Annotated in this window: 64 protein-coding genes and 1 tRNA gene (2 of these 65 running past the window's edge); 31 read left to right on the top strand and 34 right to left on the bottom strand. The window is 68.0% G+C overall.

Annotation, left to right across the window (positions count from 1 at the left end):
• On the bottom strand, window positions 1–294 hold the 5' portion of the coding sequence (locus RCO27_RS17360; RefSeq protein ID WP_309003957.1) for a hypothetical protein. Its footprint begins 267 nt before the window's first position; only the first 294 of its 561 coding nucleotides appear in the window; it begins with the start codon at window positions 292–294; its stop codon lies beyond the left edge, outside the window.
• Between the two features lie 129 nt (window positions 295–423).
• Complete coding sequence (locus RCO27_RS17355; RefSeq protein ID WP_309003982.1) at window positions 424–591, bottom strand: DUF465 domain-containing protein; 168 nt, start codon at window positions 589–591, stop codon at window positions 424–426.
• A 210-nt stretch (window positions 592–801) separates the two neighbouring features.
• On the opposite strand from RCO27_RS17355, the gene RCO27_RS17350 reads away from it, so the two are divergent.
• A complete protein-coding gene (locus tag RCO27_RS17350) occupies window positions 802–960 on the top strand; it encodes a YdcH family protein (RefSeq protein ID WP_309003956.1) in 159 nt (52 codons plus the stop codon).
• Window positions 961–1,066: 106 nt separating this feature from the next.
• Here RCO27_RS17350 and dksA read toward each other — a convergent pair whose 3' ends face one another.
• From dksA to RCO27_RS17335, 3 genes are all read right to left on the bottom strand, one after another.
• On the bottom strand, window positions 1,067–1,507 hold the full coding sequence (dksA, locus tag RCO27_RS17345) for an RNA polymerase-binding protein DksA (RefSeq protein WP_309003955.1): 441 nt from the start codon (window positions 1,505–1,507) through the stop codon (window positions 1,067–1,069).
• Between the two features lie 267 nt (window positions 1,508–1,774).
• On the bottom strand, window positions 1,775–2,821 hold the full coding sequence (locus tag RCO27_RS17340) for a hypothetical protein (RefSeq protein WP_309003954.1): 1,047 nt from the start codon (window positions 2,819–2,821) through the stop codon (window positions 1,775–1,777).
• A 97-nt stretch (window positions 2,822–2,918) separates the two neighbouring features.
• The gene (locus RCO27_RS17335) at window positions 2,919–3,554 is read right to left on the bottom strand and encodes a histidine phosphotransferase family protein (protein WP_309003953.1); all 636 of its coding nucleotides are present in this window, start codon (window positions 3,552–3,554) and stop codon (window positions 2,919–2,921) included.
• A 137-nt stretch (window positions 3,555–3,691) separates the two neighbouring features.
• Between RCO27_RS17335 and RCO27_RS17330 the strand changes: the two genes are divergently transcribed.
• The 6 genes from RCO27_RS17330 to RCO27_RS17305 all read left to right on the top strand — a co-directional run bounded on the left by RCO27_RS17330 (window position 3,692) and on the right by RCO27_RS17305 (window position 8,742).
• A complete protein-coding gene (locus RCO27_RS17330) occupies window positions 3,692–4,144 on the top strand; it encodes a nuclear transport factor 2 family protein (protein ID WP_309003952.1) in 453 nt (150 codons plus the stop codon).
• 13 nt (window positions 4,145–4,157) lie between these two features.
• Window positions 4,158–4,760: a DUF6624 domain-containing protein gene (locus RCO27_RS17325; protein ID WP_309003951.1), complete on the top strand. Its 603-nt coding sequence runs from the start codon at window positions 4,158–4,160 to the stop codon at window positions 4,758–4,760.
• Window positions 4,761–4,793: 33 nt separating this feature from the next.
• Window positions 4,794–5,750: an RluA family pseudouridine synthase gene (locus RCO27_RS17320; protein ID WP_309003950.1), complete on the top strand. Its 957-nt coding sequence runs from the start codon at window positions 4,794–4,796 to the stop codon at window positions 5,748–5,750.
• Window positions 5,751–5,809: 59 nt separating this feature from the next.
• On the top strand, window positions 5,810–6,712 hold the full coding sequence (gene rpoH / locus RCO27_RS17315; RefSeq protein ID WP_309003949.1) for an RNA polymerase sigma factor RpoH: 903 nt from the start codon (window positions 5,810–5,812) through the stop codon (window positions 6,710–6,712).
• A gap of 37 nt (window positions 6,713–6,749) precedes the next feature.
• Window positions 6,750–7,562, top strand: coding sequence for a LytTR family DNA-binding domain-containing protein (locus tag RCO27_RS17310; RefSeq protein ID WP_309003948.1), 813 nt, complete (start codon window positions 6,750–6,752; stop codon window positions 7,560–7,562).
• Between the two features lie 82 nt (window positions 7,563–7,644).
• Entirely contained in the window at window positions 7,645–8,742 is a 1,098-nt protein-coding gene (locus RCO27_RS17305; protein WP_309003947.1) for a M23 family metallopeptidase, read from the top strand.
• A 3-nt stretch (window positions 8,743–8,745) separates the two neighbouring features.
• Here RCO27_RS17305 and RCO27_RS17300 read toward each other — a convergent pair whose 3' ends face one another.
• A complete protein-coding gene (locus tag RCO27_RS17300; protein ID WP_309003946.1) occupies window positions 8,746–9,573 on the bottom strand; it encodes a nuclear transport factor 2 family protein in 828 nt (275 codons plus the stop codon).
• Window positions 9,574–9,731: 158 nt separating this feature from the next.
• Between RCO27_RS17300 and mtgA the strand changes: the two genes are divergently transcribed.
• On the top strand, window positions 9,732–10,445 hold the full coding sequence (gene mtgA, locus RCO27_RS17295; protein ID WP_309003945.1) for a monofunctional biosynthetic peptidoglycan transglycosylase: 714 nt from the start codon (window positions 9,732–9,734) through the stop codon (window positions 10,443–10,445).
• Between the two features lie 136 nt (window positions 10,446–10,581).
• Here mtgA and RCO27_RS17290 read toward each other — a convergent pair whose 3' ends face one another.
• Genes RCO27_RS17290 through RCO27_RS17280 form a run of 3 tightly spaced genes read right to left on the bottom strand, consistent with a single transcriptional unit; the run spans window position 10,582 to window position 13,025 of the window.
• Window positions 10,582–10,905, bottom strand: a complete 324-nt coding sequence (locus RCO27_RS17290) for a YbaB/EbfC family nucleoid-associated protein (RefSeq protein ID WP_309003944.1) — start codon at window positions 10,903–10,905, stop codon at window positions 10,582–10,584.
• Between the two features lie 2 nt (window positions 10,906–10,907).
• On the bottom strand, window positions 10,908–12,503 hold the full coding sequence (locus tag RCO27_RS17285; RefSeq protein ID WP_309003943.1) for a DNA polymerase III subunit gamma/tau: 1,596 nt from the start codon (window positions 12,501–12,503) through the stop codon (window positions 10,908–10,910).
• A 51-nt stretch (window positions 12,504–12,554) separates the two neighbouring features.
• Window positions 12,555–13,025, bottom strand: a complete 471-nt coding sequence (locus tag RCO27_RS17280) for a DUF3833 family protein (protein ID WP_309003942.1) — start codon at window positions 13,023–13,025, stop codon at window positions 12,555–12,557.
• 287 nt (window positions 13,026–13,312) lie between these two features.
• Here RCO27_RS17280 and RCO27_RS17275 point away from each other — a divergent pair, with 287 nt between their 5' ends.
• The 4 genes from RCO27_RS17275 to RCO27_RS17260 all read left to right on the top strand — a co-directional run bounded on the left by RCO27_RS17275 (window position 13,313) and on the right by RCO27_RS17260 (window position 14,244).
• A complete protein-coding gene (locus RCO27_RS17275; RefSeq protein WP_309003941.1) occupies window positions 13,313–13,522 on the top strand; it encodes a cold-shock protein in 210 nt (69 codons plus the stop codon).
• Between the two features lie 3 nt (window positions 13,523–13,525).
• The gene (gene infA / locus RCO27_RS17270; protein ID WP_309003940.1) at window positions 13,526–13,792 is read left to right on the top strand and encodes a translation initiation factor IF-1; all 267 of its coding nucleotides are present in this window, start codon (window positions 13,526–13,528) and stop codon (window positions 13,790–13,792) included.
• 37 nt (window positions 13,793–13,829) lie between these two features.
• The gene (locus tag RCO27_RS17265; protein WP_309003939.1) at window positions 13,830–13,970 is read left to right on the top strand and encodes a hypothetical protein; all 141 of its coding nucleotides are present in this window, start codon (window positions 13,830–13,832) and stop codon (window positions 13,968–13,970) included.
• A gap of 64 nt (window positions 13,971–14,034) precedes the next feature.
• A complete protein-coding gene (locus RCO27_RS17260; protein WP_309003938.1) occupies window positions 14,035–14,244 on the top strand; it encodes a hypothetical protein in 210 nt (69 codons plus the stop codon).
• Between the two features lie 15 nt (window positions 14,245–14,259).
• On the opposite strand, the gene RCO27_RS17255 is transcribed toward RCO27_RS17260, so the two are convergent.
• The 5 genes from RCO27_RS17255 to RCO27_RS17235 all read right to left on the bottom strand — a co-directional run bounded on the left by RCO27_RS17255 (window position 14,260) and on the right by RCO27_RS17235 (window position 19,810).
• Window positions 14,260–15,303 (bottom strand): hypothetical protein, encoded by a 1,044-nt coding sequence (locus RCO27_RS17255; protein ID WP_309003937.1) that lies wholly within the window; start codon window positions 15,301–15,303, stop codon window positions 14,260–14,262.
• A 158-nt stretch (window positions 15,304–15,461) separates the two neighbouring features.
• Window positions 15,462–17,369: a KUP/HAK/KT family potassium transporter gene (locus RCO27_RS17250; protein ID WP_309003936.1), complete on the bottom strand. Its 1,908-nt coding sequence runs from the start codon at window positions 17,367–17,369 to the stop codon at window positions 15,462–15,464.
• A 325-nt stretch (window positions 17,370–17,694) separates the two neighbouring features.
• The gene (locus RCO27_RS17245) at window positions 17,695–18,657 is read right to left on the bottom strand and encodes a patatin-like phospholipase family protein (RefSeq protein ID WP_309003935.1); all 963 of its coding nucleotides are present in this window, start codon (window positions 18,655–18,657) and stop codon (window positions 17,695–17,697) included.
• A 93-nt stretch (window positions 18,658–18,750) separates the two neighbouring features.
• On the bottom strand, window positions 18,751–19,338 hold the full coding sequence (locus RCO27_RS17240; protein WP_309003934.1) for a hypothetical protein: 588 nt from the start codon (window positions 19,336–19,338) through the stop codon (window positions 18,751–18,753).
• Window positions 19,328–19,810 carry a sigma-70 family RNA polymerase sigma factor gene (locus tag RCO27_RS17235; RefSeq protein ID WP_309003933.1) on the bottom strand — a complete coding sequence of 161 codons (483 nt, stop codon included), beginning with the start codon at window positions 19,808–19,810 and terminating at the stop codon, window positions 19,328–19,330. Before RCO27_RS17235 ends, RCO27_RS17240 begins: the two co-directional genes overlap by 11 nt.
• Before the next feature lie 117 nt (window positions 19,811–19,927).
• On the opposite strand from RCO27_RS17235, the gene RCO27_RS17230 reads away from it, so the two are divergent.
• Window positions 19,928–21,340 carry an amidohydrolase family protein gene (locus RCO27_RS17230; RefSeq protein ID WP_309003932.1) on the top strand — a complete coding sequence of 471 codons (1,413 nt, stop codon included), beginning with the start codon at window positions 19,928–19,930 and terminating at the stop codon, window positions 21,338–21,340.
• Between the two features lie 17 nt (window positions 21,341–21,357).
• Window positions 21,358–21,597, top strand: coding sequence for a hypothetical protein (locus tag RCO27_RS17225; RefSeq protein ID WP_309003931.1), 240 nt, complete (start codon window positions 21,358–21,360; stop codon window positions 21,595–21,597).
• 24 nt (window positions 21,598–21,621) lie between these two features.
• Here RCO27_RS17225 and RCO27_RS17220 read toward each other — a convergent pair whose 3' ends face one another.
• The 3 genes from RCO27_RS17220 to tpiA all read right to left on the bottom strand — a co-directional run bounded on the left by RCO27_RS17220 (window position 21,622) and on the right by tpiA (window position 24,709).
• Window positions 21,622–23,259 (bottom strand): CTP synthase, encoded by a 1,638-nt coding sequence (locus RCO27_RS17220; protein WP_309003930.1) that lies wholly within the window; start codon window positions 23,257–23,259, stop codon window positions 21,622–21,624.
• A 153-nt stretch (window positions 23,260–23,412) separates the two neighbouring features.
• Window positions 23,413–23,820, bottom strand: coding sequence for a preprotein translocase subunit SecG (gene secG, locus RCO27_RS17215; protein ID WP_309003981.1), 408 nt, complete (start codon window positions 23,818–23,820; stop codon window positions 23,413–23,415).
• A 139-nt stretch (window positions 23,821–23,959) separates the two neighbouring features.
• Window positions 23,960–24,709, bottom strand: a complete 750-nt coding sequence (gene tpiA / locus RCO27_RS17210) for a triose-phosphate isomerase (RefSeq protein WP_309003929.1) — start codon at window positions 24,707–24,709, stop codon at window positions 23,960–23,962.
• Window positions 24,710–24,836: 127 nt separating this feature from the next.
• Here tpiA and RCO27_RS17205 point away from each other — a divergent pair, with 127 nt between their 5' ends.
• The 4 genes from RCO27_RS17205 (at window position 24,837) to RCO27_RS17190 (ending at window position 28,575) form a co-directional block, all read left to right on the top strand.
• Window positions 24,837–26,792 carry a SurA N-terminal domain-containing protein gene (locus RCO27_RS17205; protein ID WP_309003928.1) on the top strand — a complete coding sequence of 652 codons (1,956 nt, stop codon included), beginning with the start codon at window positions 24,837–24,839 and terminating at the stop codon, window positions 26,790–26,792.
• A 23-nt stretch (window positions 26,793–26,815) separates the two neighbouring features.
• Window positions 26,816–27,394, top strand: coding sequence for an aminodeoxychorismate/anthranilate synthase component II (locus RCO27_RS17200; protein WP_309003927.1), 579 nt, complete (start codon window positions 26,816–26,818; stop codon window positions 27,392–27,394).
• A gap of 57 nt (window positions 27,395–27,451) precedes the next feature.
• Window positions 27,452–28,108 (top strand): transcriptional repressor LexA, encoded by a 657-nt coding sequence (lexA, locus tag RCO27_RS17195; protein ID WP_309003926.1) that lies wholly within the window; start codon window positions 27,452–27,454, stop codon window positions 28,106–28,108.
• Window positions 28,109–28,239: 131 nt separating this feature from the next.
• Entirely contained in the window at window positions 28,240–28,575 is a 336-nt protein-coding gene (locus tag RCO27_RS17190) for a VOC family protein (protein ID WP_309003925.1), read from the top strand.
• A 265-nt stretch (window positions 28,576–28,840) separates the two neighbouring features.
• On the opposite strand, the gene RCO27_RS17185 is transcribed toward RCO27_RS17190, so the two are convergent.
• Together RCO27_RS17185 and RCO27_RS17180 are read right to left on the bottom strand one after the other, a co-directional pair.
• Window positions 28,841–29,122, bottom strand: a complete 282-nt coding sequence (locus tag RCO27_RS17185; protein WP_309003924.1) for a hypothetical protein — start codon at window positions 29,120–29,122, stop codon at window positions 28,841–28,843.
• Between the two features lie 219 nt (window positions 29,123–29,341).
• A complete protein-coding gene (locus RCO27_RS17180) occupies window positions 29,342–29,713 on the bottom strand; it encodes a helix-turn-helix domain-containing protein (protein WP_309003923.1) in 372 nt (123 codons plus the stop codon).
• Here RCO27_RS17180 and RCO27_RS17175 point away from each other — a divergent pair.
• The 3 genes from RCO27_RS17175 to RCO27_RS17165 are packed head-to-tail and all read left to right on the top strand — an operon-like array spanning window position 29,694 to window position 31,240.
• A complete protein-coding gene (locus tag RCO27_RS17175) occupies window positions 29,694–30,110 on the top strand; it encodes an NIPSNAP family protein (RefSeq protein WP_309003922.1) in 417 nt (138 codons plus the stop codon). The two genes, RCO27_RS17180 and RCO27_RS17175, sit on opposite strands and share 20 nt — an antisense overlap.
• 43 nt (window positions 30,111–30,153) lie before the next feature.
• The gene (locus tag RCO27_RS17170; protein WP_309003921.1) at window positions 30,154–30,729 is read left to right on the top strand and encodes a hypothetical protein; all 576 of its coding nucleotides are present in this window, start codon (window positions 30,154–30,156) and stop codon (window positions 30,727–30,729) included.
• Between the two features lie 16 nt (window positions 30,730–30,745).
• A complete protein-coding gene (locus RCO27_RS17165; protein ID WP_309003920.1) occupies window positions 30,746–31,240 on the top strand; it encodes a nuclear transport factor 2 family protein in 495 nt (164 codons plus the stop codon).
• Window positions 31,241–31,250: 10 nt separating this feature from the next.
• On the opposite strand, the gene RCO27_RS17160 is transcribed toward RCO27_RS17165, so the two are convergent.
• The 4 genes from RCO27_RS17160 to RCO27_RS17145 all read right to left on the bottom strand — a co-directional run bounded on the left by RCO27_RS17160 (window position 31,251) and on the right by RCO27_RS17145 (window position 34,791).
• On the bottom strand, window positions 31,251–31,451 hold the full coding sequence (locus RCO27_RS17160) for a dodecin family protein (protein ID WP_309003919.1): 201 nt from the start codon (window positions 31,449–31,451) through the stop codon (window positions 31,251–31,253).
• Between the two features lie 81 nt (window positions 31,452–31,532).
• Window positions 31,533–32,072: a GNAT family N-acetyltransferase gene (locus RCO27_RS17155; protein WP_309003918.1), complete on the bottom strand. Its 540-nt coding sequence runs from the start codon at window positions 32,070–32,072 to the stop codon at window positions 31,533–31,535.
• Window positions 32,069–32,551, bottom strand: coding sequence for an N-acetyltransferase (locus RCO27_RS17150; RefSeq protein ID WP_309003917.1), 483 nt, complete (start codon window positions 32,549–32,551; stop codon window positions 32,069–32,071). The genes RCO27_RS17155 and RCO27_RS17150 overlap by 4 nt, the downstream gene beginning before the upstream one ends.
• Before the next feature lie 104 nt (window positions 32,552–32,655).
• On the bottom strand, window positions 32,656–34,791 hold the full coding sequence (locus RCO27_RS17145; RefSeq protein WP_309003916.1) for a ComEC/Rec2 family competence protein: 2,136 nt from the start codon (window positions 34,789–34,791) through the stop codon (window positions 32,656–32,658).
• 166 nt (window positions 34,792–34,957) lie between these two features.
• Between RCO27_RS17145 and gltX the strand changes: the two genes are divergently transcribed.
• Both gltX and RCO27_RS17135 read left to right on the top strand, forming a co-directional pair.
• Window positions 34,958–36,382 (top strand): glutamate--tRNA ligase, encoded by a 1,425-nt coding sequence (gltX, locus tag RCO27_RS17140; RefSeq protein ID WP_309003980.1) that lies wholly within the window; start codon window positions 34,958–34,960, stop codon window positions 36,380–36,382.
• Window positions 36,372–37,655, top strand: coding sequence for a citrate synthase (locus tag RCO27_RS17135; protein ID WP_309003915.1), 1,284 nt, complete (start codon window positions 36,372–36,374; stop codon window positions 37,653–37,655). The genes gltX and RCO27_RS17135 overlap by 11 nt, the downstream gene beginning before the upstream one ends.
• 98 nt (window positions 37,656–37,753) lie before the next feature.
• Here RCO27_RS17135 and RCO27_RS17130 read toward each other — a convergent pair whose 3' ends face one another.
• The 3 genes from RCO27_RS17130 to RCO27_RS17120 are packed head-to-tail and all read right to left on the bottom strand — an operon-like array spanning window position 37,754 to window position 40,561.
• Window positions 37,754–38,047: a GIY-YIG nuclease family protein gene (locus RCO27_RS17130; RefSeq protein ID WP_309003914.1), complete on the bottom strand. Its 294-nt coding sequence runs from the start codon at window positions 38,045–38,047 to the stop codon at window positions 37,754–37,756.
• 55 nt (window positions 38,048–38,102) lie between these two features.
• On the bottom strand, window positions 38,103–39,473 hold the full coding sequence (locus RCO27_RS17125; protein WP_309003913.1) for a HAMP domain-containing sensor histidine kinase: 1,371 nt from the start codon (window positions 39,471–39,473) through the stop codon (window positions 38,103–38,105).
• Window positions 39,470–40,561 (bottom strand): DUF2336 domain-containing protein, encoded by a 1,092-nt coding sequence (locus tag RCO27_RS17120; RefSeq protein WP_309003912.1) that lies wholly within the window; start codon window positions 40,559–40,561, stop codon window positions 39,470–39,472. The genes RCO27_RS17125 and RCO27_RS17120 overlap by 4 nt, the downstream gene beginning before the upstream one ends.
• 233 nt (window positions 40,562–40,794) lie before the next feature.
• Here RCO27_RS17120 and RCO27_RS17115 point away from each other — a divergent pair, with 233 nt between their 5' ends.
• Together RCO27_RS17115 and RCO27_RS17110 are read left to right on the top strand one after the other, a co-directional pair.
• Window positions 40,795–41,502: a hypothetical protein gene (locus RCO27_RS17115; RefSeq protein ID WP_309003911.1), complete on the top strand. Its 708-nt coding sequence runs from the start codon at window positions 40,795–40,797 to the stop codon at window positions 41,500–41,502.
• A gap of 132 nt (window positions 41,503–41,634) precedes the next feature.
• Window positions 41,635–42,219, top strand: coding sequence for a hypothetical protein (locus RCO27_RS17110; RefSeq protein WP_309003910.1), 585 nt, complete (start codon window positions 41,635–41,637; stop codon window positions 42,217–42,219).
• Window positions 42,220–42,351: 132 nt separating this feature from the next.
• Here the strand turns inward: RCO27_RS17110 and RCO27_RS17105 are convergent, their stop codons facing one another.
• From RCO27_RS17105 to RCO27_RS17080, 6 genes are all read right to left on the bottom strand, one after another.
• Window positions 42,352–42,861 (bottom strand): hypothetical protein, encoded by a 510-nt coding sequence (locus RCO27_RS17105; RefSeq protein WP_309003909.1) that lies wholly within the window; start codon window positions 42,859–42,861, stop codon window positions 42,352–42,354.
• A 254-nt stretch (window positions 42,862–43,115) separates the two neighbouring features.
• Window positions 43,116–43,553: a hypothetical protein gene (locus RCO27_RS17100; RefSeq protein WP_309003908.1), complete on the bottom strand. Its 438-nt coding sequence runs from the start codon at window positions 43,551–43,553 to the stop codon at window positions 43,116–43,118.
• Between the two features lie 50 nt (window positions 43,554–43,603).
• Entirely contained in the window at window positions 43,604–43,921 is a 318-nt protein-coding gene (locus tag RCO27_RS17095) for a hypothetical protein (RefSeq protein ID WP_309003907.1), read from the bottom strand.
• A 476-nt stretch (window positions 43,922–44,397) separates the two neighbouring features.
• Window positions 44,398–45,942 (bottom strand): glycosyl hydrolase family 28-related protein, encoded by a 1,545-nt coding sequence (locus RCO27_RS17090; RefSeq protein ID WP_309003906.1) that lies wholly within the window; start codon window positions 45,940–45,942, stop codon window positions 44,398–44,400.
• A 305-nt stretch (window positions 45,943–46,247) separates the two neighbouring features.
• Complete coding sequence (locus RCO27_RS17085) at window positions 46,248–46,601, bottom strand: SWIB/MDM2 domain-containing protein (RefSeq protein ID WP_309003905.1); 354 nt, start codon at window positions 46,599–46,601, stop codon at window positions 46,248–46,250.
• Complete coding sequence (locus tag RCO27_RS17080) at window positions 46,601–47,083, bottom strand: ADP-ribosyltransferase (protein WP_309003904.1); 483 nt, start codon at window positions 47,081–47,083, stop codon at window positions 46,601–46,603. The genes RCO27_RS17085 and RCO27_RS17080 overlap by 1 nt, the downstream gene beginning before the upstream one ends.
• Before the next feature lie 435 nt (window positions 47,084–47,518).
• On the opposite strand from RCO27_RS17080, the gene rpsA reads away from it, so the two are divergent.
• Both rpsA and RCO27_RS17070 read left to right on the top strand, forming a co-directional pair.
• The gene (gene rpsA, locus RCO27_RS17075; protein WP_309003903.1) at window positions 47,519–49,222 is read left to right on the top strand and encodes a 30S ribosomal protein S1; all 1,704 of its coding nucleotides are present in this window, start codon (window positions 47,519–47,521) and stop codon (window positions 49,220–49,222) included.
• Between the two features lie 211 nt (window positions 49,223–49,433).
• The gene (locus RCO27_RS17070; RefSeq protein ID WP_309003902.1) at window positions 49,434–49,712 is read left to right on the top strand and encodes an integration host factor subunit beta; all 279 of its coding nucleotides are present in this window, start codon (window positions 49,434–49,436) and stop codon (window positions 49,710–49,712) included.
• A 16-nt stretch (window positions 49,713–49,728) separates the two neighbouring features.
• On the opposite strand, the gene RCO27_RS17065 is transcribed toward RCO27_RS17070, so the two are convergent.
• Window positions 49,729–50,091 carry a cupin domain-containing protein gene (locus RCO27_RS17065; RefSeq protein WP_309003901.1) on the bottom strand — a complete coding sequence of 121 codons (363 nt, stop codon included), beginning with the start codon at window positions 50,089–50,091 and terminating at the stop codon, window positions 49,729–49,731.
• A gap of 144 nt (window positions 50,092–50,235) precedes the next feature.
• On the opposite strand from RCO27_RS17065, the gene RCO27_RS17060 reads away from it, so the two are divergent.
• Window positions 50,236–50,322, top strand: a tRNA-Leu gene (locus RCO27_RS17060).
• 296 nt (window positions 50,323–50,618) lie between these two features.
• Entirely contained in the window at window positions 50,619–50,750 is a 132-nt protein-coding gene (locus RCO27_RS17055) for a hypothetical protein (protein ID WP_309003900.1), read from the top strand.
• A gap of 54 nt (window positions 50,751–50,804) precedes the next feature.
• Here the strand turns inward: RCO27_RS17055 and RCO27_RS17050 are convergent, their stop codons facing one another.
• Window positions 50,805–51,152 (bottom strand): hypothetical protein, encoded by a 348-nt coding sequence (locus RCO27_RS17050; protein WP_309003899.1) that lies wholly within the window; start codon window positions 51,150–51,152, stop codon window positions 50,805–50,807.
• Between the two features lie 137 nt (window positions 51,153–51,289).
• Here RCO27_RS17050 and RCO27_RS17045 point away from each other — a divergent pair, with 137 nt between their 5' ends.
• Together RCO27_RS17045 and RCO27_RS17040 are read left to right on the top strand one after the other, a co-directional pair.
• Window positions 51,290–52,723, top strand: a complete 1,434-nt coding sequence (locus RCO27_RS17045) for an ABC transporter substrate-binding protein (protein ID WP_309003898.1) — start codon at window positions 51,290–51,292, stop codon at window positions 52,721–52,723.
• 30 nt (window positions 52,724–52,753) lie between these two features.
• Window positions 52,754–52,881, top strand: partial view of a DUF4112 domain-containing protein gene (locus RCO27_RS17040; protein ID WP_309003979.1) — the 5' portion only. The gene runs 286 nt beyond the window's last position; 128 of the gene's 414 nt are visible here — the first part of the coding sequence; the start codon lies at window positions 52,754–52,756; its stop codon lies beyond the right edge, outside the window.

Raw genomic sequence — 52,881 nt, 5'->3', positions numbered from 1 at the left:
ATGAAGATCCAGTGCCGTGTCGAAGTCCGCAATCGCCGCGTCGAAATTCGCCGTCCGGAAATTGACGATGCCGCGGTTGACATAGGTCGCGATGCGGTCGTGTGCACTGAGATCGGTGTTCCGCAGCGCCTCCCCGCAGGGCCGCAGCGCCTCCGGGCGCGGCGACTCGGACTCGGCTGCCCGGAAGCAGGCAATCGCATCGGCATTGGTGCCGAGGACATGGATCGTCTGGGCGTTGGCGGCCGTCGCGACCAGCAACGATCCGCCGATCAGGAGCAGTGAGCGTGCAATCATGTCGTCCTCTCCTTCTCATCCTTCTCGAATCCCGAAGGACGACCGAAGAATACACCCTGGCGGGGGCGAAGGAGGCCACTTTTTCGACAGACGGCGGATTGCGTTCCACGAACGAACGCATACGCCCTCTCAGGCGATGATATCGGGAACCCTCATGTCCTCGAGGACGGCGATCTCGTCCTTGAGGCGGAGCTTGCGTTTCTTGAGGCGGGCGAGCTGCAGCTGGTCGGGCGCGGCCATGCTGCGCAGCGCGTCGATCGCGGTGTCGAGATCGCGATGTTCCGTGCGCAGGATCATGAGGCGCGATCCGGCGTCCTGCGCGCCGAAATGTTGGGGGTCCGAGTCGTTCCTTATCATGAGGCTCCTCGCTCCACATCCAATCTTAACGGGATGCAGAATAGACCTTCGACGGTCCGCCGTACATATCCGTTGGACGGGTCCGATCGGGGGAGACAGTCACCCGGATAAGTGCTTAGATGTAAGCGGAGCAGCAGAGGAGAAACGGGAATGCACCAGGCGCACGTTTCGGCCCTCGAGGCCAAGCATGCAGGACTCGAAGCCCGAATCATCGAAGAGACCCAGCGCCCCATGCCGGATGCGACGACGCTCAACCGGCTCAAGAAGGAAAAACTCAGAATCAAGGAGGAGATCGCCGGCCTCCACTAGGCCAGGCATCTTCTCCCACGAAAAACGCCCCGGCAGTGCCGGGGCGTTTTCGTTTGATACCTTCTGCCGTCGCGATTTCCGACTCGTCGGTATCCGCCTTGGAACGCTAGTCGTCGCGCGAGATGCGCTCGTTCTTTTCGTGACGCTCCTGCGCCTCGACCGTCATCGTCGCGATCGGCCGGGCTTCGAGGCGGGCGAGGCTGATCGGCTCGCCGGTCACTTCGCAAAAGCCATATTCGCCGGTTTCGATCCGCCGCAGCGCCGCATCGATCTTGGAGATGAGCTTGCGCTGGCGATCGCGGGTGCGCAGGTGGATGCCCCAATCGGTCTCGCTCGAGGCGCGGTCGGTCAGGTCGGCCTCCTGGATCGGGCCGTTGGCCAGCTCGGTCATCGTCTCGCGCGATTCCCGAAGAATGGCTTCCTTCCAGCCGAGCAGCTTCATGCGGAAATACGCGAGCTGCTCGGTATTCATGAACTCTTCATTGGCGGTGGGTCGGTAGCCGACGGCAGGTCCCGGTTCGAAAGCGTCACTATGAAGCGTAGCCATTACCCCTCCACTCCTCGTCCCGGCTGAACCGGGAGCCGACATCTGGAGCGGGTGCACCCTCATTGAACTCGACACTTCCCGCCCCAGCGCGCCTATAGCTTTGTGGCAAGGGCAGCACAAGTCGCTCAAACGGGGTGAGAATCTGTCGCATTCCGAGGCCGCTGCGGCGGCCTCCCGGGTTGCTGAAAGCCCGCCGAATCGATCCGGAAACCGCCGAATCGCGCGCCGCGACGGCCTGCGGAACGCCGCCGGATCACCCCCCTTCGTTCATCCGGCCCGACAAGCTGTGCAGCTTTGGGACGGAAGGCCGTGGCGGACCCCGATTCGGGGGTCGGAGAGGGTCAACGCGCTTGCGCCCGCCCCGCCGGTCTGCATCTGCTCCGTCCATGGCCACGCTGGCTGACGGGTCCCGGGGCAGAACTTCGGACCTTCGTCGACCGGCCAGAAACGGGAAGCTGGTATGTCGGTTCGAATGGCTTTGGCGAAGCTCTGCGCGTGCACCGTCGGTGGCGCGATCGTCGGCGGTGGCGCCGTCCACGTCGCCGAAAATCCCCCGGCGCGTCCGGCGGTCCTCAAGGATTCGAAGCGGCCCGCGCAGGTCCGTCGTGCCGCGCAGGAGCGCCGCGTGATCCGCCGCACGGTGCGCCGCGTCGCCTGCGCCGCGCCGGCGCCGGGCACGGTCACCACCCGCACGATCATCCCGCCGATGTTCGTGCCCCCTCCGCCCCCGCCTCCGATGGCGGTCGCGAGCGGCGGTGGCGGCGTGCCGGTCGTGATCGGCGGCTCGGGCGGCTTCGGCGGCGGCTGGGGTGGCGGCTTCTTCTCGGGCGGCTTCTTCGGCGGCAGCAGCGCCTCGGGCGGCAATATCGTCATCTCCTCGACGAGCAGCTCGACCGGATCCACCTCGACCTCCTCGGGCGGCAGCTCGACCTCGACATCCAGTGGCGGCAGCTCGACTTCCACGTCGAGCGGCAACATTTCGACGTCGAGCGGAAACGTGTCCACGTCGAGCGGAAACGTGTCGACCTCGAGTGGCAACGTGTCCACGTCGAGCGGCAATGTCTCGACCTCCAGCTCGACCTCGACGTCAAGCGGCAACGTGTCGACCTCGTCGAGCACGAGCTCGAGCACCAGCTCGTCGACCTCGAGCTCGACCAGCTCGAGCACCAGCAGCTCGACCTCTTCGTCTACGTCCAGCTCCAGCGGCGGACACGGCTCCACGTCGACCGGCGGCACGCCGGTCCCGGCACCGCCGATGATCCTGCTGTTCGGCGCTGCGGCGGCAACCTTGGTGGCGCGCAAGAGGCTCGGCAAGCGCTCCGCCTGATCCCTGCCTGGCATCCGAGCCAAGAATGGCCCCGCCCTTACCCCTTTTGGGCGGGGCCTTTTTTGTCAGCTTCTTGTTTACGCCTTAGGCGGGCAGGCTCGCGCCGACGAGGAGCAGGTTCTCCTGCTCGTCGGAGACCTGGAGCTGCCCCTGGCCTTCCTCGACCAGGCTGTGGACCAGCCACGCGGCGGCGGCGCGCGGCGCGACCTCGTCCTCGCCCGTCTCGCCGATCAGCACCTTCTTGAGCTCGGGATCGAGCACGATGCGCGGGCCCTCGGCGCGCACGACGATGTCGAGCCCGGCCTCGTGCTTCTCGGCGCCGATGTCGAGGCTGCCGCCGCGGACCAGCGAGTCGCCGGCGATGAGCACGATGTTGAGCAGCACCTTGAGCGCCGCCTTGCTCATCGTCGGCTCGTCGACCATCCAGCCCAATTGAATGCGGCCGTCGCCGCCGAACAGGCCCTCGATCGCGGCGCGGGCCTCGCGCGAATCCACCTCGTCGGCGAAGCCGCCGGCGGCGCCGAAGGCGAGGCGGAAGAATTTGAGCTTGTTGGCGGACGCGCGCGCGCTCTCGGCGAGCAGGTCGAGGCAGCGGGCGCGCATCTCGGGATCATGCTCGTCGGCGAGCAACTCGATGCCGTTGTTGAGCGCGCCTACGGGCGACAGCAGGTCGTGGCATAGGCGCGAGCAGAGCAGACTGGCGAATTCGTGCGATTTCATTCCGCTGAGCCCCGATCCTCTCGCATGATCGAACCCTATTGGCCCCGCCAAGTCCGGGATGCAAGGCGTGCGGGCACGGCGGCTTGACGCCGGACGGTGTGCGCCCGATGCAGGCGCGTCCTCCGACGGAGCTTCCCATGCGCCCCCTTTCCGCCCTTCTTCCGGTCGCCCTGTGCATCGCCGCGGCGCCGGCCGTCGCCCAGTCGAGCCTCGACGAGACCTTCGCAGTCCATGTCGCCGCGGTGCAGGCGCGCGACATGGCCGGGCTCGAGCGCACCATCACCAGCGGCGAGGCGCTGACCCTGATCCTGCCCAACGGCACTCGGACCGACACGCGCGCGGCGTTCCTCGCCTTCCACCGCGACTTCTTCGCCTCCCCGACCTGGTCGATCCGCTTCCAGGTCCTGTCCAGGATCGAGGGGCCGGACTACGGGATGATCACGACGCGCAGCTTCTACAGCGACACCGACAACGGGCAGCCCGTCAACACCAGTTCGTGGGTGACCTTCACCTTCCGCCGCGAGAACGGCGAATGGCGGCTGATCCACGACCAGAACACCCGCGTTCCGGCGGACCTGCCGGCCGGCTAGGATGGAGGCCGGCGTGGACGAAGGGCTACGCGAGCAGCTGCTGGCCATGGCCCGGCACGATCTCGACGTGCGGACCCGGCTCGCCGACGACGGCAGCCTGTTCGAGGGCTATCATCCCGAGATGCAGGCGGTGCACGACGCCAATGCCACCGCGCTCGACGCCATCATCGCGGAGCGGGGCTGGCCGTCGGTCGCACTGGCTGGCACGGACGGGGAGGAGGCGGCCTGGCTCGTCGCCCAGCATGCGATCGGCCAGCCCGGGTTCCAGCGCCGCTGCCTCGCCCTGCTCGAAGCCGCCGCCGCACGGGACGAGGCGCCCGGATGGCAGCCGGCCTATCTCGCCGACCGCATCCGCAGCCTCGAAGGCCGGCCGCAGCTCTACGGCACGCAGTTCGACTGGGACGAGAAGGGGCTGATGTCGCCGCTGCCGATCGAGGCGCCGGACGAGGTCGACGCCCGGCGCGCCGCGATCGGCCTTGCGCCGCTCGCCGAAACGACCGCGAAGCACCGGCGCAACGCCGCCGCCGAGACGAGACCCGCGGACCTCGCCCGGCGGAAGCGGGAGATGCACGAATGGGCCGTGCGGACCGGCTGGCGGAGCCCCGCTGCCCCTTGAAAATCCCCGTTTCCTCCCCATCTCCCGTGTCCAATGGCTGGGGGGCTTTCCATCATTCAGGCGCGGGTCGCGGAGGATGCGGTCGACTGGCGTCTGGACCGTGCCCTCGCCGCCGCCGTTCCTACCTTGTCGCGCGAGCGGCTGAAGGCGCTGATCGGGAGCGGGGCCGTGATCGGGCCGCAGGGCGCGCCGGTGCGCGATCCCGCGGTGAAGGCGGTGCCGGGCGGCACCTATGAAGTTTCCGTGCCGGAGTCGAAGCCGGCGCACAATGAAGCGCAGGACATCGCGCTCGAGATCGTCTTCGAGGACGACCACCTGCTGGTGGTCGACAAGCCGGCCGGCATGGTCGTCCATCCGGCGGCCGGCAATCCGGACGGGACGCTGGTCAACGCCTTGCTCCACCATTGTGCGGGCCGTCTCAGCGGCATCGGCGGGGTGGCGCGGCCGGGGATCGTCCACCGGATCGACAAGGACACGTCCGGCCTGCTGGTGGTCGCCAAGACCGACGTGGCGCACGAGGGGTTGGCGGCGCAGTTCGCGAAGCACAGCATCGACCGTCGCTATCTGGCAATCACCTCGGGCGTGCCGATCCCTGCGAGCGGCACGGTCGACGCGCCCCTCGCCCGCTCCGCGGCGAACCGGAAGAAGATCGCGATCGTCGAGGGGAACCGGGGCAAGCGGGCGGTGACCCACTACCGAATCGTCACCCCGCTCCGCGACGCTTCCTTAACGGAATGCCGGCTCGAAACCGGCCGGACCCACCAGGTCCGGGTCCATATGGCCTCGATCGGCCACCCCCTGCTCGGCGACCCGGTCTATGGGCGGGCCAAGCCGCAGCACCGGGAGCTGTTGAAAAGGCTGAATTTTCATCGCCAGGCGTTGCATGCCGCAGCGCTTGGCTTCGTCCATCCAGTTTCGAAAGAAAACCTATCCTTCCAAAGTGCCCTTCCATCTGATATTCAGGAACTGTTTGGGGCGCTCACCGTATGAGTCGGGTAGGTCGCGTCGGTTTGTGAAGGCATGCGGCCTCCAGGGAGAATGTGAAGATCATGGCAAGCGGTAGAAATGTGGCGACGATCCCCGCGACCGGCGGAGAAGCGGGCCTCAACCGCTATCTGGCGGAGATCAAGAAGTTCCCGATCCTCGCGCCGGAAGAGGAATATATGCTGGCCAAGCGCTGGCAGGAGCATCAGGACACCGATGCCGCCGCCAAGCTGGTCAATTCGCACCTGCGCCTCGTCGCGAAGATCGCGATGGGGTATCGCGGCTATGGGCTGCCGACCTCGGAGCTGATCTCCGAGGGCAATATCGGCCTGATGCAGGGCGTGAAGAAGTTCGAGCCCGATCGCGGCTTCCGCCTCGCCACCTATGCGATGTGGTGGATCCGCGCGTCGATCCAGGAATATATCCTGCGTTCGTGGAGTCTCGTGAAGATGGGCACCACCGCGGCGCAGAAGAAGCTGTTCTTCAACCTGCGCCGGATGAAGAACAAGATCGACGCGTTCGAGGACGGCGACCTCAAGCCCGAGGACGTGACCAAGATCGCCACCGATCTCGGCGTCAGCGAAGAGGACGTCATCTCGATGAACCGCCGCATGGCGATGGGCGGCGACACGTCGCTGAACGTGCCGCTGCGCGACGACAGCGAAGGGACGTGGCAGGATTTCCTCGTCGACAGCGAGCCGCTCCAGGACGAGCGGGTCGCGGAGGCCGAGGAGAGCCGGGTGCGGCACGAGCTGCTGATCGAGGCGATGGCGGCGCTCAACGAGCGCGAGCGCCATATCCTGACCGAACGTCGCCTCACCGACGAGCCGAAGACGCTGGAGGAGCTCTCCCAGGTCTACGACGTCAGCCGCGAGCGCATCCGCCAGATCGAGGTGCGGGCGTTCGAGAAGCTCCAAAAGGCGCTGATGAACCTCGCCGGCGAGCGGCGGCTGCTGACCGCCGCCTGAGGCGGAGACCCTGACGGCGATGCGGTTCCGGCCTGAAATGCCCGACAGCCGCGTTGCCCGGGGCGCCCTCATCGTCGCCGGCTGGACGCTGGTGACTCTCGTCCAGTCGCTGCAAGGCTATCTGGCCGCGGCCTGGCAGGGTCATGACCAGGACTGGTGGCCGACCTTCTTCTATGTCGGCGCGATCTATTCGATCTGGGCGCTGATGACCTGGCCGATCGTGGCGGCGACCTGCGCAATCGAGCGGCGGGTTGCGCACTGGTGGGCGCGGCTGGCCGCCTGTCTCGCTTTGTGGCCGGTGGTCGCCGCGGCGCATGTCGGACTGTTCGGCCTGATCTACTGGCCCATCTATCGCAGCGAAACCGTCGCGACCCGCTGGCAGATGGCGGACCTGATGTTCGTGCGCAATTTCGACACGAACACGATGCTCTATCTCGCCCTGGCCGGGATCACGATCGCCTGGCTGCGCTGGCCGCGCAAGGCCGCGGCGCCGGCCGCCGAGGCGGAGGTCGACGCGCTGGTGATCCGCAATCGCGGCGCGATCCGCCGCATCCCCTTCGCCGCGATCGACTGGATCGGCGCGGCGGGCGATTATGCCGAAGTGCATGGCGACGGCGGCGTGTTCCTGATCGAGGAGCCGCTCGCGTCGCTGGCCAGGCGCCTCCCCGCCCAATCCTTCGCGCGCATCCATCGCGGCGCGCTCATCCGCATCGACCGCGTCCGCGAGGTCGAGCCGATCGGCCGGGGCGACGCCCATGTCCGGCTCGTCACCGGCGAGGAGCTGAGGCTCAGCCGCCGCTTCCGCGACAACCTCGCCGCCCTCATCGCGCCCGCCCAGCCGGCGGAGTGATCCCGCTCGCAGATCGGCGCTCGCCAGCCGCTGCCCCCGACGCCAGACGCCGACCCGTCCTGTCCGATGGAGGTCTCGTCCGGTGCTGCTCACATTCGCCTCGCTTCTGTCCCTCTCCACCGCCGTCGCCTTGCGGGCGGCGCCGGCCGAGGTCCGCCCCTACCAGTCGCTGGACCTGGAGGTGCCCTGCACGCCCTCGGTCGCGCGCATCGATGGCGACGACCGGCTTGTCTACGAGCTGCACGCGACCAATTTCTCCGGGCGAACCCTGACGCTCACCGCCGTCGAGGTGCGCGATGCTGCCAGCGGAGCAGAGATCTCGCGGATCGATCCGGCCGGGATGATGCGCCGGATCGGCGCCGAGGGCGGCGATGCGCGGAGCCTGGCGCCCGGCCAGCGCGCGATCCTCTACCTCTCCGTTCCGTGGGCCGGGCGAAGCACCGCGCCCCTCACCCACCGGATCACCTTCGATGCCGCGCGTGAAGGCGCCGCGACCGATCGGGTGACGATCGTCGGCGGATCGGTCACCCCGACCCCGGCAGTAACGACCGCGCTTGGCGCGCCGCTGCGCGGCGGCCCCTGGACCGCGGTCTACCTGCCCGACCATGACAATGGTCATCGCCGCTTTCCCTATGCGGTGAGCGGCCGCGTACGCCTGCCGGGCCGCCACGCGATCGACTGGATGCCGGCGCGCGGCTTTGTCTCGGCATCGGCCGGCGCCAGCGCCGCCGACGGATCGGGCGCCGACGTGCTCGCCGTCGCCGACGCAGAGGTCGTCGCGGTCAAGGAGCCGGCCGCGCCCGGCGCGCCGCGCAATGTGGAGGACGAGACCGGGGCGATGATCGTGCTCCGGCTCCCGGACGGCCGCTTCGCTCATTACCAGCATCTCGAGCCCGGGCTCCGGCTCTCGGTCGGAACGACGGTGCGGCGCGGCCAGGTCATCGCCCAGGTCGGCTCGTCGGGCCACGTGACCCAGCCGCATCTCCACTTCCATGTCTCGGACGGGGTCCGTCCGCTCGATTCGGAGGGCCTGCCCTATCGCTTCGGCGCCGGCCGCATCTTCGGGCGCTATGCGAGCGACGCCGATTTCGACAATGGCGTGGCCTGGCAGCCCGCACCGGCGCGCCCGATCGACGGCCTGCCTGCACCGGGCAGCGTGATCGTCTTCGATCGAGAATAAAGCTCAGCGCGCCTGTTCGTAGATGAGCCAGTCGTGGGTGAACCGCCCGTCGGCGCCGACGCGGTAGATCGAAATCTCGTCCAGCACCCGGCCGTCGCGCAGCCGCGCCACATCCAGGCTGACGACATAATCGTTGAAGGTGAGGACGTCCGTCACCTCGACCTGGGCCGGCGCACCTTCGGCGAACATCCGGGTGAAGGCGGCGCGGCGCGCGGCGGGATCGTTGCCCGATCGCGGCGGCTGATCGCCCAGCGCATGCGGCGCGGTCGACGTGCGGAAGAACCGGAGATCGGGTGCCGAGGCGCCGAGAAAGCCCTCGAGATCGCCGCGATTGTTGGCTGCCACCAGGCGATCCACCGCAGCGCGTCCACGCGCTTCCAGCGTCGGGTCGATCCTGTCGGTGCGGGCGAGATGGTACATCTCGCCGATGATCCCGTCGCGGACCCGGAAAACCATCAGCGTCCAGGTCCCGCCGGCGAAATCCGGCGGCGAGGATTGCCGGAACTTGGCGACGACCACCCCGCCCACCGACAGCATGTCGACGATCTCCATCCGGTCCGACGGCCCGCCGGCCAGCATCGCGGGGAAGGCGCTCTGCCGCAGCGCATGCGTGCCGATCCGCGCCGACACCGGTCCGGCCAGCCGGTCGGGATGGTCGGGCAGGCCGAAGATCACCGAATTCTCGTCGAACAGCGCCAGCAGCGCCGGCGCATCGGCCTCGGTCAGCGCGCGCACGTCCTCCCGTACCACGGCCTCCGCCGCCGGCTGGGCAACAATCGCGCCGGGCATGGATGCGGCAAGGAAGGCAGCGAAGGCGTGTGCGCGTTTCATTTTCGGGTCCTGTCGAAGATCGTGGGCGGTGCGAAGCTCGACCGAATCACGCCGCATCGCAACGCGAAACCCGGATCGAAGGCCAAGCCCAGCTTGGCCTCGCATGCCCCGCGATTCCGCAGGGTGACGCGCGCCTGTCGCCCGGCTAATCACGCCGCATGGCACGGGCGGGACGACGCAGGCGCGGCTGGACGGGGCGCATCTTCGGATGGGTCTGGAAGACCGTGCTCGCCTTTCTTCTCGTCAGCCTGCTCTGGGTGCTCGCCTACCGCTTCGTCGGCCCGCCGATCACCTTCACCCAGGTCGGCGACCTCGTTGCCGGCAATGGCGTGACCCGCGACTGGATGGCCATCGACCGGATCGACCGGAACATGGTCCGCGCGGTGATCGCCGGCGAGGACAGCAAGTTCTGCGAACATAACGGTTTCGACCGCGAGGCGATCGAGGCGGCGTTCCGGCGCAATCTCGAGGGGCGCGGCGTGTTGCGCGGCGGCTCGACGATCAGCCAGCAGACCGCCAAGAACGCCTTCCTGTGGCAGGGCGGCGGCTATGTCCGCAAAGGGCTGGAGGCCTGGTTCACCTTCCTGATCGAGCATCTGTGGGACAAGCGCCGGATCATGGAGGTCTATCTGAACGTCGCCGAGACCGGCATCGGCACCTACGGCGTCAATGCCGGCGCCCGGCGCTATTTCAACCACGACGCCTCGCGGCTGACCCCGCAGGAAGCGGCGCGGATCGCCGCGGTGCTGCCTTTGCCCAAGCGTCGGGCGGCGGTTGCGCCGCGCGGCTTCACCCGCCGCTACGGCAATATGATCGCAGCCCGCATGGGCGTCGTCCGCCGCGGCGGGCTGGACGGGTGCGTGTATAGCTGATCCGTCATGCCAGCGCAGGCTGGCATCTCAGGACAGGAGGTCGCAGCGGCCCCCATGAGACCCCAGCCGCAGTTTATCCTGAGCGACGCCACAGGCGGCGTCGAAGGGCTGGGGGTGACGCGCTGTCGCGTGCGCGTCAGAACGGCATCTTGAAGCCCGGCGGCAGCTGCAGACCGCCGGTCACCTCCTGCATCGACTGCTGCGCCGCCACGTCGGCCTTGGCCCGCGCGTCGTTGATCGCGGCGGCGATCAGGTCCTCGACCATCTGCTTCTCGGACGGCTGGAGCAGGCCCGCGTCGATGTCGACCGCGATGATCCGGCCCTTGGCCGAGGCCCGGACCTTGACCATGCCGCCGCCGGAGACGCCCTCGACCTCGATCTTGTCGAGATTCTCCTGCGCCTGCATCAGCTTGGCCTGCGCGTCCTGGGCCATCTTCAACAGTTCGTCCATGCTGGGCATATTCAAGCGCTCCGTTTCTCATCAATCGTGTAGCCGGCGAGCTCCGCGTCCGGGAACGCCGCGAACGCCGCCTTCACGATCGGCGACTCGAGGACGTCCTGGCGCACCCGCTCGGCCGTCGCCTTCTCCTGGTCGAGCAGCGACGGCTCGGCCGGCTCGTCCGCGGCGCGGACCTGCCACGCCGCCCCCGTAACCGATTTGAGCGCCGCCGCAAGATCGCGCGCGAAGTCGCCCGGCAGCGGCTTGGCCGGCCGGATCACCAGCTCGGGCGGCGCGTAGCGGACCAGCCCGACATAGTCGTGGAGCTGCTGGGCGAGATGGGCCTTGCCCCGGTCGTCGAGCAGCTTGACCAGCGCCGGGAAGCTTGCCGGCGCCTGGAGCAGTTCGGCCTGGCTCTCGGTCGGCGGCGGGGCAGCCGGCGTGGATGGCGCGGCAACCGTCTCGCCGCTCGCCAGCTTCGCGGCGAGCTCGCCGGGATCGGGCAATTCGGAGGCATGGATGACCCGGAGCAAGGCCATCTCGGCCGCCTCCAGCGGCGACGGCGCGGCATGGACCTCGGACAGGCCCTTCAGCAGCAGCTGCCACAGACGATGGACGGCCGCATAGGAGAGCTTGGAGGCCCAGTCGGCATAAGCCTCGCGCTCTTCCGCCGACTGGGCCGGGTCCTGTCCGCCGCCAACCTTGGCGCGGGTGACGCCGTGCACGGCCTCCAGCAGGCCGCGCAGCACCGCCGACGGCTCGACGCCAAGATCATATTGGTCCCTGAGCGCCGACAGCGTGCCCTGCGCGTCTCCCGAGAGAACGAGGCCGAGCAGCCGGCGGATCGCGCCGCGGTCGGACAGGCCGAGCATCTCGCGCACCTGCGCCGCGGTCACCGCGCCGGCGCCATGGGCGATTCCCTGGTCGAGGATCGAGAGGCCGTCGCGCGCCGAGCCCTCGGCCGCGCGGGCGATCAGCGCCAGCGCCTCCGGCTCGATCTCTACCCCTTCCGCCTTCGCGACCGCGCCGAAATGGGCGGCGAGGCGATCGGCGGGGATGCGCCTCAGATCGAATCGCTGGCAGCGCGAGAGGACCGTGATCGGGACCTTGTTGACCTCGGTCGTTGCGAACAGGAACTTCACATGCGCCGGCGGCTCTTCGAGCGTCTTGAGGAGCGCGTTGAACGCGTTCTTCGACAGCATGTGGACCTCGTCCACGATATAGACCTTGTAGCGCGCCGAGACCGCCGCATAACGCACCGCCTCGATGATCTCGCGCACGTCGTCGACGCCGGTGTGGGAGGCGGCGTCCATCTCGACCACGTCGATATGGCGTCCCTCCGCGATCGCGCGGCACGGCTCGCAGACGCCGCACGGGTCGATCGTCGGCCCGCCCTGTCCGTCCGGGCCGACGCAGTTCAGCGCCTTGGCGATCAGCCGCGCCGTCGAGGTCTTGCCGACACCGCGCACGCCGGTGAGCAGGAAGGCATGGGCCAGCCGGTCGCGGCGGATCGCATTGGCCAGCGTCTGCACCATCGCCTCCTGGCCGATCAGCTCGGCGAAGGTCTGCGGCCGGTATTTGCGGGCGAGGACGCGGTAAGGCTGAGGGGAATCGGTCATGCGCGGTCACCCTAGTCGTTCGGCGTCCGCCTGTCGAAGCCCCACGCTCCGTCATTCGACCCGGCGGATGGTCTCCTCCATCGTCGCGACCTGGATGCCGAAACGGCGGAAGGTCATCCGGTTGGAGGCGGTGCGGCCGCCCGGCTGGACGGTGATCCACTGCTCGACCGTGGGCCCCTCGACGCTGCGGTAGCGGATGTGGAGGACGTTGCCGCGGACCACGCCGGTCACCGGCCCGCGCGCGTCGCTGATCGTGCCGGTGAAGCGATTGGGCCCCGCCCGCACCAGCCGCCAGCTGCGCCGACGCGCCGGCTTGCCCTCCTCCTCCACGACCTGCTCGAGCAGCAGCGCGCCGTCGCGGGCGATCCGGCCGTGGCCGCGATGACGCACCGCGTGACGGCCCGAGAGGATGACATGCGCCGTGCCCTGCCCTTCGGTCCGGCCGATGAAGAACTGCTCCGGTGATGCCGTCGACGACGCCTGGCCGAGCAGCAGCAGGCCGAGAAAGGCGGACAGGACCACAGGCGTCGAACTCCCCAAAATGTTCGCGGCCCCGGCCGGGTGCGGAGCACGTGGACGGAACCTAGGCGAGATGTGGCGTCGGGACCAGCGGGCAACCGCCGGAAGATCTTCGCCGGTTGCCGGTGACCGCTGACGTTGTAAGTCCCGGCAACTCCGCCTATATCATGGGGGCTGACGTCGCCTGCGAGCGAGACTGACGCCTTCGGGCCTCTTCCTTCCTTTCGAGCTTCACCGGCCCCGCCGCGCCTTTTGCGCGCGGGCAATCTTTGCATGCGAAAGGACCGATCATGGCTATCGGCACAGTCAAGTTCTTCAACACCGACCGGGGCTACGGCTTCATCACCAACGAGGCAGGCGGCAAGGACGCGTTCGTCCACATCAGCGCCGTCGAGCGCGCCGGCATGGCGACCATCCGCGAAGGGCAGAAGCTCAGCTACGAGCTCGAGCCAGGCCGCGACGGCAAGATCTCCGCCGTCAACCTCGCCGCGGCCGAATAGGGCGTGGCGAAGGAAGAGCTGCTGGTGATGGAGGGGCTGATCGACGAGATCCTCCCCGACGGCCGGTTCGGGGTGAAGCTCGACAACGAACACCGGATCATCGCCTACACCGCCGGCAAGATGCGGCGTTTCCGCATCAAGTCGGTGGTGGGCGACCGGGTCCATGTCGAGATGACGCCCTACGACCTCAGCAAGGGCCGGATCGTCTTCCGCGAGAAGACGCCCGGTCAGGGCCCGGGCGGCCCGCGGCGGCGGGCATTCCGTCGCTGATCGCGCCCTCCCTCAAATCAACAACGAACCAAATGAAATGACCAAGACGATTACAAGCACACGCAAACGACCCAAGCTCTACCTGCCGCTGGCGCTGACCGCGCCCAGGCCCGCCATCCTTCCCTTCCGGCTGCCGCCGGGGGAGCTGCGCAGGCTGGTTGCGGCGATGGTGGACTAGAATTTGAAAATCCGACCGCCCTCCGTCGCCAGACGGGGGGCGTTTTCATGAGCGGAGACCTGAGATGTCGAGAGAAATCGTCAAACCTTACCTGATCCAGAAGGGCGAAGACGGCCGGTTCCGGCTGACCCTGCGCGAGACCCGGTTCAACAGCCAGGGCTTCCCCTTGGTTACCGCCACGCCGATCGAGGAGACGTTCAGGAGCGCCACCGCCGCGCGCACCCACGCCCGTAAGCATTTCGGCGCCGAAGCGGGTCAGTTCGCGGCGAAATAAGGTCGCGAACAACCCCTATCGTTCACGCGCGACGCGGATGCGCTGCCGGGCACGCGATGACGACCAGATGATCTGCGGCTCGGGCCCGTCGATCGCGAACAGCGGCGCCGACGGCGCGTAGATGTCGGCGTCGACGATCTCGAGGACGAGCGGGACGCTGGTCTCGATGAGAAACACCGGCGCATCGTTGCCCGGACTGGCGCGCACCTGCGGGTTCACCAGCGTGAAGCGGCGGCCGACCTCGCCGTGGAAGGAGAAGTGCGCCGGCCGGCCGATGCCGCCGCGCGACACCGGCTCCTCGCTGCGGCAGCCCTGGAGCGTGCCGGAGCTCCACAGCCGGAAATTGCGCTTGTTGCCGCGGGCGATGCAGCCCTCGAGATACATGCCGGCGGACTTGAGGTCGAAGCCGCCGTCGGTGCAGTTGGTGGCGAGGCAGGAGAGGTAGCGGATCGCCCAGTTGCCGCGCTCGTCCGAGAAGCCGTCGCCGTTCCAATAGGCGCCTTCCGGGCGGCCGGTCTCCTGGAAGCCGTGCGCCTCGGCCCGCCGGTAGGTGATGTGGTGCGCCTCGCCGGAGAGCTGGAAGCCGACGCAATAGGCGTCGCACTGCCGGCTGCCATGGGCGACGACATCCTCGATGAGACCGATCGACGAATAATAGCGGATCCGCGAGAGGCCGTGATCCAGCTCATGCGCGGCGATCCGCCGCAGCACGAAGTTGCTGAGCACCGCCGGACTGGCCGGCACCGACGCGGTGTCCTCGAAGAAGCGGTACATGTTGTACGCATTGCATTCCTCGACCGTGAGGTTGACGGTCGGCACGTTCACCCGGACGCCGCCGTTGCCGAGATGAAGGAACTGGCAGCGACGGATCAGCGTGTTCGAGCGGACTCGCAGCCCTTCCCCGCCGGCACCGCCGGTGGCGTCGAGCGAACGCGTGCCGATGAAGCTGCGATTCTCGACGAGGGTCGTGGCGCTGCCCTGGGCACGGGCGAGGAACGGAGCGGCCGGCGCGAGCGCGGCCGCCGCCAGCATATGCCGGCGCGAGAGCAGATGGGCCATGTCGCCGCTCCCCTGTTGCGCGCGATGGGAGCGCTCACAGCACCGGGGCGGTGACGAAACAACCGCGATGCGCCGGGCCGTGCCTTTTCAGTGTCGAGCTCAAATTTCCTTGTTAACCATCTTTAATTATTCACGATTTTACGGAGAGAATACGGCATTCAGATCTCCACCTGGCTGCCCAGCTCGACCACCCGGTTCACCGGCAATCTGAAGAAGGACATCGGTGTCTCGGCATTGCGGACCATCGCCGCGAACAGATGCTCGCGCCACAGCATCATGCCGGGCTTGCGGGTCGGCACCAGGGTCTGGCGGCTGAGGAAGTAGAAGGTGCCCATCGGCGGCGGCGGGTTGGCGACCAGCGCCAGCGCCGCCGGAATGTCGGGCGTCTCGGCGAACCCGTAACGCACGATGATCCGCTCCATGCCCGGGCCGATTTCCTCCTCGCGAATCCGTTCGGCGGGATCGACATACGGGATCAGGGCCGCCTGGGCGGTCACCAGCAGCATGCGTTCATGCAGCACCTTGTTCGCCTTGAGGTTGTGGAGCAGCGCCGGCGGAACCCCGACGGGGTCGGAGGTCAGGTAGACGGCGGTGCCGTGTACGCGGTGGACATGGCCGATCGTCTCCAGACACAGCTCGATCGGCATGGTTTCGGATTGCAGCTGTTTCACGAGCAGCGTGCGCCCGCGCCGCCAGGTCGAGAAGACCAGCATCATCACGATCGCGATTCCCGCGGGCAGCCAGCCGCCGTCCATGAACTTGGTCGCCGCCGCGCCGAACAGGCCGAGGTCGACCGCGAGCAGCAGGCCGAGCAGCGGCACCGACCAGAGCCGGTTCCATTCCCAGACGCGCAGCACGACGAAGCCGATCATCAAGGTGGTCAGCACCATCGTCGCGGTGACGGTGAGGCCGAAGGCGGCGGCGAGCTCGGTCGAGCTGCCGAAGCCGATAACGAGCAGGACGACGGCGACGGCGAGCAGCACGTTGACCGTCGGCGCGAACACCTGGCCGCGCGCCTCGTGCGACGTGTGGAGGATGCGCACCCGCGGCAGGTAGCCGAGCTGGACCGCCTGCTGCGTGACCGAGAAGGCGCCGCTGATGATCGACTGGCTGGCGATGATCGTCGCCGCGGTGGCGAGGATGAGCAGCGGGATCAGCAGCACCGGCGGCGCGAGCAGGTAGAAAGGCGAGCGGATCGCCGACGGGTCGGCGAGCACCAGCGCCGACTGGCCGGCATAGCAGAGCATCAGCGACGGAAAGGCGAGCCACAGCCAGGCCCGCGCGATCGCGCGGCGGCCGAAATGGCCCATGTCGGCATAGAGCGCCTCGGCGCCGGTGACGGCGAGGACGACGGTGCCCAGGGTGAAGAAGGCGCGCACCGGATCGTTGATGAGGAAGCCCAGCGCCACGGTCGGGTTGAGCGCGGCGAGGACGGCCGGATTGCCGGCGACCTGCCAGGCGCCGAGCAGGCCGATGGTCAGGAACCAGACCAGCATGACCGGCCCGAAATAGCGCCCGATCGCGCCGGTGCCCTGGCGCTGCACCGCGAACAGGGCCACGACCAGGACGAGCGTCACCGGAATCACGAAACGGGTGAAGTCGTCGCCGAGCAGCGACAGCCCCTCGATCGCCGAAAGAATCGAGATGGCCGGGGTGAGCACTGCGTCGCCGTAGAACAATGCGGTCGCGCCGAGGGCCGCCAGGGCGAGATACGGCAGAGCGGGCGAGGTCTTCGCCACCCGCTCGATCAGCGCGAGCAGGGCGAAACTGCCGCCCTCGCCGCGATTGTCCGCGCGCATGGTCACGAACACATATTTGACGGTGACGACGAGGATCAGCGCCCAGAGCAGCATCGAAAGCACGCCGAGCACATGGAAGGCGTCGAGCGGCAGGCGATGGTGGCCGATGAAGCTCTCGCGGAAGGCGTAGAGCGGGCTGGTGCCGATGTCGCCGAAGACGACGCCGGTCGCACCGAGCATCACCGCCCACGGGCTGGCCGCGTCCGGACGCACGTGCGCGCCCGACGCCGCCGTCGGCGACGCAACCGCCTCCCCTGCCCCCGTCACGGGCGGAGCCTGGGACCTGTCATCTGCGGGCGAAGCGTGCCTCCCTTGCCGGCGGATCTGCGGACGGGACCATCTGCGCCGAAACCGGATTAGGAATCCACGGCGATCTGGCCCGGCGGACATAAGGAACGCATAAAGAAACGGCGCGCGGCCGGTCATTGAAACACGCTCCGTTCGCCCTGAGCTTGTCGAAGCATGTCCTGAGCGCCTGCCTTGCAGGCAGTCGAAGGGGGCTGTCCTTCTTTACAGAATAAGTGAGGCAGGGCTTCGACAAGCTCAGCCCGAACGGAATTGATGATTCAAACAGGCTGAAACAGACCCTCGGTCAGCTCAGCAGCGGCTCCAGTGCTTCCCACTCGCGCTCCACCGCCTTGCGCCCAGCGTCGATCGCCTTGCGGATCTTCTTGGGATCGAACTCCAGCGTCTCGGAATAGTCCTCTTCGGGCTCGATGAGCCGGATCGGCGCGAAGCGGTAGCGCGCGATCTGGAGGTCGAGCGGCCGCAGGATGCGCGCCGCGGCGGCGCCCGTGATCCCTTCCGACTGCAGCGCCCGCGCCTGCGCCTCGCGCGCGGCGATCATGTCGTTGATCAAGGTCGCGTTGGCGGTGTCGTTCGCCGAGACCTCCGATTGCAGGATGTCGACGGCGCGCAGCCCGATCTTGATGAGGTTGGGAAAGGTGCGCACCTTGCCCGGTTGCGGCCTGGGCGAGGCGCGCACGACGATCACGCCGCGCGGATTGAGCTCGAGGGCGGCGTCCAGCGGCGTGACGTTGCGCACGCCCCCGTCCACCCATTGCTCCTCGGTGCCGTCGCTGGCGCGGGTCCTCAGCGGATCGAAGAAAACCGGCATCGCCGAGCTCGCATAGACCCAGTTGTGGATGCCGGGTACCTTCTCGTCGATGCTGCGATAGGCGCCCGTGCCGAGATTGACGACGCCGATCCGGAGCTTGCGGCCGCTCGCCTTCAGCTTCCTGTCGTCGGCAAAGTCCTTGAGCAACTGGCGCAATGGCGCGGCGTCGTAGATCGCGTCCTCGCCCAGGATGCCGCCGACCAGCCCCAGCGGCCGCTCCTTGTAGATCGAGCCGTTGCCCTTGATCTCGAGCCATTGCTGCAGCATCGCCGGCACGTCGTCCTGCGCCACGCCGAGCGCCTGGATCGCGCCGGTCGACACCCCGGCGATGATGTCGATTTTGACCCCGCGGTTGGCGACCAGCTCGTGGACCACCCCGACCTGGAAGGCACCCTTGGCGCCGCCGCCGCTCAGCACGATCGCTAGATCACCGGCCATGTCCGCCTCCGCTGACCGGACTATAGCATGGTTTCGCCGATCTGGCGCCGAAACGTCGAAATTCCAGGCCGGACAGACCAGCGAGCGGCCTCGTCAGGTATCGCCGGCTTCGCGGAGCTCGGCGAGCAGCGCGTCGCAGCGCGCGATTTCCGCCGCGAGGCGCCGGGCGCGACGGGCCTGCCAGACCCAGCCGCCCAGCGCGACAAGCGTCCAGAGAGGAACGAAGGCCAGCGTATCCTCGGTCCGCGCGCGACCGGCGACGAAGAGGGCGGCCAGCCCGGCCGCGCTTGCCGCCATCAACAGGGCCGCGACCCGGCCCGCCCAGAGCAGCTGACGAGCCGCCACCGCCTGGTCGCGGGCGCGGCGCAGCACACCGGCCGGCGTGTCGTCATGGCCGACCCGCAATGCCCGCGCCGTCCCGGCCAATTCGAGCAACATCAGCGGCAGCGACACGAGAAGGACGATTCCGGCCAAAGCAAAGACCGTCGGCGCGCCCCTGAAAGCCAGCCACACGAACCAGACGCCCGACAGGAGGGCGATCGCGGCTCCCGCAGCTTTGGCGATCAGCGCCAGACGCGTCCGCCGCCGCTGTCGTTCGGTCCGCGCCCGGAGGCGGTCCAGGTCCGCGGTCTGCCGTCGCCAGTCGGCGCCGAGATCGGACAGGAAGCTGTCATTCGTCATCGAGCAGGGCTTTCAATTGCGCCTTGGCGCGGTTCACACGGACGCCGACATTGGACAGGCTGAGACCGAGCGCTTCGGCGATCTCGGCGTAGCTCAGCTCCTCCAGCAGCAGGGTCATCACCTGGCGATAGGGGAGCGGCAGACGCCGGACCGCGGCCGTCAACCGGTGCGACCGCTCATCGGCGAGCAGCACCTGCTCGGGTGTCTCAGCCTCGTCCTCAGCCAGGTAGGACGCCGCACGCGTCCGGCGTGCCGATTGCTGCATGACATGGGTGACGCTGCGATTGTGGGCGATGCGGAAGACGAAGGGCGCCAGCCGCTCCTGCTGCTTCAGCGCGGGCAGCGCGCGGTGGATGGCGAGCAGGATGTCCTGGAGCAGGTCCTCCTGCAAGGCCGGATCGGCCTCGTAGGAGGCCGCGACGCGGGCCAGCCCGGAGCCGTAGGCGGCGATGATCCCCTCCAGGTCGGCCATGCGCGCGTTCAGTCTCTCCCGGCGAGCCTTTTCTTACAGAATCTATTTCCGCCGCAGCCTGTAAGTGCGCGCGGCCGGATCCGGACTGAAGGGCGACACCGCAACTCTGGAGAGACCATGAAACGCCGCCTGCTCGCCGCCATCGCCGTCATTCTCGCAGCCAATGCCAGCCCGGCACAGGCACGGGACCTCTACTACGGTTTTACCCTCCTCGACCCGGCCACGGCGACGGCCACGCCCGACAGCTACATCTTGGTCGAGAATGGGCGGATCGCCGAAATCGGCCGCGGCCGCCCCGACGCGCCGGACGCGACACCGCACGACATGACCGGGCTCTATGCGCTTCCCGGTCTGATCGACACCCATGCGCATGTGACGCTCGGGCCGGTCTCGGTCACCGCCGAGAATGGCGCGCCGCGCATCCGGACGACCCCGAGCGACGAGATCACCGCGCATAACGCCCGCATGTTGCTCGCCTTCGGCGTGGCGACGATCCGCAATCCGGGCGGGCCCGCCGCGGAAAGCCGCCGCTATATCGAGGGGTTGGCGAACGGTTCGATCCTCGGCCCCGAGATGATCTATGCGGCCGAGGTCATCGAACGCTCGCCGGTCCCGTTCGAAAACCTCGTCACACAGGTGACGCCGACGCATTCGGTCTCGCAGATCGTGGCGGAGCAGGCGCGTTCGGGAGCCCGCTATGCGAAGCTCTATATCGGGCTCAGCGAGGCCGAGGTCGCGGAAGGCATCGTCGCCGCCCACCGCCACGGCATGCGTGCGGTCGCCCATCTCGGGGACCTCAGCTGGACGCGCGCGGCGGAGCTCGGGGTCGACGCGCTGGTCCACATGATGCCGGTCAGTCCGGATCTGCTGCCGGCCGACAGGCGCGACGCCTATCGGGCGCACCGGCGACGCGGCGGGTTCGAATTCTTCGAATGGTATGAGGCGGCCGATCTGGACGCGCCGGATGTGCAGCGGATGATCGCGACCCTGGCCCGGCGGCGGGTGCATCTCGACGCGACCCTGGTCGCCTTTCAGCCCGCCTTCTTCGGCAACGATCCCGCCTTGCTCGACCGCGACCGGCGCTATGGCCATCCGGCGATGGTCGCCAACTGGCGCGCAGGCCTGCGCTTCGATCTCGGCTGGCAGGCCGGCGACTATCGCCGCGCGCAGGCGGTCTGGCCGCGGCTGCTGGAGCTGACCCGGCGGCTGTACGAGGCGGGCGTGCCGCTCACCATCGGCACCGATCTGGCCAATCCCTTCGTTGCGCCGGGGATCAGCGTGTCGCGCGAAATGGCACTGCACCAGCAGGCCGGCATTCCCGCCTGGGCCGTTCTCAGGATGGCGACCTCGGATGCGGCGCAACTCATCGGCGTCGGCGAGCGAACCGGCGCGCTGCGGCCAGGCCTGGAGGCCGACATCCTCTTCATCGGCGCCGATCCCCGGCCCGATCTCAACCGCGTCGCCGACGTGCGCGCGGTCGTCAACAACGGCGTGCTGCTCGATCCCGAGCGCCTGCGCGCAGGCAACTGAGCCCGAGGAGAAAGACCATGGTAAAATCGAACAAGCTGCTGATCGGGGCGGGCCTGCTGGGGCTCGTCATCCTCGCCTGGACAGGCGCGCTGATCGCGTTCCTGCTGCTCAAGCCGACGCTGGCGCAATGGACGCTGATCGTCACCATGGCCGCGATCGTGACGGAGGTCGCGATGTGGATCGGCGTGGCGCTGCTCGGGTTCACCGCGCTCGACCGGTTCCGGATCTGGGCACGCCTGCGCGGGACACGCCCGTGACGTGGGATTCCGGGAACGAGTCCGCTAGACCAGCCGGCTCTGCTTTACCGCCGCTTCGATGAAGCTGGCAAACAGCGGATGCGGATCGAACGGCTTCGACTTCAGCTCCGGATGGAACTGCACCCCGATGAACCACGGGTGGTCGGGCCGCTCGACGATCTCGGGCAGCTCGCCGTCCGGGCTCATGCCGCTGAACACCAGGCCGCCCTGCTCCAGCGCGTCCTTGTAATGGGCATTGACCTCGTAGCGGTGGCGGTGGCGCTCATGGATCGTGTCGGCGCCGTAGATCGAGCGCACCACGCTGTTGCCGGCGAGCTTCGCCTCATAGGCGCCGAGGCGCATCGTGCCGCCGAGATCGCCGCCGGCCGCTCGTTTCTGCAGGCCTTCGGCGCTCATCCATTCGGTGATCAGGCCGACAACCGGCTCCGCCGGCTCGCCGAACTCGCTGGAGCCGGCGCCCGCGATCCCAGCAGTGTTCCGCGCCGCCTCGATACAGGCCATCTGCATGCCGAGGCAGATGCCGAAGAAGGGCACCTTGCGCTCGCGGGCGAACTGGACCGAGGCGATCTTGCCCTCGCTGCCGCGCTCGCCGAAGCCGCCGGGCACGAGGATGGCGTGCATCGGCTCGAGCTTCGCGGCGATCTCGCCGGCCGACTGCTCGAACAGCTCGGCATCGAGCCAGTTGATGTGGACCTTGACCCGGTTGGCGAGGCCGCCGTGGATCAGCGCCTCGGTCAGGCTCTTGTAGGCGTCCGGCAGGCCGACATATTTGCCGACGACGCCGATCGTCACCTCGCCCTCGAAGTGGAACAGCCGGTCGAGCACGTCGTCCCAGCGCGCCATGTCGGGCGGCGGGGCGTCGTCGATGCCGAACGCGTGCAGCACTTCGCTGTCGAGCCCCGCCTCGTGATACTGGGCGGGGACCGCGTAGATGCTCTTCGCATCCAGCGCCGGAATGACCGCTTCCTTCCGCACGTTGCAGAACAGGGCGATCTTGGCGCGTTCGCCGTCGGGCAATGGATGCTCGGTGCGGCAGACGAGGATCTCGGGCTGGATGCCGAGGCTGGTGAGCTCGCGCACGCTGTGCTGGGTGGGCTTGGTCTTCAGCTCGCCCGCCGCGGCGATATAGGGGACCAGGGTCGTGTGGATCGAAAGGGTCTGCCCCCGCCCCTCCTGGTTGCGGAACTGGCGGATCGCCTCGATGAACGGCAGCGATTCGATGTCGCCGACCGTGCCGCCGATCTCGCAGATCATGAAGTCGAGATCGGGCTCGATGTCGGCGCCGATGAACTCTTGGATCGCATTGGTGACGTGCGGGATCACCTGAACGGTGGCGCCGAGATAGTCGCCGCGCCGCTCCCGGCTGATGATCCCCTGGTAGATGCGGCCCGAGGTCACATTGTCGCTCTGGCGCGCCGGAACGCCGCTGAACCGCTCGTAATGGCCGAGATCGAGGTCGGTCTCCGCGCCGTCGTCGGTCACATAGACCTCGCCGTGCTGATAGGGCGACATCGTGCCCGGATCGATGTTCAGATAGGGATCGAGCTTGCGCAGCCGCACCTTGTAGCCGCGCGCCTGGAGCAGCGCCGCGAGCGATGCTGCCATGAGGCCCTTGCCAAGCGATGAGACCACGCCGCCGGTGATGAAAATGAACCGCGCCATGGGAGGACAGGCTTAAGCGGACCGGAGGGATTCGGGCAAGCGTGCGAATCGGATTTTTTCGTCGTCGACCGTCATCCCGGCCTTCAGTCTTGGGCTGAAGTTTATCCTGAGTGCCTGCCTTGCAGGCAGTCGAAGGGCCGGGATGACGCAGGGCTACTGCGCGAGCGGGACCCCGCCGGCCTGGTTGGCTTCAGGCGCCGCCGTGGCAGGTGCCGGCACCGTGCCGGCCTTGGGCACGGCGCCGGGCAGCGCGAACGGATCGGGCGCCTGCCCGGCCGGGGCGGTCGGCGCGGCGGGGGCCTGGCGCGCCAGGTTCGGATCGATCGTGCGCGGGCCGCCGCGATTGGCGGCGAGCGCGGCGATGACGATCGAGAGCACGACGAAGATGGTCGCGAGGATCGAGGTCGTCCGGGTCAGGAAGTCGGCCGCGCCGCGCGCCGTCATCAGGCCGGAGGGGCTGCCGCCGCCCGCCAGCCCGCCGCCTTCGGAGCGCTGCATCAGGATCACGGTGATCATCCCGATCGCGACGAGCGTCTGGATGATGAGCAGGAAGGTGAACAGGCCGGCCATTTCGAGTTCTTTCGCTTTCGCTGAATTCGTCATGCCAGCGAAGGCTGGCATCCATGCTGACTCCGTATGGACCCCAGCCTTCGCCGGGGTGACGGATTGCAGGGCGACTTAGGCGATCGCTTGCGCGTTCTCAAGCCTTTGCCGCCGCCGCGATGATCGGGACGAAGGCGTCGGCGGTGAGGCTGGCGCCGCCGACCAGGCCGCCGTCGACGTCCGGACAGGCGAACAGCTCGGCGGCATTGTCCGCCTTGACCGATCCGCCGTAGAGGATGCGGATGCGGTCGCCCTTGTCGCCGAACCGCCCGACCAAAGCGGCGCGGATCGCGGCGTGCATCTCGGTGACGTCCGCCGGAGTCGCGACGTTGCCGGTGCCGATCGCCCAGACCGGCTCGTAGGCGACGACCAGCTCGCCACCCTCCCATCCGTCGGGCAGCGAGCCGGCGAGCATCGCGGTCACCACCTCGACATGCGATCCGACCTTGCGCTGCGCCTCGGTCTCGCCGACGCAGACGATGGCGATCAGGCCGGCGGCCAGCGCCGCCTCGGCCTTGGCGCAGACCTGGGCGTCGGTCTCGTGATTGTCGGCCCGGCGCTCGCTGTGGCCGACGATGACGGCGCGCGCGCCCGCTTCCTTGATCATGGCAACCGAGACGCAGCCGGTATGGGCGCCGCTCTCCCGGGCATGGCAGTCCTGCGCGCCGATCATCAGCCCGCCCGAGCGGGTCACGGCGGGCGCGATCAGGGTGAAGGGCGGGCAGATGCCGACATCGACGCCGCCCGCTTCCTTCGCCGCTTCGGCGATCGGCCCGAGCTCGGCGAGCTGGGCAAGGCTGCCGTTCATCTTCCAGTTGCCGACGACGAGCTTGCGGCGGAGGTGCATCTTTCAGGGTCCCTTGCAGGCGCGATCAGGCCGCCGGGTCCGGCGGGCATGAACCTGATCACGGTTGCGGGCCGGTTAGCGCGCTTCTATGACCCGCGCAAACGTCACGTCAGGATATTCCAAGCTCATGCTCGCTTTTGCCCGCAAAAAGGCCTCCAAGTGGATCGCCATCGCCCTGCTCGGCCTCGTTCTCGTGGCGATGGTCGTCACCGGCTTCGGCACCGACGGCATGGGGGGGCTCGGCGGCCTCGGCGGTGGCGGTCAGAGTGGCGAGCGGCTCGCGCGGGTCGATGGGCGGTCCGTCACCGAGCCCGAGCTCAACGACCTCATCAACCGCCAGTTCAACCAGGCCCGCCAGCAGCAGCCGACGCTCACCATGGCGGCCTTCCTCGAAATGGGCGCGTTCGAGGGCCTCTTGAACCAGCTCGTCACCGGCGCCGCGATCCAGGGCTTCGGCGAGGGCCAGGGCCTCACCGTCTCGCAGCGCATGGTCGACCGCGAGATCGTCAACATCCCCGCCTTCCGCAACTTCACCGGCCAGTTCGACGAGAACACCTTCCGCCAGGCGCTCCAGTCGCAGAACATCACCGAGGCGGCGCTCCGCCAGGACATCTCCCGTGCGCTGATGCAGCGCCAGCTGCTCGGGCCGATCGCGCTCGGCGCCCGCGCGCCGGACGGCGTGGCGCGCGAATATGCCAACCTGCTGCTCGAGCGGCGGCGCGGCACGATCGGCGTCGTTCCCGCGGAGCTGCTCGCCCAGGGGATCAACCCGACCGACGCCCAGATCGCCGCCTTCTACACCCGCAACCGCAGCCGTTTCGCGCTGCCCGAGCGGCGCGTCGTCCGCTATGCGATGATCGGGCGCGAGCGGATCGCCGCGCAGGCGCGCGCGACCGATGCCGAGATCGCCGCCTATTATCGCGAGAACCAGGCGCAGTTCGGCCCGAGCCAGACCCGCTCGCTCCAGCAAGTCGTGCTGCCCGACCAGAATGCCGCCAACGCGTTCGTCCAGCGGGTGCGCGGCGGCGCCAGCTTCGCCGATGCCGCTGCCCAGGCGGGCTTCTCGGCCCAGGACATCACCTTCCCGAGCCAGAGCCAGCAGCAGTTCACCGAGGCCTCGTCCGCCGATGTCGCGCGCCAGGCCTTCGCGGCGGCGCAGGATGCCCTCGTCGGCCCGGTCCGCACCGAGCTCGGCTTCCATGTCGTGCGCGTCGTCGCGATCGAGAATTCACCGGCCCGGCCGCTCCAGAACGTCCGGGCCGAGATCGCGCAGGCGATCGAGCAGCGCAAGACGGCCGACCTCATGAGCGCGCTGGTCACCCGCGTCGAGGACGGCCTTGCCGAGCGCAGCTCGATGGAGGAGGTCGCCCGCGCCAACGGCCTCCAGCTCGTCACCACCCCGCCGATCACCGCCGCCGGCCAGGTGATCGGCCAGACCTGGGTGCTCCCGCCCGAGCTGCAGCCGCTGCTGCGCGCCGCGTTCGAGATCGACCCCGAGGATCCCGAGCCGGTGGTCGAGACGGTGACCCCGAACGAGCGTTTCGCCCTGGTCGGCGTCGACCGGGTCATCCCGTCGGCCGCGCCGCCGCTCGTCCAGATCCGCGACCAGGTCCGCGCCGCGGTGATGCAGGAGCTGGCGCTGGCCCGCGCGCGCCAGGTCGCCCAGGGCATCGTCGACCAGATCAACCGCGGCACCGCGCCGGCCCAGGCCTTCTCGGCCGCGCAGCCCCGTATTCCCGCGCCACAGTCGGTCGACATGCGCCGCCTCGAGATCAGCCGCGGCGGCCAGCAGGTGCCGCCGCCGCTGCTCGCGCTCTTCACCCTGCCGCAGGGCCGCGCCCGGATCGTGCCGGCGCCGAACGGGGCGGGCTGGTTCATCGTCCACCATGCCGAGCGCACCGCGGGCGACGCCAGCGAGCAGCCGCAGCTCATCGCCACCACCCGCAACGAATTCTCCAGTTCGGCGGCGGAGGAGATGGCCCAGCAATTCGCCCGCGCGGTCGAGGCCCGCACCCAGGTCGAGCGCAACCAGGACGCCATCCAGCGGATGCGGGCCCGCCTCGCCGGCAACGCGCTGCAATAGGGCCGGCCCGGAGGGCGCGCGAGGTGATCCTCGTCGTCGACAATTACGACAGCTTCACCTGGAACCTGGTCCGGTATCTGAAGGAGATCGGCGCCGAGGTGCGCGTCGCGCGGAACGATGCGCTCGGCGCGGACGAGGCGCTGGCGAGCGGCGCCGATGCGGTCCTGATCTCGCCGGGCCCGGGGACCCCGGATCAGGCCGGCGTGTCGCTGGCGCTGGTCGCGGCCTGCGCGGCGGCGCGGCGGCCGCTGCTCGGGGTATGCCTCGGCCACCAGGCGATCGGGCAGCATTTCGGCGGACGGATCGAGCGCGCCGCCCGGATCATGCACGGCAAGGTCTCGGCCATCGCCCATGACGGCAGCGGCCTCTTCGCCGATCTCCCCTCCCCGTTCGAGGCCACCCGCTATCATTCGCTGACGCTGGCGCCGGAGAGCATGCCCGACAGCCTCATCGCCACCGCGCGGGCCGAGGACGGCACCGTGCAGGGCCTGCGCCATCGCGACCTCCCGATCCATGGCGTCCAGTTCCATCCCGAGAGCATCGCGAGCCAGCATGGACACAAGCTGTTGCGCAACTTCCTGGACATCGTCGCAACCGCTTGACAGCGTCCGTAACGTTCCTTACACGTTCCGTATACGTTCCATCGGGAAGGAACCGGAATGCTCACCCGCAAGCAACATGAGCTGCTCCTCTACATCCAAGCCAGGCTCCAGGAGAGCGGCGTCTCACCCTCCTTCGAGGAAATGAAGGAGGCGCTCGATCTCAAGTCGAAGAGCGGCGTCCATCGCCTGATCTCGGCGCTGGAGGAGCGCGGCTTCATCCGCCGGCTGGCCAACCGGGCGCGTGCGCTCGAGGTGCTCAAGATGCCCGACGCGAAGGGCGCGCCGGCGGCCGCAGGGTCGAACGTCACCATGATGCCCCCCCGCGCCGCCAATGACGTGATCGATCTGCCGCTCCACGGCCGGATCGCGGCCGGCACGCCGATCGAGGCGCTGCAGGGCACCGACACGCTCCCTGTTCCCGCCGCCTTGCTCGGCCCGGGCGAGCATTATGCGCTGGAGGTGGCGGGCGACTCGATGGTCGACGAAGGCATTCTCGACGGCGACTATGCCCTGATCCATCGCCAGGACACGGCCCGCGAAGGCGATATCGTCGTCGCCCTTGTCAACGACGAGGAAGCGACGCTCAAGACCTATCGGCGCGAGGGCCAGATGATCCGCCTCGATCCGGCCAACCGCCTCTACGATCCACAGCGCTACCGCGAGGATCAGGTGCAGATCCAGGGCCGGCTGGCGGGGCTGCTCAGGCGGTATTGACCGATCGACCAACGGCTTTCGGGGCGACGGTGCAGCAGCATCGGCCCGTCGCGCGATGGTGGATTTGCAGGCGTGGGCCATCCTGTTCCGGGCATGGCCATGGTGCCCGCGGGGACTTGAAGGGCCTTTCGATGGCGCGTTTGAACTATGTCGAGCTGGCTGTCGCCGACACCGAAGCGGTGAGGGCATTCTATGAACGCGTGTTCGATTGGTCGCTGACCACGTTCGGGCCGACCTATGCGGCGACGACCAGCGGCGATACCGACATCGGGCTTCAGGGCGACGCCGCAGAGGCGACGCAGGCGCCCCTGCCGGTGATCGAGGTCGACGATCTCGACGCTGCGCTCGACGCCGTCTGGCAGGCCGGGGGCACGATCGTGCGGCCGACCTTCGCCTTTCCGGGCGGCCGCCGCTTCCAGTTCCGCGACCCCGCCGGCAACGAACTCGCCTGCGTGAAGACAGACTAAAACACGATCAGCTTCACCTGAACACACTTCGTCATTGCGACCCCGGCGCAGGCCGGGGGAAGCAATCCAGTGCGGCCTTGGAGTCAGGCTGGATTGCTTTCGTCGCGGCCGCGAAGCGGCAGTTTACCCTGAGCGACGCCGCAGGCGGCGTCGAAGGGCTCCTCGCAATGACGATGCAACTTAAACTTATCACGCTCTAGAATTGAGAAGGCATAGACGGCACAGAAGGGCGCCCGCGGCGGAAAAGCCGCGGGCTCTCCTCCTGTCACTGCCGCGGAATCTCGATTCCGATCCGGGCCCATTGGGCGCGGGTCTTGCAGATCGGGCGCGTCAGTATCGTGCCGGTGCGCGGCCGCTCGATACAATAGCGGCGACGATCGCTCGCTGCGTCGCCCGCCGCATCCAGTCTCGCATCGCGCGCCGCTTCGGTTCCAGGAGCGGGCGCCGGGCCATGCGCCGGCTCGCCGGGATGGGCGGCCGCCATGGTCGTGGCGAGCAGGACGGCGAGCGCGGCGCCAACGGCGCGAACGGCGAAATGGGTCGTCATAGAATCCTCCAACGAAGTTGCACCGGCCCACCGGTGCAACTGTATCGCTGCATTAATCATGCCATACACCGGACCCAGAGAGGAAAGCTGCGTGTCAAGACACGAGCCGCACCCGTCGCCGCAGCGCGCGCGTCACCAACTCTTCGCAAATGCCGCCACATCGGGCGGTCCGGCTTCGCGAGCTGCCGATCCCGGTTTTCGCGCGATCGGCGACCGCGGCTACCCGCTGGCGCGGGCCCTCAGCCAGGTCAGATGCCCCCTGCCCCAGGCGCGGACCGCGTGCATCAGGGGGAGCACGGATTCGCCGTGCGGGGAAATCTCATATTCCACGTGCGACGGCGCCAGCGAATGGACGGTCCGAACGATCAGCCCTTCCTGCTCGAGGTTGCGCAGCGTCTCGGCCAGCACCTTGTGCGAGACATCGGGCATCAGCCGACGTAGCTCGTTGAACCGGCGCGTGCCGGTGTCGAGGAAATAGAGGCAGATCAGCGCCCATTTCCCCCCGATCGCGTTCAGCGCCGCGGTCATCGGGCAGTCGGTCATCGGCGTCGGCGCCTCGTCGCGCGCCCCGATGCTGTACAGACTGACCATGCTATCCTCCCGGTTACCGGAAAGTGCGTCCTTGCGCCCGTTGCGGATTCCCCGCCACCATCGCTTCGACGAGGGCCCGAAAATGATCGTCGAAATGCGCACCTATCGGACGAAGCCAGGCATGCGGACACGGTTCCTGGAGGTCTTCCGGGCAAAATCGATCCCCGAACATGCCCGTCTCGGCATGCCGATCCTGGGCCCGTTCCTGTCGGTGGACGATCCGGACGCCTTCGTCTTCATGCGCGGCTTTCGCGACGCGGCGACGCGCGCGGCGCTGGCGGCCAGCTTCTACGAAAGCCGGCTGTGGAAGGACGAGCTGGAGGCCGTGCTGATGCCGATGCTGGAAAGCTATGACGTCGTCGCCGTCGACGATCCGGGCGGCCGGATGCGCTGGTGATCCGGACCGCCGATTGCCTACGCGAAGCAGGAGCCTCGAGCCGATGGTCAGATACCGACGTCTTTCCTTCACTCTCGCCATCGCCTGCCCTGCCGCCGCTGCTCTCGCGCAGCCGGCAGTGCCCGCGGCGGCGCAGGCGCCGGCCGAACGCGACGGCCAGCGCGATTTCGATTTCGAGACGGGCACCTGGACCACTCAGGTCCGCGTGCGGCGCAATCCCCTCTCCGGCGCGCCGGCGGACTGGGCCGAATACCGAGGCACCAGCCTCGTGCGGCCGATCGCCGGCGGGCGGGCGAACATCGTGGAGCTGTCGGTCGAAGGGCCGGCCGGGCGGATCGAGGGCGTCTCGCTCCGGCTCTACAATCCGCAGAGCCGCCAGTGGAGCCTCAACTATGCGAGCTACCGCAACGGCCTTTTGACGGCGCCGGTCTTCGGCGGATTCGACGGCCGCGGCCGGGGCGTCTTCTACGGCCAGGACATGCTGGAGGGGCGTGCGATCCTGGTCCGCTTCGTCATCACCCAGGTCTCGCCGAACGAGGCGCGCTTCGAGCAGGCCTATTCGGCCGACGGCGGCGCCAGCTGGGAAATGAACTGGATCGCCACCGACACGAGGCGATGAGGAGAGGAGAGCATCCATGCACGAAGAAGACGAGGCGTCCGGCCTGACCCGCCGGAGCCTGCTGGCGATGGCGCCGGCGCTGGCCGTCGCGATGACCGGAACGGCCGCCGCCGCGACCGGGTCTGGCGCGGCGATGCCGGCCGATCTCGCTTTGGCCTGGGACGCGCTCAACCGGGCGACCGTCCGCAACGACACGGCCACGATCCGCGACCTCGTCACCGAGGACTATATGCTCGTGAACTCCGACACCAGCATGCAGGACAAGAACTCGTACCTCGCCGATTTCGAGGTGCCGGGCTTCCGGGTTGATCCTTACGAGATCGATCAGCCGATGCACCGGGTGTGGGCCGATGCGGCGCTGACCGGCGGGCTCTTCAACCTGAGCTGGGTCCAGGACGGCAGCGCCCGCCAGAGCCGCCGGCTGCGCATCGCCCATGTCTGGACGAAACAGGACGGCCGCTGGCGGCTGGCCTACACCCAGCTCACCCGCGTGCCGTCCGCCGCGGACTGATCCGCCGTGCCTATTTGACCATGAAGGTGATTGCGAGCGTCACCCGCCATTCGGCGGCGGCGCCGTCCCGCACCACGACCTTGGTGTCCTTGACCCAGGCGCCCTCGATATTGTCGAGCGTCTCGGCGGCCTTGGCGATGCCTTCGCGGACAGCGGCGTCGAAGCCTTCGGCGGATCCGGAAATGATTTCGATGGTCTTGGCGACGGCCATGAGAACGCTCCTTTCGGGTCAACCCCCACGGCACGCGGCTTAGCCCATGGCCGGAACGGATGCCAGCCGCCGAAACGCGCGTCAGGCGTCCTTGCGCATCCGGACCAGCGGCACGCAAACGCCGTCGACGGGCTCCGCGCGGACCTCCTCGACCGGAACATAGCCGCAGGCCCGGTAGAGCGGCACGCCGGCCAGCGTCGCCATCAGCTCGAAGCGCCGGAAGCCCGCCGCGGCCGCCTCGCGCTCGCAGACCTCGAGGATCAGCCGGCCGACGCCGCGCCGCGTGAAATCCGGATCGGTGTACATGGCCCGGATGCGGGCGGCATCGACCGCGGGGTCGAGCAGACCGGCGTCGCGCAGCTTCGTGCTGTGATCGCCGCCGTAAAGGGTGCGGCGCCGGCTCCAGCCGCCGCAGCCGGCGAGTTCGCCGCCCGCCGCCTCGGCCAGCCAGTAGGTGCCGTCGGCGACCAGCTGGGTGTCGAGGCCCATGACCGAGTGGCTGGCCGCGATCTCCTGCGGCGTCAGGAACCCGCGCTGGAGCTCCGCGATCGCGCGCGCCATCAGCGCCCGGAGCGCCGGTAGATCGGCCTCGATCGCGGGGCGAAGCGCGAATCCGGTCACAGCCGCCGGAACATGACCAGCGCATCGACCTCGCCCAGCCGCGGATGGGCGAAGGCGCCGGGCAGCCGACCGACGATGGCGAAGCCGCAGCTTTCCCAGAGCCGCACCGCCCGATCGTTGCTGGAGGCGACGAAATTGAACTGCATGGCGCGAAACCCGCGCGCGCGCGCCTGCTTCAGCGAATCGAGGCACATCGCGCGGGCGACGCCGCGCCCCGCCGCCTCGGGCGCGGTGGCATAGCCGCCATTGGCGACATGCGCGCCGGGCCCGGCCTGGTTGGCGCGGATGTAATAGGTGCCGAGGACGCGCCCTTCCTCCTCGGCCACGAAGGTCGCCCGGTCCGGCGCGCACCAATGGGCGATCGCATCCGCCTCTATCATGTCCGTCGGCAGGGCGAACACCTCGCCGCCGCGAATCGCCGGCTCCAGGATCGTCCAGACCACGGGCGCGTCGGCAGGCTCAAAGGGACGGATCAGCATCTGGCCGTCATTGCGAGGAGCGAAGCGACGAAGCAATCCAGAAGACGTGGAGCGCGGATGGATGTGGATTTTCCCCCGGCCTGCGCCGGGGTGGCAATCGCGACTTACGGCGCCGTCGCCCAGGGATGACGGCCGACCTGCCCAGCCACAGTCGCCACCCGCGGCTCGGGCCCGAGGCTGATGGCAAGGCCGCCGGTGCGGCGCAAGAAGGCACGGTCGGCGCGCAGCCAGCGCGGCTGGCAGGCGCGCGGCAGGAGGCGGTCGGAGACGACGATGTCGGCCTCGGCGCAGGCCCGGATCATCGCGTCCCAGCGCACGAAATGGCGCGTGCGGGTCGCGAGCAGGCGCCAGCGGCGCCCATCCCGGTCGAGATGGGCGACGCACAGGTCCGCGCTGCAGGCCGCGGCCGGCAGGCGGTCGAGATCGAGGAAATCGGGCTCGGCGCCGGACAGTTCGGCCAGCGTATCGCGAACATAGTCGCCGGCGCGCGGGCGCAACAGCGCAAGCCGCCCCGCGACGTCGCGCACGACGAGATGACGGCCGTCGCCGGTGACGAGCAGGTCCGGCGCCGGCGTCGCCAGTGCCCAGATGGCGCCCGCCGCGACCGGCGCCAGCCCCCACCGGCGCCAGCGCGTGCGCCACAGGCAGATCCACAGCCCGCCTGCGACCAGCAGCGCGAAGGCGCCGCGCGGCATCGCCGGCAGCAGCGCGACGGCCCCCGGTGCATCGGCGGTCGCGTGGGCCAACCAGAGCAGGAAGGACAATGCCTGACCCGTCAGCCACCAGAACGGCGCGCCGAGACCGACCGTGTCGAACAGCAACGCCAGCGCCTCGAGCGGCATGATGACGAAGGTGGTGAGCGGAATGGCGACGACGTTCGCCGCCGCGCCGTAGAGCCCGGCCTTGTGGAAATGGAACAAGGCGATCGGCGTCAGCGCGATCTCGACGGCGAGGCCGGTGAGGACCAGCCCGAACAGGAAGCGGCCGATCCGCGCGACGGCGCCCTCGTCGCGGCGCGACAGCCAGTGCTGGATGCGCGGATTCTCGTGCAGGGCGACGATCGCGGTGATCGCGGCGAAGCTGAGCTGGAAGCTCGGCCCGACCAGCGATTCGGGCCAGAGCAGCAGCACGACGAGCGCGCCCACCGCCACCAGCCGCAGCGTCAGCGCCTCGCGGCCGAGCGCAATGCCGGCGAGCACCAGCAAGGCGGCGATGCAGGCGCGCACCGTCGGTACCTCGGCGCCGGTGAGCAACGTATAGGCGACCCCGGCCAGCGCCCCCGTCGCCGCGGCGACGAGGACGAGCCGGACGCGCAGCGCCAGCGTCGGGCTCAGTGCGAGCAGCTTCAGCGTCAGCAGCATCACCGCGCCCACCGCGGCGGTGAGATGCAGCCCGCTCACCGACAGCAGATGCGCAAGGCCCGATCGCCGCATCGCCTCGGCGTCGGCTTCGGAGATGCCGAACTGGTCGCCGGTGGCGAGCGCGGCCGCGATCCCCCCTTCCCCGCCGCCGAGCTGCCCGCGGACATGGGCGGCGAGCCGCTGCCGCCAGTCGGCGATGGTGGCGCGCCAGCTCTGGCCGGACGGCGCCGCGACCACGGTCACATCGAGCGCACGCCCGGTGCCGCCGATCCCCTGGAACCAGGCGGCCCGCGCGAAATCATAGGCGCCGGGCACCGCCATCGGCGCCGGCGGCATCAGCCAGGCGCGCACCCGGACGGTGGCGCCGGGCGCGAGACCCGCCGGCGCGTCGGCTTCGGGCAACGTGACGCGCAGCCGCCGCGGCATGGCGGGATCCTGCGGTGCGACGAGCAGGCGGAGCGTACGCTCGGCAGCCAGCGGCCGCACGGCGTCGATCGAGGCGGTGAGTTCAACCAGCCCCTCGCGCTCGAGCCTTGGCCCCGCTGCCCGCTCGCTCTTCCACCAGATGAGCCCGATGCCGATCGCCGCCGCCAGGCTGAACAAGGCAAGTGCCCGCCCCCAGCGCGTCCCGCCGGCCGTCGCCGCGAAGCCCAGCGCCAGCGCGCCCGCCCCGGCCGCGAAGGCCATCCAGCCGAACCGGTCGGGCAGCCAGAACCAGGCGGCGATCCCCGCCATCAGCCCGACGGGCAGCCACAGCGGCAGCTGATCGCGCTCCGCCTCGGCAAGATGCTCGACCCGCCTGCCCAAAGCCGTCATCCCGGACGTGATCCGGGACCCAAGAACGTCGGCCTCGACCAGATCGGCGATATCAGTGTTCATGGGTTCCCGCCTTCGCGGGAATGACGGAAAGGCGAAGGAAGCGCACCCGGACATGTCTGGGTAGGGCCGCCCCTTCCGCGCGGTCTGCTCCCTATGCTAGGGGCCCCTCCTTCCCCGGTCGCCATGCGGCCCATCCTTGGAGAATGCGCGCGTGAGCGCAAGCCCGATGCCCAGCAACGTCGTCACCCGCTTCGCACCCTCGCCCACCGGCTACCTGCACATCGGCGGCGCGCGCACCGCCCTGTTCAACTGGCTCTACGCCCGCCATTTCGGCGGCAGGTTCCTGCTCCGGATCGAGGACACTGACAAGGCGCGCTCCACCCAGGCGGCGATCGACGCGATCCTCGACGGCATGAAATGGCTCGGCGTCGATTGGGATGGCGAGGTCTGGTACCAATCCCGCTTCGCCGATCGACACGCCGAAGTGGCGCACCAGATGCTGGCGACGGGCGCGGCCTATCGCTGCTGGATGACCGCCGAGGAGCTGGCGGAGCAGCGCGCCACTGCGCAGGCCGAGCGCCGCCCCTTCCGGATCGTCAGTCCGTGGCGCGACCGCGACGACGGCCCGGCGGACCAGCCGCACGTGCTGCGTCTGCGGGCCCCGCAGGAGGGCGCGACGACGATCGACGATCAGGTCCAGGGGCCGGTCACCGTCCAGAATGCCGAGCTCGACGATTTCATCCTGCTCCGCTCGGACGGCACGCCGACCTACATGCTCGCGGTGGTGGTCGACGATCACGACATGGGCGTGACCCACATCATCCGCGGCGACGACCATCTCAACAACGCCTTCCGCCAATTGGGCATCATCCGCGCGATGGGCTGGACCGAGCCGGTCTACGCGCATGTGCCGCTGATCCACGGCGCGGACGGCGCCAAGCTCTCCAAGCGGCACGGCGCGCTCGGTGTCGAGACCTATCGCGACGAGCTCGGCATGCTGCCCGAGGCGGTGTTCAACTATCTGCTCCGGCTCGGCTGGGGCCATGGCGACGACGAGATCATCTCGCGCGAGGACGCCACGGCCTGGTTCGATCTGCCGCAGATCGGGCGCTCCCCGTCGCGTTTCGACATGAAGAAGCTGGAGAATCTCAACGGCCATTATCTGCGCGCCGCCGAGCCGCGCCGGCTTGCCACCCTGATCGATCGCAAGATCGAGGGCCGGCTGAAGCGCGGACTCGACTTCGCCGACATCGACCTGCTTGCCGCCGCGATGCCGCACCTGACGCCGCGGGCCAAGGATCTCAACGAGTTGGCCGACGGTGCTCTGTTCCTGTTCAAGGTGCGACCGCTGGACATGGACGAAAAGGCCGCCGTCCTGCTAGAAGGCTCCGCGCGGGATCTGCTCACCCTCGTGCACGGCAAATTGTCGGCCCTCGCCGACTGGACCGCCGAGGCGACAGAGCAGGCGGTACGGGAGGTTGCTGAGGCCGAAGGCGTCAAGCTCGGACAGGTGGCGCAGCCGCTGCGCGCCGCGCTGACCGGACGGGCCATGTCGCCGGGGATTTTCGACGTATTGGCGTTGCTCGGGCGCGACGAGAGCCTCGGGCGGATCGCCGACCAGATGGGGAAGGACCAAGACCATGGCGGATAAAGCCAGCCTGACGATCGGCGACAAGAATTTCGACTATCCGGTGATGTCGGGCTCGGTCGGACCCGACGTGATCGACATCCGCAAGCTCTACGGCCAGACGGACGTCTTCACCTACGATCCCGGCTTCACCTCCACCGCCTCCTGCCAGTCCCAGATCACCTATATCGACGGCGACGCCGGCATCCTTCTCCACCGCGGCTATCCGATCGACCAGCTCGCCGAGCAGTCGAACTTCATGGAGGTGTCCTATCTCCTGCTGAACGGCGAGCTGCCGGGCAGCGACGAGCTCGAGCAGTTCACCCGCACGATCACCCGCCACACCATGCTGCACGAGCAGCTCGCGACCTTCTACCGTGGCTTCCGCCGCGACGCCCATCCGATGGCGATCATGTGCGGCGTGGTCGGTGCCCTCTCCGCCTTCTACCACGATTCGACCGACATCACCGATCCCAGGCAGCGGATGATCGCCAGCCACCGGCTGATCGCCAAGATGCCGACGATCGCCGCGATGGCCTACAAATATTCGGTCGGCCAGCCCTTCCTCTACCCGCAGAACGACCTCAGCTACACCGGCAACTTCCTCAGGATGACCTTCGGCGTCCCGGCCGAGCCCTATGAGGTCAACCCGATCATCGAGAAGGCGATGGACCGGATCTTCATCCTCCACGCCGATCACGAGCAGAACGCCTCGACCTCCACGGTGCGCCTCGCCGGCTCCTCGGGCGCCAATCCCTTCGCCTGTATCGCCGCGGGCATCGCCTGCCTCTGGGGCCCGGCCCATGGCGGCGCCAACGAGGCGGCATTGAACATGCTGCGCGAGATCGGCCGGCCGGAGCGGATTCCGGAATATATCGCCCGCGCCAAGGACAAGGACGATCCGTTCCGCCTGATGGGTTTCGGCCATCGCGTCTACAAGAATTTCGATCCGCGCGCGAAGGTGATGCAGCAGACCGCGACCGAGGTGCTCGACGATCTCGGCATTTCCGATCCGGTGCTCGACACCGCCCGCGAGCTTGCCGAGATCGCGCTCAAGGACGACTATTTCATCGAGAAGAAGCTCTACCCGAACGTCGATTTCTATTCGGGCGTGATCCTCTCCGCGATCGGCTTCCCGACGACGATGTTCACCGCCCTCTTCGCTCTCGCACGCACCGTCGGCTGGGTCGCCCAGTGGAACGAGATGATCGCCGATCCCGAGCAGAAGATCGGCCGCCCGCGCCAGCTCTACACCGGCCCGACGCAGCGCGACTACGTGCCGGTGGGGAAGCGGTAAGGCACGTCCTTATCGTCATGCCAGCGAAGGCTGGCATCTCAGGCCGGAAAGGCTCGGCCCTTTTCCCTGAACCCGTCTTCATTGCGGTGACGTTATTGTCACGCACCGATCAAATCCGGGTATAAATCCCGCCAAGTCGGATTCTGCTCCTGAATAAGGCGCAGTTTCCAAAGCCGCTGCCAGGCCTTGATCGCCTTTTCGCGTGCGATGGCGTCCTCGATCCTGTCATGCATCTCGGCATAGACGAGGCGAATGACGTTGTACCGGCGACAGAAAGCGGACCCTTCCCCGTTCCTGTGCTGACTGACCCGCTGCGCCAAATCCGCCGTCACGCCGACGTACAGCACGCCGTGCGGCTTGTTCGTCATGATGTAGACCCAGCCCCCGCTCATGTGGCGACGTTAGCGACTTCTGGTCCCGAGATGCCAGCCTGCGCTGGCATGACGGTTAGGCGCGCGGCAACGTCAGCGTGAATCTCGCGCCCTGCCCCGGCGCGCTGTCCACGCCGAGGTCGCCACCCATCGCCCGCGCCAATCGGCGAGCGATGTAGAGGCCGAGGCCGGTGCCGCCGGGCTCCGACGGGTCGACCCGCTCGAACTTGCCGAAGATGCGCTCCTGATCGTCCGGCGCGATCCCCTTGCCCTGGTCGGCGACGATGACGAGGGCGAGGTCGCCCTCCTCCTCGACGCGTATCCAGACCTGCCCGCCCTCCGGCGTGTAGCGCACGGCGTTCGAGATCAGGTTGACGAGGATCTGGAGCGTGCGGGTGAAATCGCCGGTGGCCTTGAGCGCCTCGTCCTCGGCCGGCGCACCGATCCGCACATTCTGATCGGCAGCACGCACGGCGAGCAGGCCGGCGGCGCGGCGTGCGAGGTCGGCGAGGTCGATCTCCTCGGCCTCGGGCACGAAGTCCGCCCGTTCGATCGCCTGCAGGTCGACGAGATCGTTGACCAGGGCCAGCAGGTGGCGGCCTGCGGTCGCGATGTCGCTGGCATAGCCGGCATAGTCGCTGCGCAGCGGCCCCTCGTCGCGCGCGCGCAGGCGCTCGGCATTGTCGACGATCTCGGTCAGGGGCGCACGCAGCGCCTGATCGAGCCGCTCGCCGAACGCCGAGCCCTCGTGGGGCACCGCCGTCGCGGCCGGCGCCGGCGCCGCATCCTCGGCGCGCAGGCTGACTGCGGCACCGCGGAAGCCGGCGAACCGGCCCATGCCGTCGATCAGCGGCACGCCGGACAGGCGATAACGCCCCTTGCGGCCGGCGCGCAGCTCGGCGACCTGGCCGTCGAAGCGTCCGTGCTCGGCGAGCGCGGCGAGGATCGGGAGCGAGCCGTCCGCGCTTTCCCGAAAACGGAACAGGCGGGTGAGCTGCCTGCCGGTCAGCTCGCCCGCCGGCCGCCCGATCGCGGCGGCCGCGGCGGCCGAGAGCGCGGTCAGGCGCAGCGTGTCGTCGGTCTCCCAGGTCCAGTCGGCAGCGGCCCGAACGAAATCGGCCTCGCGCTCCGGCGGCGCGGTGGATTCGGCGGCCGGGCGCGCCGCCCATCCCGTGATCGAAAGCGCGACCTCGTCCCCTTCGGGGGCGGCGCGCACCCACAGGTCGATGTCCTGGTCGCCGTCGGCCGCGATCGCCGCGCGCGAAACGGTGATGCCGAGACGCCGCGCCAGCCGGGCGAGCGCCGCGATCTGCGGCACGGAGAGCGGCCCGCCCTCGCGTCCGCCGGCGCGTTCGTTGAGCGCCGCCAGCGGCGGATCGGCGGCGACCAGCCGACCGTCCGCATCGATGCGGCCGGTGACCGGACGCTCGTCGGTCAGGATGCTCATGCCGCCTCGCCGAGGTGCGTGCGCGTCGAGATGCGGGCGACGCTGGCGCGATAGGCCGGGTGGGCCTGCCAGAGCCGCAGCACCTCCTGCGCCGACGCACGATCGACCGTGTCGTAGAGCTCGAGCTGCGTCGCCACGGCCTCGCCCTCCGCGCCGGAGAGGAGCGGCCCGCGCGCGCCCAATGCCAGCAGCACCGCGCCGGCCTCGTCGCGTTCCAGCCCGGCGGCGCGCAGCAGCAGCGCCGGCCCGCGCCCGCGCGGATCGGAAAGCACCTCCCAGGCGGCCGCCATATCGAGCGCCGCGAGCGTCGCGACGCCGGCGAGGAAGAAGGGCAGCAGGCCGTCGCCGATGATCCGCGCCAGCGCCGCGCCGTCGAGCCGCCCGGCATGGTGAAGGCGGCGGGCGAGCTGGCGGGCGGCGGATTCGAGGCTCTCGCCCTCGTCATAGCCGGCGATCAGCGCGCTCGCCGCTTCCTCGATCGCCGCATCGACGCCGGTCGCGTGATGATGCTGGACGACATATTGGCGCAGCGCCGCCGCGACCATCCAGACCAGTTTGTGCTGCAGCTCCGCCGGCAGCTCGACCTGGCCCAGCACCGGCTCCTGGAAGCGGTCGAAGCGCCGGCTGCGCGCGATCACCAGCGCCATCGCCTCCGAGGCGATATGCTCGTCCGCGTCGCGCACCAGCTCGAACAGATAGTCGTCGCGCCCGGCCGGCGCCCCCGCCTTCCAGAAGCGATGCTCCTCGGCGCGGCGGACCAGGACGGTGGTGAGATCGGCATCGCGCAACACCTGCGCGCGCTCGAGGATCGGGAGCGCGATCGGGACATGGGCCGAGCTCAGCGCGGCATGGAGCGCCTCGTTGGCCGCGAAGCGTCCGGCGAGGCGCGTGCGCAAATCGTCCTCGATCGAGGCGACGAGCCGGGTCAGGAGCGAGGCCGCCGTCAGCCGCTGCCATTCGGTGAGGCGCGCCCGATCGGGCAGCAGCAGGTCGGTCGCCGCCACGGCAAAGCGCTCGCGCGCCGCGGCCAGCAGCAGGCGCGCGGCGTCACCCTGTCTCACCTGCCTCGTCGCTTCCGGCCCGGCCATCGCCGGGGCTTAGCGCGAACAGGGTTGCGCTGTCGTTAAGGCAACCCGCCAGGCGCCCGAAATCGCCGCGCCGGACTGCGAAGCGCCCCGTTTTGGGTCAGCGACACGCGCAAGTCTTGCCGCCGAGGTCGCTGCGGATGCGCTACCGCCCCGCCCTTCGCTCCTGTAAGGAGCTGCGCGTGGCGGCGGCCCCATGCGTTCGATCCGCCGCCGGTCGTCTCGCGGAGGCAGTCATGCGCGGCGTGGATTTCAGCTCGTGGCAGAGCATCCTGGCGACCCTGATCGGCCTCGCGCTGGTCGCGCTGATCGGCGTCGGCATCCGCCTCGTCGTGATGATGACGATCCAGCAGCGCCGCGAGCGGATGAACCGCCAGATCAACGAGCGCCTGCGCACCCTCATCGCCGCCTACAAGGTCCTCGGCGGCTCGTTCACCGGCACCCTCACCGTCGATCCCACCCATTTGCGCGACCTGCGCCGCGGCGACGCGACCGAGACGGCCGAGGCGGAAGACCCGGCTCCCGGGTCGGACCGTCCGCGGCGCATCCGCGACGCCGTCGAGGCCGCGCTCTCCGACATCATCCTGCTCGGCACCGAAGAGCATGTCCGCCTCGCCGAACGGGCCGCGCGCGAGCTGGTCGCCGGCCGTCCGGTCCACACCCACGCGCTCGTCGTCGCGCTGCGCAGCTTCATCCGCGCGGCGCTCGACCTCGATCCGATTCCCGCCGATCTCGACATCCCGATGCAGGGCCCGACCCGCCCGGCGGGCGCCGGCGGCGGCCGCGGCAAGGCCGAGCGCGGCGGCGGCGACGCCCGGCAAGACGGCGGCGGGCGCGGCGGCGGAGGAACGGGCGCGGGCATGGGCGGCATGGGCATGGGGCTCGGCCTCGGCACGGCGGCCGCAGCCGGTGACGATCCGCCTACACCCGGTCTGCAGCCTTAGAGTCCGCAGCCCCCGGACCCTCGGGCGCATCGACTCGGTCATTTGGCGGGACCATTCATTCTCGCCTTTCATTTGCTGACGAGACAGGCATTCTGCCGATCGTCCGGAACCGAAGTCGGGGAGTACAGGGGCATGCCGAGGGGGAACGAGATGCGGCCCGACTGGGGCGTGGACCCGGACGTCGACGAGGATTTCCCCGATGACGAGACGATCGAGCGCGAGCTGCGGGATTACCGGCGAGAATCGACCAGGCGCAACATTCGATCGCTCGTGGTCGGGGTGATCGGGACATCTCTCCTCGCCTGGTTCTTCCTCTCGATGCACTTCCAGCGGATGGAACTGGTGCGGCTGGTCCGGTCCGGCGGCGGCGAAGTCCGATACATGGCGGGCGATACGTCCTGCAAGAACACGCCGCGGCGCGGGTGGCGCGGGACGATCGGATCGGCGGCGGTGGGAACGCAGGTCGATGTCGTTGCACGGGAGAGGGGATGGGCGCTGATCGACCTCTACGGCAATCCCTGCTGGGTCCCGGAATGGTCGCTGGGCCCGACCCGCCCGGACCTGCCGGCAATCTACCGATGCGGCCGGGAGTGTCACGCCCGAGCGCCGGAGGGATGGGACGAAGAGCAGGAAAGGCTCGCCTGCACGCGCAATGTCCTGAGCCGCCTGGGCTGCTCTCTGGACAGCCTCGTCAGGCGCACCGGCGCCGCGGGCTGATCCCCCCGTTTTACGGTCCGGGCACCACAACGCCGCCTGCCTGCAGCGCGATCAATTTTAGGCTGTATCGTCATTGCAAGGAGCGAAGCGACGAAGCAATGACGAGGTGCTTCAGGCCAAGCTGATCATGCCCTAGATGCAGTTCTGCCTCAGGTCGGCGACGACATCGTCTGCGCCGATCGTATGGAAGGCCGCGACGAATCGTGCCCCGCCGCTCGGCGCGGCCAGCTCGACCTCGAAGCGCCGTGAGCCGGCGAGCGAAGAGATGAAATCGGAGGACGCCGGATCGTCGGGATCGGTCAGGGCGATCGTCCCTTCGCTGACGACGATCCGCCGCACGACAGGCTGGCCCTGATCGAGGCGCACGCGGACCGCGCGCAGCGGCTCGCCCGATCCGGACGGTCCCAACCGATCCGTGAACAGGACGGCGCGGATCCGCTCGTTGGGCCTGCAGGTCATGCTGAGCTCGCTATCGCCGTCGATCGATGGCAGGCGAAAGTCGTAAGTGACCTCGTTCCTGGCATGGTCGCTGGCAATGCGGTCCTGCCAGCCGGCCGGTCCCGAGAGGAGAAAAACGTAGATCACGACCGAGCCGATGATGCCGAGGCAGGCAAAGCCGACGATCAAGGATACCCGTTCCATCGCGACGCGCCTATCATGGTTACGCCGCCGAAAGAACAACGAGACGGCACCATGATCGCAATAATGGCGATCGAAGCACGTGGCCGCGGTCTCGAAGCAGCGGTTGAGAAGGATAAGGGCTGACACGGCGCCCTTTCGTCATCCCGAACTTGATCCGGGATCCAGCTACACTTTTCCAGTGTTGCGGATGCTTACCATATCAGCGTGACGAATGCCAAATAGACTAACCCATATGGATCACAATCCACCTCGCGTCAGCCACTCGTCTTGCGCCCTCCGGAGCGCGACGCTTTCTTTGACCCCCGCATCCCGGCCGTCATGCCTAGCTTGACCGTGGCCGCAACAGCAGCGGTCGTGGCCGCGGTGGCGATCAAAGCGTCCGCAAGGCCTTTGGCTTTGCGCCCGGCAAATGCCCGCTCGACGGCCCTCACCAGTTGCGGCGCCGCCCAGGTGATCTCCTGCCGCTTCAGCTTGAGGACGCGCACGACATCCCTGACGCCCTCATCGTTGCCGGCTTCCAGCAGGACGACGGTGCCGGGATGCGGCGCGTTCAGATGATGCTGAAGCCCGAAGCTGCGGCCCTCGCCGAGGTCGATCACCGCGGCGTCGAAATCGTCGAGCGAATCATGGTCCCGCGCGAATGTCACCCCCGCCCGCCGCGCAAGCTCGGCCGGCGCGAGCGTCAGCTGCAACGCCTCCATCTCCAGCCCCAGCGGCCATTCGTCGAGCGGAATCTGACGGGTCATCTAGGCCTCGGATGGGTGTTCTTCGTTACCACGATGGCGATCTTAGCATAATCATCGTCGATCCTCACCACGCCCGGATCGCCGGGCACCCAGCGGACCTGCCCGGGCGGACTTCCCTTATGCGGCGCGACATCGGTCCAGAATTCGATACCGATCCTATCCGGCGGCAGCGGGCCGTCATAGGCCTGCGGCTGCGGAATATCGCTGCCACGCGGGGGCTTACCCCACAGTTCCGAACTGGCCACGATCTTCGCCGCATCCTCATCGGTCTGCGACGTACTGCTGACGCGATGATAAGGTCCGTATTTCGGCAAGGCCCCTCCAGCACCATGGATTAGGTGAATCGGGCTCGCGAAGAAAGGGTTTATCTACAATGATTGTTGATCATCTTTGATTTACTGTCCTGTTACTTCAGCTTTGCTGCCATCTGGAGCTTCCCGGATCGAGCACACAGCCAAGGGATTCAAAACAGCAGCTGGGGAGATTAGGGACTGACCACCCCTCTTTGTCATCTCGGACTTGATCCGGGAATGCGCGGCGAGTGGAGCAACGGGAATTGGGTGCACCATCATCGCAAACCCTGGCATCGCAATCCCGTAGAGCCGCCAGCCGACCGGGCGCCGATTGGGCGTGAGCAGCCCGACCTTCTCATAGATATGTAGCGCCCTGATCGAGGTCCTCGCCGGAACCCAGCCTGTGTGCGGCGATCAGAGGGGCGTCGCCGGACAAGGAGGACGCCCATAATATGCGGAGGAGATCACCCGCGATGCGGACGACCTCCTCCTCCTTTTCAAGCGGCCGCAATCAGGCCATGCGCCCGAAGTGCGGCAAGAATCGCGTTGATCTTAGGCACTTCGTCGCCACCCTTCGCGTCGGTGATCGGCGGTTGCTGCGAGGAAACGACCTGAACCGAGTCGACCTTGAGCGTCCCTGACAAATAGGCGTCGCGGAAACTCTGGCCGGCAAAGCCGAGATCGACTTTGGCATCGGTCAGCGGCCAGAACGACTGGCCGTCCGCCGCGAACACGAGCTTGGTAATCGTTCCATCAGGCGCGCGCGCGGCGAAAATCTGCCCGAGCCCGTTGGCCATGGCATCGAAGTTGACATAGCCGCCGCCGGACGAGATCCGGCACTGTTCCGGCACGTTGATCCCACCTACGCTCAGTAGCGCGTCGCCATATACTGAACCGCCGAAAATCGACCCGTAGTTGATCAACTGATCGCCCCGCAACGATGTGCGGCCGCCAACATTCAGTTCTCCATAGAGTAGCCCAATCACGACGACATTCTTGTTGTTCCAATCGTAGGACGGGCCGTCGGCATGCTGCGTGAAGCAATTGGCCACGAACGAGAAATCGGCGTCCTCCAAGAAAATGTCTCGCTTGCCAGGCGCCAGCGAGTCGCCGTGACGCAGGATCGCCTTGAAGCTGTTCGCCACTGACGCGTAGCCGCCATTGCCGGCAGCGTGGATGAGGTGCCCCGCGTAGGGACCGGAATCCTGATCCCAGAAGCTGAGATTCTCGATCGTCCACCCCCGAGCGTTTGCGAACTTAATACCACCGCCCCGGCATTTCTCGAAATTGATGTGGCGAAACGTATTGTTCACCAACCAGCTGTCGGAAGCTGCGCTGGCGATATCAAAGAAGGGCGCGGCATAGGCCTGATGGACGCGCAGATTCTCGAAAATATTCTCGTTGAAACTGGGGCCTTTCACCGGATCGGTGCGGATATGGACTCCGGAAACGGTGGAGCCGGGGTGCAGATACCAGTCACCACCGTGGAACCGGCTGTCATAGACTTCGCCATGGGGGGCGTGGATGACATGCTTGGCCGGATTGGATTGTGCGATATCGACATGATCCATCTCGAACAGGGTGCAGCCCTTGCGTCCCACCGAGATGATGTGGCCGCCGGTACCCGCATTGGTCAGTGCGAGTCGCCGGAACGCCGAGGCGCGCTGGATCTGAGTGGCGCCGATCTCGACGACCGATGCATTTGCAGTCGTCTGGCGAATGATTGACCCTGCACCTTCGCCTTCGATGACGAGGCTCATCGGATGAGGCGCGTCGAGTATGATCGGGCTGGCAATGGCGTAGGTCTTGCGCCCGATCCTGAGCGTGCCCCCGCCCTGACTCTGCAATGCGCTCAGCGCGTCTGTGAATGCGCCGCTATCGTCGGCCATCCCGTCTCCGACAGCGCCAAAGTCATCGACGTGCACGACATCCCTCAGCTTACCCTGCACCGTGCGTGCCGTCGCTCCCGCGCCATCGGCAATATGCTCGACGAGCGTCGAGCCATTGTCGGCGGCAAGCTGGGTATCCGTAACGTAAGCCATGTCGTCCTCCGCACTTGGGTTTCAGAGGCGACCGGATCGCAGATGAAATCCTACATTAATCCAACAAAATGATCCGTCTGACTCTGCGCTCCTCGGCAGTCGGCCCCTGAATCCGGGCAAGCGCAGGCACGTTTCGCGCGGCTGGGCCCGCAACACCCTCCCCGCTTGCCCCCTTCCCGCTCTTCCCCTATATGCGCGCCCGTACAGCGGGCGGTTGCACTCGCGGCAGCCAGGATAAGGCAGCGTGTTTTGGGTGAGGCCAACTCTCAGCTCACCTATTATCCAAACGTAGGTCGCGGTCGCTACTAGGAAAGGTGGCGCGATAGGTGTTTGTTCATTTCGAACATCGATACCTTGTCCTTGCCAAATATCTTCTTCAGTTTATCATCGGCCAGGATTTCGCGCTTGTTCTTGGGGTTCTGGAGGTTGTTTTTCTTGATGTGGTCCCAGACTTTGCTGACGACCTGGCTGCGCGGCAGCGCCGCACCTCCGGTGATGACCGCGAGGTCATCGGACGGCCGCACAGGTCGCGTCAGGCCGCTTGCAGCCTTTGCCGAATGACGCTTCCCCAGCAGGGGCTCGCCAGTGGCCCCACTGTTGTCGATTCTGACGCCCTTCCTGCTGCTGGCGATGAATCGGGCAGCACGATCGTTCGCCATCAGATCACCTCCATTTCGAGCGTTCGGGTCCCACTGTCGTAACCAGTGACCCGCAACTTTGTACCTCTCGGGAGAAGAATCTCCTCCTCGGCGGGAAAGTCGGAATAGGGCGCCACATCAAGGGCGAGGCTGCCTGCAGGAATATGAATCTTCATTATCAGGCCCTCCGGCGGAATAGCCGCAAAGAACGACGCCTTCTTGGGATCGCGTGAGGTACTGACATATGCATCGTCGATCACGACGGACCCGGTGCGAAGGCCGCTGCTCCTTAGATAGGACGCATAATTGTCGCTGACACCCCTGAAAACAACCTGCTCGGCAGGAAGCAGGCTTTTGGCGATGGCCCGGTCGAGCGCTTCAATGGTGGATTTGACCTTGTCGTCACATCCGCCATCGCCACGGAGGCATGCGTTGATCGCACGATAATAGGACGAAGTGTAGGCCGTGACGGCCGATTTCTCCTCCGTCGTAAGTATTGCCATCGAAGCCCCCCTGAAAGCAGAGACAAGCAAAAATATTCGGAACGATCAATTTGATTTCGGCATCGATACGTTATCACCCTGCCTGGCAGGTCACCTTTCCGCGATGGCCGCGCCGTCCCGCCTAATGGCCATTCTCCTCCAGGCTGGGTCCCGCATGGCACTTGCCCCCTCCCCGCTCTTCCCCTATATGCGCGCCCGTCCGGCGGGCGGTTGCGCTCGCGGCAGCCAGGATAGGGCAGCGCGTTTGGGTGGGCATCTCAGCTCCGCCCCAGCGCGCCTTTTTGCTTTCCTGCGCGGGCCGCGGCCTCTCCGATCCAACGGGCGCCGCAGCGGCATGGGGCCGTTTCGGCATGCTGGTGCAAAAGACCGGGGGAGGTGCGTTCCCGCTCTAAGGGAACGCTCCCCAGGCAAACGTTAGTTTGGACTCCTTTTCATATGGCCACCACGGCAAATCCGACCCGCGACGATTTCGCGGCGCTCCTCAACCAATCCCTCGGCGGCGAGAACGAAAGCTTCGAAGGCCGCGTCGTCGTCGGCACCATCACCGCCATCGAGAACGACATGGCTGTCATCGACGTCGGCCTGAAGTCGGAAGGCCGCGTTCCCTTGCGCGAGTTCACCACGCCGGGCCAGAAGTCCGACCTCAATGTCGGCGACCAGGTCGAGGTCTATGTCGACCGCATCGAGAATGTGAACGGCGAGGCGATGCTGAGCCGCGACCGCGCCCGCCGCGAAGCCGCCTGGGACAAGCTCGAGACCGAGCACACCGCCGGCAACCGCGTCGAGGGCGTGATCTTCGGCCGCGTCAAGGGCGGCTTCACCGTCGATCTCGGCGGCGCCGTCGCCTTCCTGCCCGGCAGCCAGGTCGACATCCGCCCGGTCCGCGACGTCGGCCCGCTGATGGACCTGCCGCAGCCCTTCCAGATCCTCAAGATGGATCGCCGCCGCGGCAATATCGTCGTCTCGCGCCGCGCGATCCTCGAGGAGACCCGCGCCGAGCAGCGCTCGGGCCTCATCCAGAGCCTCGCCGAGGGCCAGGTGGTCGACGGCGTCGTCAAGAACATCACCGATTATGGCGCGTTCGTCGACCTCGGCGGCATCGACGGCCTGCTCCACGTCACCGACATTTCCTACAAGCGCGTCGGCCATCCGAGCGAGGTGCTGAACATCGGCGACACGGTGAAGGTGCAGATCGTCCGCATCAACCGCGACACCCAGCGCATCAGCCTCGGCATGAAGCAGCTCGAATCCGATCCGTGGGAGGGTGCGGCCGCCAAATATCCGGTCGACGGCGTGTTCAAGGGCCGCGTCACCAACATCACCGAATATGGCGCCTTCGTCGAGCTCGAGCCGGGCATCGAGGGCCTCGTCCACGTCTCCGAGATGAGCTGGACCAAGAAGAACGTCCATCCGGGCAAGATCGTCTCCACCTCCCAGGAGGTCGACGTCTCGGTGCTCGAGGTCGACGAGGAGAAGCGCCGGATTTCGCTCGGCCTCAAGCAGGCGCAGGCCAATCCGTGGGCGAGCTTCGCCGAGCAGCACCCGGTCGGCGCCGAGGTCGAGGGCGAGGTCAAGAACGCGACCGAGTTCGGCCTGTTCATCGGCCTGCCCGGCGACGTCGACGGCATGGTCCACATGTCGGACATCGCCTGGGGCGTGTCGGGCGAGGAGGCCCTGAATCTGCACCGCAAGGGCGAGGTCGTGAAGGCCGTCGTGCTCGATGTCGACGTCGAGAAGGAGCGCATCTCGCTCGGCATGAAGCAGCTCGAGCGCGGCGGCGTCGCCAAGGGCGCGAGCACGGGCAGCGGCGTCAACAAGAACGAGATCGTCACCGTGACCGTGCTGGCGGTCAATGACGGCGGCCTCGACGTCCAGGTCGGCGACGACGGCGCGACCGGCTTCATCAAGCGCAACGATCTCGGCCGCGACCGCGACGAGCAGCGCCCGGAGCGCTTCCAGCCGGGCCAGAAGTTCGACGCGATGGTGACCGGCTTCGACCGCTCGAAGAAGCCGACCTTCTCGGTCAAGGCGCTGCAGATCGCCGAGGAGAAGCAGGCGGTCGCCCAGTACGGCTCGTCCGATTCGGGCGCCAGCCTCGGCGACATCCTCGGCGAAGCCCTCAAGCAAAAACAAAGCTAACGAATATTACCGGGCGGGTGCGTACGCGCCCGCCCGGTTCGTTTCGGTTTCGTTTCGTTAACTAGCGCCTTTGAATTGCACGGAATTTCGCGCGATCCCCGATTGCATTTTGCCCGCATCGGTGCGACTAACCTGAATCAGCGGCGGCGTTTGGGGACGTGCCGCTTTCCGGCTGCGTCTCAAGCCATGCGTCTTCTTGAAGGGGGCAAGCGTGATTCGATCTGAACTCGTGCAGAAGCTGTGCGACGACCACCCCGATCTCACGCTGAAGGAGGTCGAACGCGTCGTCTCGGCATTCTACGATGCCATCATCGCCCAGCTGCAGGATGGCGGCCGCGTCGAGCTCCGCGGCTTCGGCGCCTTTTCGACCCGGGGTCGCGATGCCCGCAAGGGCCGCAACCCGCGCACCGGTGATCCGGTCGACGTCGACGCCAAGCGCGTTCCCTATTTCAAGCCCGGCAAGGAAATGCGCGAGCGGCTGAACGTCTGACGTTCGGGTGCCGCGCCTAGCCGCCGGCTTCGAAGGCGGTCGCGGCGTCCTTCCGCGCAAACGTCAGGTTGACTGACCGGGCGCCGCCCGGCCGCGTCCGATGACGCGCCCCGTGCGGCACGGTCAGCATCTCCCCGGGAGACAGCACCACTTCGCCGGCCTCGAACTCGATGACGAGTTGACCTTCGACGACGAGGAAGGTCTCGTCGGAATCGGGATGGATGTGCCAGGGGAAACCCTCAGTCATCACGCTCAGTCGGATCTCGTGGTCGTTCACATCGGCGAGCGAGCGATTGTGATAGTGCTCGGTGATCGTTGCGCCGAGCGCGGCAGGATTCAGCCGCCGTGGCGGTTGCGTGGCTTTGATGGTCTTGCCCATTCGACTTTTATGATCACGCCATTCTCTGCGTGACCAATCAAAACGATCGAACGGACCACAAGTTCGGCCTATGCCTGCCTACGCAGCAGGAAATGCGCACGGAACCTTGACCAATGCCGCGCCGTCCGCGCACGACGCAAATGTGCGGACGTGGCGGAACCGGTAGACGCTGGAGACTTAAAATCTTCTGCCCGCAAGGGCGTGCGGGTTCGAGTCCCGCCGTCCGCACCAACACAGCCTGGCGCAGCCGCAAGCGCCGCCTCGAAGGGTCATGACAGGTGCCCTACGATCTGCGTGGGACCTGCGCGTCATCGTCGTTTCAGCGCGTTTCGTCGCTAGCGTTGCACCCTTTCCCCGATGCGTCAGTTGCGGCCTTTGCATCCACTGGCCGATGGAAAGGGGTTCAGATGTTCAGTCGCGTACTCACACCGCTTGCGTGCATTGCATTGGTTGCCACGCCGGCGATGGCACAAGCCTCTGCCCAGTCTCTTTCGCTCCAGCCTCTCGCCGCGCGAGCAGGCGCGGATATGGACGACGCCAATTCCGTGGAGGGTGGCGGTTGGCTTGCGCCGGCTGTTGCCGCGGCGATCGTTATCGCGGGCATCCTGACCGCGACGGGCGTGATCTTCGACGACGACGACGAGCCCACCAGCCCGTAGAGCGGCTTTCGAAGGGCCGGGGTGGGGTCCGCCCCGGCCTTTTTGCAGCTGCAATCAGGCCTTCAAGTCAGCGTCGGCCCGAACGGCCACCCATTCGCAGCGCGCCAGGCTGATCGGATCGAGGAACATGCCGCCCATGCGCAGGCCGATTTGCCAGCGCACCTGTGCATGGACCCGACCGATTCCCGGCACGTCCAGGACGACATAGCTGCCGATCCGTACGACCTCGTCGCATTCGGCCATGAAGCCGCATGTGGAAACGTCACGGACCTTCACCTGGATGGTGTAGCGGTCCTGCGCATTCAGGCTGGCAGGACAATTCACCGCGAGGCGCGACGAACGACGATGCTGGAAACCGTCCTCCAGCTCTTCGGCAGACATGTCCGCAGCGGCGCGTTCCATCGTCGATCCCTAGCGCGGGTTCGGTGAAGGAGGAGTAAAGGCGGGGCTGCTTTTCCGCTGTCAGCAGGTAAAAGAGCGCGACCGGCAGCCGATGGTCGGCGTCGACATGGTGCGAGTGAATGGCGTTCAGAAGGCTCATGCTGGTCCTTGTCGGCGGCGCTGCGGCGCTGCTGGCGAGCTGCCGGCCGCAAGCGACCGGGCCGATCACCGTGAGCGCGATCGGTTCGGCGCCGCAACTCGTGAACCCGAACCTGAGACCGCTCGATCCGCCCGCCGCCTTCCTGACCGAGGCCGTCGCCCAGGGCCTCGTTCGCTTCGATGCGAGCGGCGAGATCGAGCCGGCGCTGGCGCAAAGCTGGATCGTTTCCGACGATGGCCTGCGCTATACCTTCCGCATCCGCCGGCTGACCTGGTCGGACGGGCAAAGGGTGACGGCCGAGCAGGTCGCCGCGCGGCTTCGCGCCGCGATCAGCCGGGCGAGCCGCAATCCGTTCAAGCCGATCCTCGCCGCCATCTCGGACGTCGTCGCGATGACCGACGAGGTACTGGAAATCCAGCTGCGCGGGCCTCGCCCCAATTTCCTGCAGGTCCTCGCCCAGCCGGAGATGGGGTTGCTGCTCAACGGTCGCGGTACCGGCCCCTATCGCGTCGAAGGCGAAGGCAATGCGCCGCTCCATCTCGCTTTGCCTCAGCCGGACGATGACGATCGTCCGCGCGATCCCGTGCCCGACATCCTGCTCTGGGGCGAGCCGCCGGCTTATGCCGTTACACGGTTCGTCGCCGGCGAGGTCGAACTGGTGACCGGCGGCTCGATCGGCGACCTCGCCTATGCGCGCGTTGCCGACCTGCCGCGCGGGGCGCTCGTCTTCGACCGGCCGCAGGGCCTGTTCGGACTGGTTTTCACCAGTGCGGAAGGCCCTTTGGCGGCCGTCGAAGTGCGTCGCGCGCTCAGCATGGCGGTCGACCGTGCGGCGCTGGCGCGCGCCCTCGACGCCGGCTTCGAGGCGCACCTGGGGCTGGTGCCCGGCGGCACAGCCGAGCTCCCGCGCCCGGCGGCGCCAGACTGGGCCGCCGAGCCGCTGCCGATGCGGCGCGAACAGGCCGCGGCGGCGATCGCCGCCCTCGGCCCGGATACATCGCTGCGGCTGCGTGTCGCGATCCCGAACGGGCCCGGCTACGAGATCATGTTCTCTTCGCTGCGTCGCGACTGGGCGCGGATCGGCGTCGAGGCGATGCGGGTCGCGCCTGGCGCGGCCGCGCACCTGCGGCTGGTCGATGCCGTGGCGCCGGCGAACCTGCCCACCTGGTACCTGCGTTTCTTCACCTGCGACGCGAGCCCGGTCTGCGATGCGGCGGTCGACGAGACGCTGCAGCGCGCTCGCCTCGCGGCCACCGCCGCCGAGCGACAGGCGGCGCTCGCCGAGGCAGACCGTTCCCTCGCCGCCCTGACACCCTATATCGCGCTGGGCGGTCCGGTCCGCTGGTCGCTGGTATCCCGCCGGCTGACCGGATTTCGCCCGAACGCTTTCGCGCGCCACCCGGCGAGCGAGTTGATCGCGGAGGGGTTTTGAGTGGCAATCGACCGTGAAGCGCTGGGCCGGATGGCGGATCAGCTTCCGCTCGGCCGCGACCCGCATTCGGTGCGCCGGCGGATCGAGGCGATGGAGACGATGCTCGAGCGGCTGTTCGTCGTGCCGGGGATCAACCGGCCGGTGGGCCTTGATGCGAT

Origin of the sequence: Sphingosinicella sp. LHD-64, from assembly GCF_031157375.1 — a bacterium.
Lineage (GTDB): Bacteria > Pseudomonadota > Alphaproteobacteria > Sphingomonadales > Sphingomonadaceae > Allosphingosinicella.
Note: the sequence above shows the minus strand (reverse complement) of the source record. Positions and strands in the feature narration are given on the sequence as shown.

What these genes read in the sequence shown, in the direction of transcription:
- RCO27_RS17355 (WP_309003982.1), bottom strand. Translation starts at nt 591, where the DNA reads ATGATCCTGCGCACGGAACATCGCGATCTCGACACCGCGATCGACGCG.
- RCO27_RS17350 (WP_309003956.1), top strand. Translation starts at nt 802, where the DNA reads ATGCACCAGGCGCACGTTTCGGCCCTCGAGGCCAAGCATGCAGGACTC.
- dksA (WP_309003955.1), bottom strand. Translation starts at nt 1,507, where the DNA reads ATGGCTACGCTTCATAGTGACGCTTTCGAACCGGGACCTGCCGTCGGC.
- RCO27_RS17335 (WP_309003953.1), bottom strand. Translation starts at nt 3,554, where the DNA reads ATGAAATCGCACGAATTCGCCAGTCTGCTCTGCTCGCGCCTATGCCAC.
- RCO27_RS17330 (WP_309003952.1), top strand. Translation starts at nt 3,692, where the DNA reads ATGCGCCCCCTTTCCGCCCTTCTTCCGGTCGCCCTGTGCATCGCCGCG.
- RCO27_RS17320 (WP_309003950.1), top strand. Translation starts at nt 4,794, where the DNA reads ATGGCTGGGGGGCTTTCCATCATTCAGGCGCGGGTCGCGGAGGATGCG.
- rpoH (WP_309003949.1), top strand. Translation starts at nt 5,810, where the DNA reads ATGGCAAGCGGTAGAAATGTGGCGACGATCCCCGCGACCGGCGGAGAA.
- RCO27_RS17310 (WP_309003948.1), top strand. Translation starts at nt 6,750, where the DNA reads ATGCCCGACAGCCGCGTTGCCCGGGGCGCCCTCATCGTCGCCGGCTGG.
- RCO27_RS17300 (WP_309003946.1), bottom strand. Translation starts at nt 9,573, where the DNA reads ATGAAACGCGCACACGCCTTCGCTGCCTTCCTTGCCGCATCCATGCCC.
- mtgA (WP_309003945.1), top strand. Translation starts at nt 9,732, where the DNA reads ATGGCACGGGCGGGACGACGCAGGCGCGGCTGGACGGGGCGCATCTTC.
- RCO27_RS17290 (WP_309003944.1), bottom strand. Translation starts at nt 10,905, where the DNA reads ATGCCCAGCATGGACGAACTGTTGAAGATGGCCCAGGACGCGCAGGCC.
- RCO27_RS17285 (WP_309003943.1), bottom strand. Translation starts at nt 12,503, where the DNA reads ATGACCGATTCCCCTCAGCCTTACCGCGTCCTCGCCCGCAAATACCGG.
- RCO27_RS17275 (WP_309003941.1), top strand. Translation starts at nt 13,313, where the DNA reads ATGGCTATCGGCACAGTCAAGTTCTTCAACACCGACCGGGGCTACGGC.
- RCO27_RS17265 (WP_309003939.1), top strand. Translation starts at nt 13,830, where the DNA reads ATGACCAAGACGATTACAAGCACACGCAAACGACCCAAGCTCTACCTG.
- RCO27_RS17260 (WP_309003938.1), top strand. Translation starts at nt 14,035, where the DNA reads ATGTCGAGAGAAATCGTCAAACCTTACCTGATCCAGAAGGGCGAAGAC.
- RCO27_RS17255 (WP_309003937.1), bottom strand. Translation starts at nt 15,303, where the DNA reads ATGGCCCATCTGCTCTCGCGCCGGCATATGCTGGCGGCGGCCGCGCTC.
- RCO27_RS17245 (WP_309003935.1), bottom strand. Translation starts at nt 18,657, where the DNA reads ATGGCCGGTGATCTAGCGATCGTGCTGAGCGGCGGCGGCGCCAAGGGT.
- RCO27_RS17240 (WP_309003934.1), bottom strand. Translation starts at nt 19,338, where the DNA reads ATGACGAATGACAGCTTCCTGTCCGATCTCGGCGCCGACTGGCGACGG.
- RCO27_RS17235 (WP_309003933.1), bottom strand. Translation starts at nt 19,810, where the DNA reads ATGGCCGACCTGGAGGGGATCATCGCCGCCTACGGCTCCGGGCTGGCC.
- RCO27_RS17230 (WP_309003932.1), top strand. Translation starts at nt 19,928, where the DNA reads ATGAAACGCCGCCTGCTCGCCGCCATCGCCGTCATTCTCGCAGCCAAT.
- RCO27_RS17225 (WP_309003931.1), top strand. Translation starts at nt 21,358, where the DNA reads ATGGTAAAATCGAACAAGCTGCTGATCGGGGCGGGCCTGCTGGGGCTC.
- RCO27_RS17220 (WP_309003930.1), bottom strand. Translation starts at nt 23,259, where the DNA reads ATGGCGCGGTTCATTTTCATCACCGGCGGCGTGGTCTCATCGCTTGGC.
- tpiA (WP_309003929.1), bottom strand. Translation starts at nt 24,709, where the DNA reads ATGCACCTCCGCCGCAAGCTCGTCGTCGGCAACTGGAAGATGAACGGC.
- RCO27_RS17205 (WP_309003928.1), top strand. Translation starts at nt 24,837, where the DNA reads ATGCTCGCTTTTGCCCGCAAAAAGGCCTCCAAGTGGATCGCCATCGCC.
- lexA (WP_309003926.1), top strand. Translation starts at nt 27,452, where the DNA reads ATGCTCACCCGCAAGCAACATGAGCTGCTCCTCTACATCCAAGCCAGG.
- RCO27_RS17190 (WP_309003925.1), top strand. Translation starts at nt 28,240, where the DNA reads ATGGCGCGTTTGAACTATGTCGAGCTGGCTGTCGCCGACACCGAAGCG.
- RCO27_RS17185 (WP_309003924.1), bottom strand. Translation starts at nt 29,122, where the DNA reads ATGACGACCCATTTCGCCGTTCGCGCCGTTGGCGCCGCGCTCGCCGTC.
- RCO27_RS17175 (WP_309003922.1), top strand. Translation starts at nt 29,694, where the DNA reads ATGCTGTACAGACTGACCATGCTATCCTCCCGGTTACCGGAAAGTGCG.
- RCO27_RS17180 (WP_309003923.1), bottom strand. Translation starts at nt 29,713, where the DNA reads ATGGTCAGTCTGTACAGCATCGGGGCGCGCGACGAGGCGCCGACGCCG.
- RCO27_RS17170 (WP_309003921.1), top strand. Translation starts at nt 30,154, where the DNA reads ATGGTCAGATACCGACGTCTTTCCTTCACTCTCGCCATCGCCTGCCCT.
- RCO27_RS17165 (WP_309003920.1), top strand. Translation starts at nt 30,746, where the DNA reads ATGCACGAAGAAGACGAGGCGTCCGGCCTGACCCGCCGGAGCCTGCTG.
- RCO27_RS17160 (WP_309003919.1), bottom strand. Translation starts at nt 31,451, where the DNA reads ATGGCCGTCGCCAAGACCATCGAAATCATTTCCGGATCCGCCGAAGGC.
- RCO27_RS17150 (WP_309003917.1), bottom strand. Translation starts at nt 32,551, where the DNA reads ATGCTGATCCGTCCCTTTGAGCCTGCCGACGCGCCCGTGGTCTGGACG.
- RCO27_RS17145 (WP_309003916.1), bottom strand. Translation starts at nt 34,791, where the DNA reads ATGAACACTGATATCGCCGATCTGGTCGAGGCCGACGTTCTTGGGTCC.
- gltX (WP_309003980.1), top strand. Translation starts at nt 34,958, where the DNA reads ATGCCCAGCAACGTCGTCACCCGCTTCGCACCCTCGCCCACCGGCTAC.
- RCO27_RS17135 (WP_309003915.1), top strand. Translation starts at nt 36,372, where the DNA reads ATGGCGGATAAAGCCAGCCTGACGATCGGCGACAAGAATTTCGACTAT.
- RCO27_RS17130 (WP_309003914.1), bottom strand. Translation starts at nt 38,047, where the DNA reads ATGAGCGGGGGCTGGGTCTACATCATGACGAACAAGCCGCACGGCGTG.
- RCO27_RS17125 (WP_309003913.1), bottom strand. Translation starts at nt 39,473, where the DNA reads ATGAGCATCCTGACCGACGAGCGTCCGGTCACCGGCCGCATCGATGCG.
- RCO27_RS17120 (WP_309003912.1), bottom strand. Translation starts at nt 40,561, where the DNA reads ATGGCCGGGCCGGAAGCGACGAGGCAGGTGAGACAGGGTGACGCCGCG.
- RCO27_RS17115 (WP_309003911.1), top strand. Translation starts at nt 40,795, where the DNA reads ATGCGCGGCGTGGATTTCAGCTCGTGGCAGAGCATCCTGGCGACCCTG.
- RCO27_RS17110 (WP_309003910.1), top strand. Translation starts at nt 41,635, where the DNA reads ATGCCGAGGGGGAACGAGATGCGGCCCGACTGGGGCGTGGACCCGGAC.
- RCO27_RS17105 (WP_309003909.1), bottom strand. Translation starts at nt 42,861, where the DNA reads ATGGAACGGGTATCCTTGATCGTCGGCTTTGCCTGCCTCGGCATCATC.
- RCO27_RS17090 (WP_309003906.1), bottom strand. Translation starts at nt 45,942, where the DNA reads ATGGCTTACGTTACGGATACCCAGCTTGCCGCCGACAATGGCTCGACG.
- RCO27_RS17085 (WP_309003905.1), bottom strand. Translation starts at nt 46,601, where the DNA reads ATGGCGAACGATCGTGCTGCCCGATTCATCGCCAGCAGCAGGAAGGGC.
- RCO27_RS17080 (WP_309003904.1), bottom strand. Translation starts at nt 47,083, where the DNA reads ATGGCAATACTTACGACGGAGGAGAAATCGGCCGTCACGGCCTACACT.
- rpsA (WP_309003903.1), top strand. Translation starts at nt 47,519, where the DNA reads ATGGCCACCACGGCAAATCCGACCCGCGACGATTTCGCGGCGCTCCTC.
- RCO27_RS17065 (WP_309003901.1), bottom strand. Translation starts at nt 50,091, where the DNA reads ATGGGCAAGACCATCAAAGCCACGCAACCGCCACGGCGGCTGAATCCT.
- RCO27_RS17055 (WP_309003900.1), top strand. Translation starts at nt 50,619, where the DNA reads ATGGACGACGCCAATTCCGTGGAGGGTGGCGGTTGGCTTGCGCCGGCT.
- RCO27_RS17050 (WP_309003899.1), bottom strand. Translation starts at nt 51,152, where the DNA reads ATGGAACGCGCCGCTGCGGACATGTCTGCCGAAGAGCTGGAGGACGGT.
- RCO27_RS17045 (WP_309003898.1), top strand. Translation starts at nt 51,290, where the DNA reads ATGCTGGTCCTTGTCGGCGGCGCTGCGGCGCTGCTGGCGAGCTGCCGG.